Annotated in this window: 55 protein-coding genes and 1 pseudogene (1 of these 56 running past the window's edge); 33 read left to right on the top strand and 23 right to left on the bottom strand. The window is 68.3% G+C overall.

The genetic code is table 11. The features are described 5' to 3' along the window. The 6 genes from AC5Y4H_RS20745 to AC5Y4H_RS20720 all read left to right on the top strand — a co-directional run. Positions 1–896, top strand: the 3' end of a protein-coding gene (locus AC5Y4H_RS20745) for a bifunctional [glutamine synthetase] adenylyltransferase/[glutamine synthetase]-adenylyl-L-tyrosine phosphorylase (RefSeq protein ID WP_499984554.1). Its footprint begins 2,089 nt before the window's first position; 896 of the gene's 2,985 nt are visible here — the last part of the coding sequence; the start codon falls outside the window, past its left edge; its stop codon occupies positions 894–896. Continuing rightward, positions 893–1,537, top strand: a complete 645-nt coding sequence (locus AC5Y4H_RS20740; RefSeq protein WP_499984551.1) for a PaaI family thioesterase — start codon at positions 893–895, stop codon at positions 1,535–1,537. Before AC5Y4H_RS20745 ends, AC5Y4H_RS20740 begins: the two co-directional genes overlap by 4 nt. Next, a complete protein-coding gene (locus tag AC5Y4H_RS20735; RefSeq protein WP_499984549.1) occupies positions 1,534–2,394 on the top strand; it encodes a TIGR03619 family F420-dependent LLM class oxidoreductase in 861 nt (286 codons plus the stop codon). Before AC5Y4H_RS20740 ends, AC5Y4H_RS20735 begins: the two co-directional genes overlap by 4 nt. A 90-nt stretch (positions 2,395–2,484) precedes the next feature. Further along, positions 2,485–2,979 carry a hypothetical protein gene (locus AC5Y4H_RS20730; protein ID WP_499984548.1) on the top strand — a complete coding sequence of 165 codons (495 nt, stop codon included), beginning with the start codon at positions 2,485–2,487 and terminating at the stop codon, positions 2,977–2,979. 118 nt (positions 2,980–3,097) lie between these two features. Then, positions 3,098–3,346: an ANTAR domain-containing protein gene (locus tag AC5Y4H_RS20725; RefSeq protein WP_499984546.1), complete on the top strand. Its 249-nt coding sequence runs from the start codon at positions 3,098–3,100 to the stop codon at positions 3,344–3,346. A 436-nt stretch (positions 3,347–3,782) separates the two neighbouring features. Continuing rightward, the gene (locus AC5Y4H_RS20720) at positions 3,783–4,298 is read left to right on the top strand and encodes a DUF6294 family protein (protein ID WP_499984544.1); all 516 of its coding nucleotides are present in this window, start codon (positions 3,783–3,785) and stop codon (positions 4,296–4,298) included. Positions 4,299–4,468: 170 nt separating this feature from the next. Here the strand turns inward: AC5Y4H_RS20720 and glnA are convergent, their stop codons facing one another. Continuing rightward, positions 4,469–5,905 carry a type I glutamate--ammonia ligase gene (gene glnA, locus AC5Y4H_RS20715; protein WP_064949989.1) on the bottom strand — a complete coding sequence of 479 codons (1,437 nt, stop codon included), beginning with the start codon at positions 5,903–5,905 and terminating at the stop codon, positions 4,469–4,471. Between the two features lie 244 nt (positions 5,906–6,149). On the opposite strand from glnA, the gene AC5Y4H_RS20710 reads away from it, so the two are divergent. Next, positions 6,150–6,572 carry an RDD family protein gene (locus AC5Y4H_RS20710; protein WP_499984542.1) on the top strand — a complete coding sequence of 141 codons (423 nt, stop codon included), beginning with the start codon at positions 6,150–6,152 and terminating at the stop codon, positions 6,570–6,572. A 69-nt stretch (positions 6,573–6,641) separates the two neighbouring features. On the opposite strand, the gene AC5Y4H_RS20705 is transcribed toward AC5Y4H_RS20710, so the two are convergent. Genes AC5Y4H_RS20705 through sucB form a run of 5 tightly spaced genes read right to left on the bottom strand, consistent with a single transcriptional unit; the run spans position 6,642 to position 11,867 of the window. After that, positions 6,642–7,394, bottom strand: coding sequence for a DUF4191 domain-containing protein (locus tag AC5Y4H_RS20705; RefSeq protein WP_499984540.1), 753 nt, complete (start codon positions 7,392–7,394; stop codon positions 6,642–6,644). Between the two features lie 38 nt (positions 7,395–7,432). Next, complete coding sequence (lipA, locus tag AC5Y4H_RS20700) at positions 7,433–8,374, bottom strand: lipoyl synthase (RefSeq protein ID WP_499984539.1); 942 nt, start codon at positions 8,372–8,374, stop codon at positions 7,433–7,435. Continuing rightward, complete coding sequence (lipB, locus tag AC5Y4H_RS20695) at positions 8,371–9,069, bottom strand: lipoyl(octanoyl) transferase LipB (protein ID WP_499984537.1); 699 nt, start codon at positions 9,067–9,069, stop codon at positions 8,371–8,373. The genes lipA and lipB overlap by 4 nt, the downstream gene beginning before the upstream one ends. Positions 9,070–9,127: 58 nt before the next feature. Continuing rightward, positions 9,128–10,051, bottom strand: a complete 924-nt coding sequence (locus AC5Y4H_RS20690; RefSeq protein ID WP_499984535.1) for a TIGR01777 family oxidoreductase — start codon at positions 10,049–10,051, stop codon at positions 9,128–9,130. 16 nt (positions 10,052–10,067) lie between these two features. Further along, a complete protein-coding gene (sucB, locus tag AC5Y4H_RS20685) occupies positions 10,068–11,867 on the bottom strand; it encodes a 2-oxoglutarate dehydrogenase, E2 component, dihydrolipoamide succinyltransferase (protein WP_499984533.1) in 1,800 nt (599 codons plus the stop codon). A gap of 196 nt (positions 11,868–12,063) precedes the next feature. Here sucB and AC5Y4H_RS20680 point away from each other — a divergent pair, with 196 nt between their 5' ends. Continuing rightward, positions 12,064–13,842 carry an SDR family oxidoreductase gene (locus tag AC5Y4H_RS20680; protein ID WP_499984531.1) on the top strand — a complete coding sequence of 593 codons (1,779 nt, stop codon included), beginning with the start codon at positions 12,064–12,066 and terminating at the stop codon, positions 13,840–13,842. 6 nt (positions 13,843–13,848) lie between these two features. Here the strand turns inward: AC5Y4H_RS20680 and AC5Y4H_RS20675 are convergent, their stop codons facing one another. Next, entirely contained in the window at positions 13,849–14,190 is a 342-nt protein-coding gene (locus tag AC5Y4H_RS20675; protein WP_499984529.1) for an aminopeptidase, read from the bottom strand. Between the two features lie 142 nt (positions 14,191–14,332). Between AC5Y4H_RS20675 and AC5Y4H_RS20670 the strand changes: the two genes are divergently transcribed. Both AC5Y4H_RS20670 and AC5Y4H_RS20665 read left to right on the top strand, forming a co-directional pair. After that, positions 14,333–14,782 carry an SRPBCC family protein gene (locus tag AC5Y4H_RS20670; RefSeq protein WP_499984527.1) on the top strand — a complete coding sequence of 150 codons (450 nt, stop codon included), beginning with the start codon at positions 14,333–14,335 and terminating at the stop codon, positions 14,780–14,782. After that, positions 14,779–16,374 carry a phytoene desaturase family protein gene (locus AC5Y4H_RS20665; RefSeq protein WP_499984523.1) on the top strand — a complete coding sequence of 532 codons (1,596 nt, stop codon included), beginning with the start codon at positions 14,779–14,781 and terminating at the stop codon, positions 16,372–16,374. Before AC5Y4H_RS20670 ends, AC5Y4H_RS20665 begins: the two co-directional genes overlap by 4 nt. A 7-nt stretch (positions 16,375–16,381) precedes the next feature. Here AC5Y4H_RS20665 and AC5Y4H_RS20660 read toward each other — a convergent pair whose 3' ends face one another. Together AC5Y4H_RS20660 and AC5Y4H_RS20655 are read right to left on the bottom strand one after the other, a co-directional pair. Then, complete coding sequence (locus AC5Y4H_RS20660; RefSeq protein WP_499984521.1) at positions 16,382–17,935, bottom strand: leucyl aminopeptidase; 1,554 nt, start codon at positions 17,933–17,935, stop codon at positions 16,382–16,384. 31 nt (positions 17,936–17,966) lie between these two features. Next, the gene (locus AC5Y4H_RS20655) at positions 17,967–19,070 is read right to left on the bottom strand and encodes an adenylate/guanylate cyclase domain-containing protein (RefSeq protein WP_499984518.1); all 1,104 of its coding nucleotides are present in this window, start codon (positions 19,068–19,070) and stop codon (positions 17,967–17,969) included. A gap of 34 nt (positions 19,071–19,104) precedes the next feature. On the opposite strand from AC5Y4H_RS20655, the gene gcvT reads away from it, so the two are divergent. Continuing rightward, on the top strand, positions 19,105–20,208 hold the full coding sequence (gcvT, locus tag AC5Y4H_RS20650) for a glycine cleavage system aminomethyltransferase GcvT (protein ID WP_499984516.1): 1,104 nt from the start codon (positions 19,105–19,107) through the stop codon (positions 20,206–20,208). 55 nt (positions 20,209–20,263) lie between these two features. Beyond that, complete coding sequence (locus AC5Y4H_RS20645; RefSeq protein WP_499984515.1) at positions 20,264–21,373, top strand: branched-chain amino acid aminotransferase; 1,110 nt, start codon at positions 20,264–20,266, stop codon at positions 21,371–21,373. 27 nt (positions 21,374–21,400) lie between these two features. On the opposite strand, the gene AC5Y4H_RS20640 is transcribed toward AC5Y4H_RS20645, so the two are convergent. The 4 genes from AC5Y4H_RS20640 to AC5Y4H_RS20625 are packed head-to-tail and all read right to left on the bottom strand — an operon-like array spanning position 21,401 to position 24,509. Then, on the bottom strand, positions 21,401–22,165 hold the full coding sequence (locus AC5Y4H_RS20640) for an adenosylcobinamide-GDP ribazoletransferase (protein ID WP_499984513.1): 765 nt from the start codon (positions 22,163–22,165) through the stop codon (positions 21,401–21,403). After that, entirely contained in the window at positions 22,162–23,235 is a 1,074-nt protein-coding gene (gene cobT / locus AC5Y4H_RS20635; protein WP_499984610.1) for a nicotinate-nucleotide--dimethylbenzimidazole phosphoribosyltransferase, read from the bottom strand. Before cobT ends, AC5Y4H_RS20640 begins: the two co-directional genes overlap by 4 nt. Further along, positions 23,232–23,768, bottom strand: coding sequence for a bifunctional adenosylcobinamide kinase/adenosylcobinamide-phosphate guanylyltransferase (locus AC5Y4H_RS20630; protein ID WP_499984510.1), 537 nt, complete (start codon positions 23,766–23,768; stop codon positions 23,232–23,234). The genes cobT and AC5Y4H_RS20630 overlap by 4 nt, the downstream gene beginning before the upstream one ends. A gap of 27 nt (positions 23,769–23,795) precedes the next feature. After that, positions 23,796–24,509 (bottom strand): DUF3043 domain-containing protein, encoded by a 714-nt coding sequence (locus AC5Y4H_RS20625; RefSeq protein WP_499984507.1) that lies wholly within the window; start codon positions 24,507–24,509, stop codon positions 23,796–23,798. A 187-nt stretch (positions 24,510–24,696) separates the two neighbouring features. On the opposite strand from AC5Y4H_RS20625, the gene AC5Y4H_RS20620 reads away from it, so the two are divergent. Together AC5Y4H_RS20620 and AC5Y4H_RS20615 are read left to right on the top strand one after the other, a co-directional pair. Continuing rightward, complete coding sequence (locus AC5Y4H_RS20620) at positions 24,697–25,773, top strand: glycerate kinase family protein (RefSeq protein ID WP_499984609.1); 1,077 nt, start codon at positions 24,697–24,699, stop codon at positions 25,771–25,773. A gap of 96 nt (positions 25,774–25,869) precedes the next feature. Then, the gene (locus AC5Y4H_RS20615; protein ID WP_499984505.1) at positions 25,870–26,229 is read left to right on the top strand and encodes a HesB/IscA family protein; all 360 of its coding nucleotides are present in this window, start codon (positions 25,870–25,872) and stop codon (positions 26,227–26,229) included. 58 nt (positions 26,230–26,287) lie between these two features. Here AC5Y4H_RS20615 and AC5Y4H_RS20610 read toward each other — a convergent pair whose 3' ends face one another. Next, complete coding sequence (locus AC5Y4H_RS20610; RefSeq protein WP_499984501.1) at positions 26,288–26,968, bottom strand: Rv0361 family membrane protein; 681 nt, start codon at positions 26,966–26,968, stop codon at positions 26,288–26,290. A gap of 182 nt (positions 26,969–27,150) precedes the next feature. Between AC5Y4H_RS20610 and AC5Y4H_RS20605 the strand changes: the two genes are divergently transcribed. After that, complete coding sequence (locus AC5Y4H_RS20605; RefSeq protein ID WP_499984497.1) at positions 27,151–28,122, top strand: carbohydrate kinase family protein; 972 nt, start codon at positions 27,151–27,153, stop codon at positions 28,120–28,122. 29 nt (positions 28,123–28,151) lie between these two features. On the opposite strand, the gene asnB is transcribed toward AC5Y4H_RS20605, so the two are convergent. Next, a complete protein-coding gene (asnB, locus tag AC5Y4H_RS20600) occupies positions 28,152–30,110 on the bottom strand; it encodes an asparagine synthase (glutamine-hydrolyzing) (RefSeq protein WP_499984494.1) in 1,959 nt (652 codons plus the stop codon). Positions 30,111–30,300: 190 nt separating this feature from the next. Between asnB and ctaC the strand changes: the two genes are divergently transcribed. From ctaC to AC5Y4H_RS20580, 4 genes are all read left to right on the top strand, one after another. Then, positions 30,301–31,368: an aa3-type cytochrome oxidase subunit II gene (gene ctaC / locus AC5Y4H_RS20595; protein ID WP_499984606.1), complete on the top strand. Its 1,068-nt coding sequence runs from the start codon at positions 30,301–30,303 to the stop codon at positions 31,366–31,368. Between the two features lie 13 nt (positions 31,369–31,381). Next, on the top strand, positions 31,382–31,801 hold the full coding sequence (locus AC5Y4H_RS20590) for a cytochrome c oxidase subunit 4 (RefSeq protein ID WP_499984491.1): 420 nt from the start codon (positions 31,382–31,384) through the stop codon (positions 31,799–31,801). 187 nt (positions 31,802–31,988) lie between these two features. After that, positions 31,989–32,945, top strand: coding sequence for an MmpS family transport accessory protein (locus tag AC5Y4H_RS20585; RefSeq protein WP_499984489.1), 957 nt, complete (start codon positions 31,989–31,991; stop codon positions 32,943–32,945). Beyond that, the gene (locus AC5Y4H_RS20580) at positions 32,945–33,586 is read left to right on the top strand and encodes a DUF2561 family protein (protein WP_499984487.1); all 642 of its coding nucleotides are present in this window, start codon (positions 32,945–32,947) and stop codon (positions 33,584–33,586) included. The genes AC5Y4H_RS20585 and AC5Y4H_RS20580 overlap by 1 nt, the downstream gene beginning before the upstream one ends. 224 nt (positions 33,587–33,810) lie before the next feature. On the opposite strand, the gene qcrB is transcribed toward AC5Y4H_RS20580, so the two are convergent. The 4 genes from qcrB to ctaE form a co-directional block, all read right to left on the bottom strand. Continuing rightward, positions 33,811–35,523, bottom strand: a complete 1,713-nt coding sequence (qcrB, locus tag AC5Y4H_RS20575) for a cytochrome bc1 complex cytochrome b subunit (RefSeq protein ID WP_499984485.1) — start codon at positions 35,521–35,523, stop codon at positions 33,811–33,813. Next, on the bottom strand, positions 35,520–36,743 hold the full coding sequence (gene qcrA / locus AC5Y4H_RS20570) for a cytochrome bc1 complex Rieske iron-sulfur subunit (RefSeq protein WP_499984484.1): 1,224 nt from the start codon (positions 36,741–36,743) through the stop codon (positions 35,520–35,522). Before qcrA ends, qcrB begins: the two co-directional genes overlap by 4 nt. An 82-nt stretch (positions 36,744–36,825) precedes the next feature. After that, positions 36,826–37,683, bottom strand: coding sequence for a cytochrome bc1 complex diheme cytochrome c subunit (gene qcrC / locus AC5Y4H_RS20565; RefSeq protein ID WP_499984483.1), 858 nt, complete (start codon positions 37,681–37,683; stop codon positions 36,826–36,828). Between the two features lie 40 nt (positions 37,684–37,723). Beyond that, positions 37,724–38,335, bottom strand: a complete 612-nt coding sequence (ctaE, locus tag AC5Y4H_RS20560) for an aa3-type cytochrome oxidase subunit III (RefSeq protein ID WP_082971318.1) — start codon at positions 38,333–38,335, stop codon at positions 37,724–37,726. A 139-nt stretch (positions 38,336–38,474) separates the two neighbouring features. Here ctaE and trpD point away from each other — a divergent pair, with 139 nt between their 5' ends. Next, positions 38,475–39,551, top strand: coding sequence for an anthranilate phosphoribosyltransferase (trpD, locus tag AC5Y4H_RS20555; protein ID WP_499984481.1), 1,077 nt, complete (start codon positions 38,475–38,477; stop codon positions 39,549–39,551). Here the strand turns inward: trpD and AC5Y4H_RS20550 are convergent. After that, positions 39,489–41,498 (bottom strand): annotated as a pseudogene (locus AC5Y4H_RS20550) (DEDD exonuclease domain-containing protein); the annotation flags it as partial. The gene trpD and the pseudogene AC5Y4H_RS20550 sit on opposite strands and share 63 nt — an antisense overlap. On the opposite strand from AC5Y4H_RS20550, the gene AC5Y4H_RS20545 reads away from it, so the two are divergent. From AC5Y4H_RS20545 to pimB, 4 genes are all read left to right on the top strand, one after another. Next, positions 41,470–41,724: a hypothetical protein gene (locus AC5Y4H_RS20545; protein ID WP_499984479.1), complete on the top strand. Its 255-nt coding sequence runs from the start codon at positions 41,470–41,472 to the stop codon at positions 41,722–41,724. The pseudogene AC5Y4H_RS20550 and the gene AC5Y4H_RS20545 sit on opposite strands and share 29 nt — an antisense overlap. A 179-nt stretch (positions 41,725–41,903) precedes the next feature. Beyond that, positions 41,904–43,052: a peptidoglycan hydrolase RipC gene (gene ripC, locus AC5Y4H_RS20540; protein ID WP_499984478.1), complete on the top strand. Its 1,149-nt coding sequence runs from the start codon at positions 41,904–41,906 to the stop codon at positions 43,050–43,052. 34 nt (positions 43,053–43,086) lie between these two features. Beyond that, positions 43,087–43,929 (top strand): hypothetical protein, encoded by an 843-nt coding sequence (locus AC5Y4H_RS20535; RefSeq protein WP_499984604.1) that lies wholly within the window; start codon positions 43,087–43,089, stop codon positions 43,927–43,929. Between the two features lie 82 nt (positions 43,930–44,011). After that, a complete protein-coding gene (gene pimB / locus AC5Y4H_RS20530; protein ID WP_499984477.1) occupies positions 44,012–45,142 on the top strand; it encodes a GDP-mannose-dependent alpha-(1-6)-phosphatidylinositol monomannoside mannosyltransferase in 1,131 nt (376 codons plus the stop codon). 28 nt (positions 45,143–45,170) lie between these two features. On the opposite strand, the gene AC5Y4H_RS20525 is transcribed toward pimB, so the two are convergent. Then, positions 45,171–46,973 (bottom strand): AMP-dependent synthetase/ligase, encoded by a 1,803-nt coding sequence (locus AC5Y4H_RS20525; RefSeq protein ID WP_499984475.1) that lies wholly within the window; start codon positions 46,971–46,973, stop codon positions 45,171–45,173. Between the two features lie 177 nt (positions 46,974–47,150). On the opposite strand from AC5Y4H_RS20525, the gene AC5Y4H_RS20520 reads away from it, so the two are divergent. The 6 genes from AC5Y4H_RS20520 (at position 47,151) to AC5Y4H_RS20495 (ending at position 51,672) form a co-directional block, all read left to right on the top strand. After that, on the top strand, positions 47,151–47,540 hold the full coding sequence (locus tag AC5Y4H_RS20520; protein WP_499984474.1) for a polyketide cyclase / dehydrase and lipid transport: 390 nt from the start codon (positions 47,151–47,153) through the stop codon (positions 47,538–47,540). A 102-nt stretch (positions 47,541–47,642) separates the two neighbouring features. Next, the gene (locus AC5Y4H_RS20515; protein ID WP_499984471.1) at positions 47,643–48,080 is read left to right on the top strand and encodes an SRPBCC family protein; all 438 of its coding nucleotides are present in this window, start codon (positions 47,643–47,645) and stop codon (positions 48,078–48,080) included. Then, positions 48,073–49,344, top strand: a complete 1,272-nt coding sequence (locus tag AC5Y4H_RS20510) for an ArsA family ATPase (protein ID WP_499984601.1) — start codon at positions 48,073–48,075, stop codon at positions 49,342–49,344. Before AC5Y4H_RS20515 ends, AC5Y4H_RS20510 begins: the two co-directional genes overlap by 8 nt. Further along, positions 49,341–49,736, top strand: coding sequence for a hypothetical protein (locus AC5Y4H_RS20505; protein ID WP_499984469.1), 396 nt, complete (start codon positions 49,341–49,343; stop codon positions 49,734–49,736). Before AC5Y4H_RS20510 ends, AC5Y4H_RS20505 begins: the two co-directional genes overlap by 4 nt. 86 nt (positions 49,737–49,822) lie before the next feature. After that, a complete protein-coding gene (locus AC5Y4H_RS20500) occupies positions 49,823–50,551 on the top strand; it encodes a lysophospholipid acyltransferase family protein (RefSeq protein WP_499984468.1) in 729 nt (242 codons plus the stop codon). A gap of 119 nt (positions 50,552–50,670) precedes the next feature. Further along, the gene (locus AC5Y4H_RS20495) at positions 50,671–51,672 is read left to right on the top strand and encodes an IS481 family transposase (protein ID WP_499984467.1); all 1,002 of its coding nucleotides are present in this window, start codon (positions 50,671–50,673) and stop codon (positions 51,670–51,672) included. Here the strand turns inward: AC5Y4H_RS20495 and AC5Y4H_RS20490 are convergent. Continuing rightward, on the bottom strand, positions 51,669–52,949 hold the full coding sequence (locus AC5Y4H_RS20490) for a glycosyltransferase 87 family protein (protein ID WP_499984465.1): 1,281 nt from the start codon (positions 52,947–52,949) through the stop codon (positions 51,669–51,671). The two genes, AC5Y4H_RS20495 and AC5Y4H_RS20490, sit on opposite strands and share 4 nt — an antisense overlap. 88 nt (positions 52,950–53,037) lie before the next feature. On the opposite strand from AC5Y4H_RS20490, the gene AC5Y4H_RS20485 reads away from it, so the two are divergent. The 3 genes from AC5Y4H_RS20485 (at position 53,038) to AC5Y4H_RS20475 (ending at position 55,973) form a co-directional block, all read left to right on the top strand. Continuing rightward, the gene (locus AC5Y4H_RS20485) at positions 53,038–53,925 is read left to right on the top strand and encodes a hypothetical protein (RefSeq protein ID WP_499984463.1); all 888 of its coding nucleotides are present in this window, start codon (positions 53,038–53,040) and stop codon (positions 53,923–53,925) included. Positions 53,926–54,003: 78 nt separating this feature from the next. Beyond that, entirely contained in the window at positions 54,004–54,498 is a 495-nt protein-coding gene (locus tag AC5Y4H_RS20480; RefSeq protein WP_499984460.1) for a polyadenylate-specific 3'-exoribonuclease AS, read from the top strand. An 86-nt stretch (positions 54,499–54,584) separates the two neighbouring features. Further along, a complete protein-coding gene (locus AC5Y4H_RS20475; protein ID WP_499984458.1) occupies positions 54,585–55,973 on the top strand; it encodes a class II 3-deoxy-7-phosphoheptulonate synthase in 1,389 nt (462 codons plus the stop codon). A 34-nt stretch (positions 55,974–56,007) separates the two neighbouring features. Here the strand turns inward: AC5Y4H_RS20475 and AC5Y4H_RS20470 are convergent. Then, positions 56,008–56,855 (bottom strand): protein kinase domain-containing protein (locus tag AC5Y4H_RS20470; RefSeq protein WP_499984456.1); only part of this gene is annotated, 848 nt, incomplete at its 5' end.

Raw genomic sequence — 56,855 nt, 5'->3', positions numbered from 1 at the left:
TGATCCGGGCGAATCTGCCCGTGAACGGAAGGGCACCGGCGGCGATCGCGGTCATCGGCATGGGCCGGCTGGGCGGCGCCGAGTTGGGTTACGGGTCCGACGCCGACGTCATGTTCGTTTGCGAACCCGCGTCCGGTGTCGAGGATTCCGCCGCGGTGCGCTGGGCGACGGGTGTCGCCGAGCAGGTGCGGGCGCTGCTGGGGACGCCCAGCGTCGACCCGCCGCTGGAGGTCGACGCCAACCTGCGACCCGAGGGACGCCAGGGTCCGCTGGTGCGCACCCTGGCTTCGTACGCCGCCTACTACGAGCAGTGGGCGCAGCCGTGGGAGATCCAGGCGCTGCTGCGGGCACACTCGGTGGCCGGCGACGCGGAGCTGGGACAGCGGTTCCTGCTGATGGCCGACAAGACGCGGTACCCGTCGGACGGGGTGTCCGTCGAGGCGATGCAGGAGATCCGGCGGATCAAGGCCCGTGTCGATTCCGAGCGGTTGCCGCGCGGCGCGGACCCCAACACTCACACCAAGCTGGGACGCGGGGGACTGGCCGACGTGGAGTGGACCGTGCAGCTGCTGCAACTTCGGCACGCTCACGAGATTCCCGCGCTGCACAACACGTCGACGCTGCAGTGCCTCGACGCGATCGCCGCGGCCGACCTGGTGCCCGCCGATGAGGTGGAGCTGTTGAGGCAGGCCTGGCTGACGGCGACCCGGGCGCGTAATGCGCTGGTGCTCGTCCGCGGTAAGCCCACCGACCAGCTGCCCGGGCCCGGCCGCCAGCTCAACGCGGTCGCCGTGGCCGCGGGCTGGCCGACCGACGAGGGCGGCGAATTCCTGGACAACTATCTACGGGTAACGCGACGAGCAAAAGCGGTGGTGCGCAAGGTGTTTGGAAGTTGAGTCAGGAGGCCGGCGCGTTGGACGCCGTATTCGAGGTGCTCAGCGCGGCGGAGGCCGATCGCGTCACCGCGCTGTACGCTCCGTTGGCCGATGCGGTCCGCGAGCTCGTCGACGCCACCATCCGAACCGACGCGGACGACGAGGTGGTCGCCGAGGCCAGGAGCGCGATCGAGGCCGTCACCGCATCGTTGCGGCAACGCATCCGCCCGCTCGGGGTGAGCTATCGCGTCGACGGCCGCCCGCTGCCGTTGGGCAACGCCGCGATCGGCCTCTGCAATCCCATCGCCCCGCCGGTAGTCGTGCACCACGATGGCGAAGGCCGCTGCTGGAGCGAGTTCACCCTGGGCTCGGCCTACGAGGGCCCGCCCAAACTGGTGCACGGCGGCGTCAGCGCCCTGGTGCTCGACCACATGCTCGGCGAGGCGGCCAGCGAGGGGCTGTCAAAGGCGCGCTTCACCGGGACCATCACGGTGAAGTATCTGCGCGGTACACCGCTGGGCCCGCTTCGCTGTGAGGCGTGGGTGGACGGCAAAGAGGGCCGCAAAGTCTTTGCGCGCGGCACGATTTCGGATGCCGCCGGTGTCACCGTCGAGGCCGAGGGCGTCTTCATCGAGCCGGCCTGGGCGCAGGAGACGCGGTGAAGTTCTATATCAGCAGCGCCTTTCTGAACACCCGGGAAATCATCGAGCTCGCCAAGGCCGCCGACGAGCTGGGCTATGACGGGATCGGCATCCCCGACCACGTCGTCAATCTGGAGACTCTGGACACCCCGTATCCGTACACCAAAGACGGGGAACGGCGCTGGCAGCCCTTTACCGACTGGCCCGATCCCTGGGTTCTCGTCGGGGCGCTGGCCCAGGTCACCACGCGGTTGCGGTTCGTCAACACCGTCTACATCCCCGCGATGCGCAACCCGTTTTCGGCGGCGAAAGCCATTGGCACTGCGGCGGTTTTGGCTTCCGGCCGGGTGGAGCTCGGTATCGGCGTGGGGTGGTGCCGCGAGGAATTCGCTTTGATGGGTGAGCGTTTCGAGGCGCGCGGCAACCGCACGGACGAGATCATCGAGCTGATGCGGGCACTGTGGGCCCCGGGCTGGACGGAGTTCGAGGGCCGGTTTTATCAGGCGCCGCGACTGGAGATGCAGCCCACTCCGCCGCCGATACCGGTGTACGTCGGCGGCCTGTCGGACATCGCGCTGCGCCGCGCCGCCCGCAACGACGGCTGGATCGGCGATTTGATCAAGTCCGAGCGGGCCATCGACTCGGTCGGGAGGCTTCGGGAGATGCGCGCCGAAAACGGTTTGAGCATGGACGATTTCACCATCCTGACGCCGCTGACCGACGCGTTCACCACGGCCGACTATCGGCGGGTCGAGGACGCGGGCATCACCGGCATCATCACCATGCCGTGGATGTTCTACGCCGGGCCCGACGCCGACCTGGACGACAAGATCGACGGCATGCAGCGCTTCCGCAAGGACCTCGCGCTCGACGGCTAGCGGTCGCGACACACGAACAGCGGCAAAGACACGCCGCGGGGGTCCGCCAGGGTTTATCTTTCGGGGAACCATGCCCCGAACGGAGTGAACATGCGCCACAACATTTATGCCGTCGCGGCGGCCGTCGGCTTGCTCGCGACGGCGTGCGGTGGCTCGCCGCGGTCGGGCACCTCGACGACCACGAGCGGGACGTCCACCAAGGTCGTGACGACCACCGTGTCGCAAGCGACGACGACCACCGCCGCCGGAGCGGACCTGCGGTCGCTGATACCGACGCCGCCCAACACCAACAGGACCGACGGTCCTGATCCCGTCCACGACAACGGCATTCACCTGCACTTCTACGTCAACGGATCGCCGGCCGATGTCATGAGCGCTTACAAGACCGCGCTTCTGGGCATGAAGTGGACGTTGATCGTCGACAGCACCAGTGGCGGAACCGGGAGCGGCGGGGCCACCTACACGGCCAGCAACGGCAACGCTTTCGGAGTGTTCAGCGGAGGTGGTTTCGGTAGCACCACCGATATCGACGCCTGCGCATGGCCGTCGGAGCCCATCAAGAAGGATTGCGGGCGTCAAGGGTAACCCCGGTCGCTGACCGGAGTTACCCCACGCGCCGCGAAAAACCGGCGCATAATTGGACGAAGGGCCGAAGCTGGCTTTTCAAATGACCGGGCGGCTTCGGACAGATTGGGAAAGCAGAATGACCGACGATTGCAATGCGAGTCAGCTCTCGCCTGGTGAACTCATCGAGCAGGCCCTAGACATCATCATGAACCGCTTCGATCTCGATGCCACGCAAGCCTTCAAAGTGCTTCGCAGTATGTCGCGCGAAACACGGACGCAGATGTGCGTGGTCGCCGAGCAACTAATAAGCGAAAGCGACGCTGCAAAGACCCCGCGGCGTAAACAGGATGCACCGCTTCGGCTGGCCCCGGAGGCAAAACGATAGTTCGAATGGTCGTTGCCATTGGGCCGGACTCAACAAGTGCGATTAACGCATCGGTAGGCGGGTAAACCGCAGCAATGGGGCGTGATCTCAGGATTATCGACGCCGAACTGCGAGCCGTTGCGGCGCTGCGCCATGCGGCTCGGGAACGGGGCGGTCCGCTTCCGTCGATAGACGTGGCAGATTCGCTGCTGGACGAACGCTGCGAGTTGACCCGCTGCACTCCCGTTCGAGAGGTCGCGAAGGCGTAGCTTTTTCGTTGTTAGAGAAAGCGCACAGAGTGACGCGTCACCTTTGAAGACGCGGCCGCTCACATAGTGCCTTAGTAGCGATGCGGGCAAATTCAGGTAGCGCGCTACCCATGTCATGGCCCCGACTCCGGGGAACGATCACCAGGTGAGGCGATCCGCCAATGGGATCCCCAAACGAAGGAACAACCATGACCACCACGACTGAGAAAAGAATTCGCAAGGACCACGACGACGTAGCGGTAGCGTCCTTCCGCTCGGTGCCCAGCCCCTATGCCGTCGAACCCGTCGCCGATCCGCCCGAAAAGGAACTCGGTACGGCGCTTCGCCAGAAGTACACCAAGCCGGGCGTCCGATTCTGGATCCAAGATCCTCCCCCCGGCTGGATCCGCTGGATGAGCTGGAATCCGATACATGCAGGTCACTGCTGGCTATCGGACGCCACCGTGTACCTGTATCCAGACGCTCAAGTCTTTTTCCGGGCAACCACCAGAACCTCGTCTGACGGTGACGTCTGGATCATCCGGGGAATCCAGTTCTACGACGGCTATGGCAACCCGGTTGGCGGGTCGGTGCCCAAGCACGATGGGATGAACATGGCGTGGGAAGGTTCGGAATACCCGTTCATTTTCTGGGACATCATTCCCAACATCGCCCCGTCGGGCGTGGCTCAAATCCGCTCTGCATCAATGACGAACCATTGCTGACGCGCTGAGCCGAACGCCGGCGAGGCTCGACGCCCGGCGGCCGCAGACCGCCGGGCTCCCGACTAGTAAACGATGACGCCCGCTTGATCATCCAAGCGAGCGTCATCGTTTCGCGGGGTTGAGTTTTCGCTCTTGCGGCAGCTGCGCCGCCGAGCGGCGCTCGAGCCGGCTTACACGTCGTAATACAGCGCGAATTCGTAAGGGTGCGGCCGGATTTGGACCGGCAGGATCTCGTTCTCGCGCTTGAAATTGATCCACGTCTCGATAAGGTCGGGCGTGAACACGCCGCCCTCGGTGAGGTATTCGTGGTCTTCTTCCAGCCGGTCGATCACCGCGGAGAGCTGCGTGGGCGCCTGCGGGATGTTGGCGGCCTCTTCGGGCGGCAGCTCGTAGAGGTCCTTGTCGACCGGGGCCTGCGGCTCGATCTTGTTCTTGATGCCGTCCAGGCCGGCCATCAGCATGGCCGAGAACGCCAGGTACGGGTTGCCCGACGAGTCGGGGCAACGGAACTCGAGCCGCTTGGCCTTCGGGTTGCTGCCGGTGATCGGGATACGGACACACGCCGACCGGTTGCGCTGGCTGTAGACCAGGTTGATCGGCGCCTCGTAACCCGGCACCAGGCGCTTGTAGGAGTTCACCGTGGGGTTGGTGAACGCCAGCAGCGACGGCGCGTGGTGCAGCAGGCCGCCGATGTAGTGGCGGGCGGTGTCCGACAGGCCGGCATACCCGGTCTCGTCGTACATCAGCGGGCTGCCGTCCTTCCACAGCGACTGATGGCAGTGCATGCCGGAGCCGTTGTCACCGAACAGCGGCTTGGGCATGAACGTGACGGTCTTGCCGTTCTGCCAGGCCGTGTTCTTGACGATGTACTTGTAGAGCATCATGTCATCGGCCGCGTGCAGCAGCGTGTTGAACTTGTAGTTGATCTCGGCCTGGCCGCCGGTGCCCACCTCGTGGTGCCCCTTCTCCAGGCTGAAGCCGGCGGTGATCAGGTTGGACAGCATCTTGTCGCGCAGGTCGACGTAGTGGTCCACGGGGGCGACGGGGAAGTAGCCACCCTTGGGGCGCACCTTGTAGCCGCGGTTGGGGCTGCCGTCGAGCTCGTTCGGCGAACCCGTGTTCCACCAGCCCGCGATCGCGTCGATCTCGTAGAACGAGCCGTTGGTGCGCGAGTCGAAGCTCACCGAGTCGAAGATGTAGAACTCCGCCTCGGCGCCGAAGTAGGCGGTGTCGGCCACGCCGGTGCTGATCAGATAGTTCTCGGCCTTACGGGCGATGTTGCGCGGGTCGCGCGAGTACGGCTCGAGGGTGAAGGGGTCGTGCACGAAGAAGTTCAGATTCAGCGTCTTGGCTTCGCGGAACAGGTCGATCTGCGCGGTCGCGGGATCCGGGAGCAGCAGCATGTCGGATTCGTGAATGGACTGGAATCCGCGAATCGACGAGCCGTCGAAGGCTAAGCCGTCCTCAAAAACGCTCTCGTCGAAGAATGAAATCGGAATTGTGAAGTGCTGCATGATGCCGGGCAGGTCACAGAACCGGACGTCGACAAATTCGACGTTTTCGTCCTTGGCGAGCTTGAAGACGTCGTCGGGCGTCGTTTCCGTCACAGAATGCTCCTTTACTTGGTGAGATCCGCGGCCTGACGCTATGGAGCAGATGTTGCCCGTCAGTCAACCCGATGTTGCGCGCACGTTACGTGACCATGCCACACGCTAAAAGTGGCCGCGTCGGCGGCGGGTTCTATTGTGGGGCCATGGATCGCAAGATCGTATCTTTTCCGGTGGCCGCGCGCACTGTGTGCCCTCGTTATCCCGCCCTTCCGGTCGGGCATTCGGACGCCGGTCCCCGCCGATGATGGCGGAATCTCGATCCGCATATCCCGGTGAAAAGCTCGGATTTCCCGAAAACGGGCCGGGGTCGCTGGCGCCGATGGGCCGGCGGCTGGGTGCGCTGATGATCGACTGGCTGATCGCGTACGGTCTGGCCGGGTTGGCCATGCGCTTCGGCCTGTTCTCCCAGCCGGTGCTGGCCACCGCGGTCTTGGTGATCTGGTTCGTGCTGGGTGTGGTCTTCTTGCGATTGTTCGGGTTCACCCCCGGCCAGCTGGCGCTGCGCCTGCAGGTGGTGACGGTGGACGGCCGCGGACCGGTCGGCCTGGGCCGCGCGGTGGTGCGGGGAGTACTGGTGGGGACGGTCGTCCCGGCGTTGTTCACCGACTTCGACGGCCGCGGCCTGCAGGATCGCCTGACCGCGACGGCCGTGGTCCGACGGTGACCCGTGGCGGCGACCCGCTTCGCCCCCATACGGGGCGCTTGCGATCGCCGCTGACCTGAAGGCTGCGAGCTATTTGCGACGGACCGTGCGCTGCACGCCTCGCATCTTGCCCGAGTTGGGCAGCGGCCCCTTGGGCAGGACGGCGGCGCCCGCTCTCGACCCCAGCGCGGCCAACCGCGACTCCAGCGTGTCCATCTGCTTGACGGTGATGTTGGCCGGCAGCTTGGTGAGGTGGCGCTCCAGCTTGGCCAGCGGCACCTCGTCCGCGCCGTTGCCGACGATGATGTCGTAGATCGGCACGTCGCCGATCAGCCTGGCGGTGCGCTTCTTCTCCTGCGCCACCAGCGGCCGCACCCGGGTCGCCGTTCCCTCGCCGACCAGGATCACGCCGGGCCGGCCGATCACCCGGTGGACGGCATCGAAGTGGCCCGTCGCGGCCACGCCGGGGGTCACCCGCCACTTGCCCCGCAGGTTGTCCAAAGCCCATGCGGCGGCTCCGGTTTGGCCTTCGGCTTTGCGGTAGACCGACTTTTGGGCGCGGCGACCGAACACGATGAAGGCAACCAGGCCGCCCAGCACCACGCCGAGCGGAATCAAGGTGATCATCGTCAGCCCGCCGGCCCAGATGCCGACCCCTACCGAGATGCCGACGATCAGCACGAAGACGCCGACCATGTAGGGCAGGAGGCGCTTGTCCTCTTGGCGCTGAATGTTGAACGCCTGCCACAACTGGGTGCGGCGCTCCCGCGCGGCGGCCTTGCGGGCAGCCTGCGCCTGCGCTCGGGCTGCCTTGTTCTCAGCGGCATTGCGGGGTTTAGCCATAGTCAAAGAATACGTAGGGCCGCGAGCGGCCGACGCCGCTACCGTGCCGCGGCGTCGTCAGCGCGGCTGCGGGCGGCTTGCTCGTAGAGCCGCCCCGCGCGGTAGGACGAGCGCACCAGCGGCCCGGCCAGCACCCCGGCGAAGCCCAGCTGTTCGGCGTGCTGCGCGAACTCGGCGAATTCCTCCGGCTTCACCCAGCGCACGACGGGGTGGTGACGCGCCGACGGACGCAGATACTGAGTGATGGTGATGATGTCGCAGCCGGCGTCGTGCAGGTCGGCGAGGGCGGTGCGCACCTCGTGCGGGGTCTCGCCCATGCCGAGGATGAGGTTGCTCTTGGTGACCAGGCCGAAGTCGCGCGCCGCGGTCAGCACGTCGAGGCTGCGCCGGTAGGTGAAGGCGGGCCGGATCCGTTTGAAGATGCGCGGCACGGTTTCGACGTTGTGCGCCAACACTTCCGGGCGCGACCCGAACACCTCGGCCAGCCGGGTGGGCTCGCCGTTGAAGTCGGGGATCAACAGCTCGACGCCGGTCGACGGGTTCAGTTCCTTGATGGCGCGCACGGTCTCGGCGTACAGCCAGGCTCCGCCGTCGGGCAGGTCGTCGCGGGCCACGCCGGTGACGGTGGCGTAGCGCAGGCCCATCGTACGCACGCTGTCGGCGACCCTCCGGGGCTCGTCGCGATCGAGTTCGGCGGGCTTGCCGGTGTCGATCTGACAGAAGTCGCAACGGCGGGTGCACTGATCACCACCGATCAGGAAGGTGGCCTCCCGGTCCTCCCAGCATTCGAAGATGTTGGGGCAGCCCGCCTCCTCGCACACCGTGTGCAGCCCTTCGCGCCGGACCAGGCTCTTGAGCTGGGTGTACTCCGGCCCCATCCGGGCCCGCACCCTGATCCACGGCGGTTTGCGCTCGATCGGGGTCTCGGCGTTGCGCACTTCCAGGCGCAGCAGTTTGCGTCCCTCCGGTGCGACAGTCACATCGCCGATGCTACGCGGGCGGCGGGGTGGTCACGGACCGGCAGCACCCCATCCAGGGCGTCGCACACGGCGTCGCCGACCGCCGTCTGGACATCCTCGACCGACACCGGGCGGCGCAGTTCGGCCGACAGCGACGTCACTCCCGCGTCGGTGATGCCGCACGGCACGATCGCGCTGAAGGCGTCCAGGTCGCAGTCGCAGTTGAGGGCGAACCCGTGCAGGGTGGTCGCCCGCGACACCCGCACGCCGATCGCGGCAACCTTGCGGTCGGGCCGGCCCTCGCCGCCCGACACCCACACCCCGGACCGGCCCGGCACCCGGACCGCGTCCACGCCCAGATCGGCGCAGACCTTGATCAGCGCCTCTTCCAGGCGCCGCACGTAGTCGACCACGTCGAGCGGTTCGGCCAGGCCGATGATCGGATACCCGACGAGCTGGCCCGGACCGTGCCAGGTGATCTTGCCGCCGCGGTCGGTGTCGACGACGGGTGTGCCATCCACCGGCCGTTCGTGCGGCTCGGTGCGCCGGCCCGCGGTGTAAACCGCGGGGTGCTCCAGCAGCAGCAGCGTGTCGTTGCCGCCGGCCACCCGTGCGTCGGCCAGGTCGCGCTGCTGCTGCCAGGCCACGCGGTAGTCGACGATGCCGAGCCGGCGGACGTCGATCAAGGCCTGGCTGGATCGGATGGAATCGATCACGCTCGCGACGGTACTCGGCCCGGGCCGGCCGGACACAATCCGGGCGGCGCGATCACAACTAGTCGTGGTCGCGCCGGGCGGTCGCGTAGGCGAGCGCCTCGCCAATGGTGTTGTGGTGGAAGACGAAACCGGCACGCTCCAGCGCGGACGGGATAGCGCGCTGCCCCGTCAGCAGGCCCTCGTCGGCGAACTCGCCCAACGCGGCACGGATGGCAAAACCGGGCACCATCAACGGGGTTGGACGGTTGACCGCGCGCCCGAACGCGGTGGTGAACTCGGCGTTGGTGACCGGAGCGGGCCCGGTCATGTTGACCGGACCGGTCAGCTCGGGCTCGAAAATCGCGAACAACAGCGCGCGCACTTCGTCTTCGAGCGTGATCCACGACATGTACTGCCGCCCGCTGCCCAGCCGTGCGCCCAGGCCGGTGCGGAACAGGGGTCGCAACCGGCCCAGGACGCCACCGGCGGAGGAGAACACCAGCCCGGTGCGGGCCAGCACCACCCGGGCGCCGCCGTACTGCGCGGGCAGCGTCGCGGCCTCCCAGTCTTCGCACAGTCTCGCCAGGAAACCCGCTCCGGCACGGTCGTTTTCGTCGACAACGCGGTCTTTCGTGTTGCCGTAGAAGCCCACCGCGCTGGCGTTGACCATGGTGGCCACACCCGCGTCGGCAACGGCATGCGCCAAGACTTCGGTGGGGGCGATGCGGCTGTCGCGCAGACTCTGCTTGAAGGCGCCCGACCACCGCCGCTTGCCGATGTTGACGCCGCACAGGTTGACGACGGCATCGACGTCTCCGAGCGTGTCCGGATCGAGGTCGCCGGTCTCGGGATTCCAGTGCAGCTCGTCGGCGTTCGCCGGGGCCCGGCGCACGATGCGCAGCACCCGGTGATCGGCGGCGCGCAGAGCCGCGGTGAGGGCGGAGCCGATCAGGCCGGACGATCCCGCAATCGCGACGACGGCGTTCTCACCAGCGCGAGTCACGTTCGCTTGCCCTTCTTTACAGGCCGAGGTCTGCCTCGAAGGCTCCCTCTTCCAGCCGGTGCTTGATGGTGGTCAGGAAGCGGCCGGCGTCTGCGCCGTCGATGAGTCTGTGGTCATAGGTCAGCGGGAGATAGCAGATCGACCGGACGCCGATCGATTCGTTGCCGCTCTCATCGACCACGACCCGCGGCCGCTTGACGATCGCGCCGGTGCCCAGCATGGCGGCCTGCGGCGGCACCAGGATCGGGGTGTCGAACAGCGCCCCCTGGCTACCGATGTTGGTGATGGTGAAGGTGCCGCCGGACAGCTCGTCGGGCTTCAGGTCGCCCGACCGGGCGCGCGCGGCGATGTCGGCGATCGCCCTGGCGAGCCCCGCCAGCGACAGGTCGCCCGCGTTGTGCACGACCGGCGAGAGCAGGCCCTGTTCGGTGTCGACCGCGAAGCCGAGGTGCTCGGCGTCGTAGTAGGTGATCTCCTTGGTGTCCTCGTTGTAGCTCGCATTCACGTTGGGGTGGATCTTCAGCGCGTCGATCACCGCACGGGCGATGAACGGCAGGAAGGTCAGGTTCACCCCCTCGCGCTCGGCGAAGGCCGCCTTGGCCCTGGCCCGCAACCCGACCAGCCTGGTCATGTCGACCTCGTGGGTCTGGGTGAGTTGAGCGGTCGCCTGTAGGGACTCGCGGGTTTTGTTCGCGGTGATCTGGCGGATCCGGCTGGCCTTCTGGGTCGTGCCCCGCAGGTGCGCGAGAGCCGCGGCGGGGGTAGGCGCCGCGGCGGCCCTGGGGGCCGCGGCAGCGGGGGCCGGCGCGGGCGCGGGCGCCTGGGTGGCCTGTTTCTTCTGCTCGGCTGCGGCCAGCACGTCCTGCTTGCGGATGCGACCGCCCACCCCGGTGCCGGTAACCGAGTTGAGGTCGATGTTGTTCTCGGCGGCCAGTTTTCGCACCAGCGGCGTCACGTACGGAGTGCCGTCGGCCCCAGCGCTTGCCGGCTGAGCCGCCGGGGGAGCCTGCGCCGGTTGAGCTTTCGGCTCGGGTGCGGGCTGGGGCTGCGGCGCGGGGGCCGGCGTGGGTTCGGGCTTGGGCTGCGCCTGGGGCTGGGGCGCCGGTTGCGGCTTGGGTTCGGGCGCGGGCGGGGGCTGGGGAGCGGCGGGCGCCGCGGGTGCGGCGGCCTCGGCACCGGTGCCGATGCGCGCCAGCTCGCCACCGACGGGCACGGTGGCGTCTTCCTCGGCGGTGATGCTGATCAGCACACCGGCCACCGGCGACGGGATCTCGGTGTCGACCTTGTCGGTGGACACTTCCACCAGAGCATCGTCGACCTGGACCGAATCACCGACCTTTTTCAGCCAGCGCGTCACGGTGCCCTCGGCCACGGACTCGCCGAGTTCGGGCATCAACACCGGAGTCGCGTCGCCGCCACCGGAACTCTGCTCGGCCGGCGCGGGCTCCGGCTGTGCCTGGGGCTGCGGCTCCGGCTGTGGTTCGGGCTGGGGCGGCGGCGCGGGCTGCGCCTGCGGCTCCGGCTCGCTCGGCTTCGGCGCGGCCGGCTGCGAGTCGCCACCCGCCCCGCCACCCTCGGAGGCGTCGCCGATGACGGCGAGTTCTCCGCCGACTTCGACGGTGTCGTCCTCCTGGGCGACGATCTTGGTCAGCACACCGGCGGCGGGCGACGGGATTTCGGTGTCGACCTTGTCAGTGGACACCTCGACGAGCGGTTCGTCGAGTTCGACCGTGTCGCCTTCCTGCTTGAGCCAGCGGGTGACCGTCCCCTCGGTGACGCTCTCACCGAGTGCCGGCATCTGGACGGAGAAGGCCATCGTTTCTGACTCCTCGATCGCTCGTGGGTCGGGGCGGGTCGATCAGCTCGCTTGCGGAAGGCGAAGTAGCAATTCAAAACTATCCTGTCACTGCACCCTCGTCGGCACACATCCAGGGCGGATACCCCGCGCTGGGCGGGTGACGACCATCACGCTTGCTACGGTGTGGCCACCACAGCCAGAGGGGGAGGTCCCGATGCCGCCATCACAGCAAGTACCCCAGCATTTCGTCGACAGCGCCGACGGCGCCCGCATCGCGGTCTACGAAGAGGGCAACCCCGAGGGCCCCACCGTCGTGCTCGTGCACGGCTTCCCGGACTCGCATGTGCTGTGGGACGGGGTCGTCCCGCTGCTGGCGGAGCGGTTCCGGATCCTCCGCTACGACAACCGCGGCGTAGGCATGTCATCGGTGCCCAAGCCGGTGTCCGCCTACACCATGGACCGCTTCGCCGATGACTTCGCGGCGGTGACCGGCGAGCTCAGCCCGGGCCGGCCCGTGCACGTGCTGGCTCACGACTGGGGCTCGGTGGGGGTGTGGCACTACCTGAAGCGTCCCGGCGCCAATGACCGGGTTGCCACGTTTACGTCGGTGTCCGGCCCCGCTCAGGACCAGCTTGTCGATTACATCTTCAGCGGCCTGCGGGCGCCCTGGAAGCCGCGCACTTTCGTCCGGGCGATCAGCCAGGCGTTGCGGCTGACCTACATGATCTTCTTCTCGATCCCGGTGCTCGCGCCGTTGTTCCTCCGGCTCGCCATGTCCGTCCCGGCGTTGCGGCGCAACGCGGTCGACAACATCCCCGTCGAGCAGATCCACCACTCCGAGAAACTGGCGAGGGATGCCGCGCAGTCGGTAAAGACATACCCCGCCAACTACTTTCGATCATTCTCCGGCCGTAAGCAGGGCGTCGCGGTCATCGATGTACCGGTTCAGCTCATCGTCAACACCAAAGACAAGTACGTGCGGCCCTACGGTTACGACCACACCCCGCGCTTCGTGCCGCGGCTGTGGCGCCGCGATATCCAGGCCGGTCACTTCTCGCCGATGTCGCATCCCCAAGTGATGGCGGCGGCGGTGCGCGAGTTCGCCGACCATGCCGAGGGCGGGCAACCCAGCCGCGCGCTGCTGCGCGCGCAGGTGGGGCGCCCCCGTGGGTCGTTCGGCGACACCCTGGTGTCGGTCACCGGAGCGGGCAGCGGAATCGGCCGCGAGACCGCATTCGCCTTTGCCCGCGAAGGCGCCGAGCTGGTGATCAGCGACATCGACGAAGCCGCCGTCAAGGCCACCGCGGCCGAGGTCGCCACCCGCGGCGGCGTCGCCCACGCCTATGTGCTTGACGTTTCCGACGCGCAGGCGGTGGAGTCGTTCGCCGAGCGGGTCAGCACGGAGCACGGCGTGCCGGACATCGTGGTCAACAACGCCGGCATCGGGCACGCGGGCGGATTTTTGGACACCCCGGCCGAGCAGTTCGACCGGGTGCTCGACGTCAACCTCGGCGGTGTGGTCAACGGCTGCCGGTCGTTCGCCCGGCGGATGGTGGAACGCGGCACCGGCGGATACATCGTCAACGTGTCGTCGATGGCGGCCTACGCCCCGCTGCAGTCGCTGAACGCCTACTGCACGTCGAAGGCGGCAACGTACATGTTCTCCGACTGCCTGCGGGCCGAACTCGACGCCGCCGGGGTGGGCCTGACCACGATCTGCCCGGGCGTCATCGACACCAACATCATCAACACCACCCGATTCGACGCGCCCGCGGGTAAGCAATCCGACGATGTCGACGGCCGCCGCGGGCAGTTGGGCAAGATGTTTGCGCTGCGCCACTACGGCCCCGAGAAGGTCGCCAACGCGATCCTGTCTTCGGTCAAGAAAAAGAAGCCGATTCGCCCGGTGGCACCGGAAGCCTATGCGCTGTACGGCCTTTCGCGCCTGGCGCCGCAGGGGCTGCGCAACGCCGCGCGGATGCGGGTGATCTGAGGCGGGTTAAACGCCCGGTTTCGCCCCGCGACGTCCCGTCAACAAGGTCGCGCCGATCGCGATGACCCCCAGCACGGCCAGCGGTATCGCCCACGCACGCCTGCTGCCCACCGACGACTGGCACTGTGCGACATAGTCGGTGTGCGGGATTATCTGGTTCAGAATGGGGATATTGGCCCCATTGCTGTTGTCGGCGCTTCTGGCCGCGGAAAGGTCCGTCGCCACGGCGTTTCCGCATCCGACGGAATGGCCGTTGCTGTCGGAAACCGACACCGGCGCCAGCAGTCCGATGACTCCGGCCAACAGGAGCACAGCGCCGACACCGATGACCAACCGTCGCACCGTCATGCTTTCGCCTTTCGTCGTCGAGGAATTCGACCGCTAGGAGATTATCCCCAGTCAACCACCGGTAAACCCGAGGTTGAAGCCGAATAACCCCTCGATTGCCGGGTATCCGCCGCGGTAGCCGAGACAGGGAGGGTTTTCTGAGGTGATCACTGCAACGCGCGAGGTGCCCGAGTCGTGTGAGCGGGTGTGGGAGGTGCTTGCCCAGGGTTGGACCTACACCCAGTGGGTGGTGGGCAACAGCCGCATGCGAGCCGTCGATCCGAATTGGCCGGAGCCGGGTTCCTCGATCAGGCACTCGATCGGGATTTGGCCGCTGGTGATCAATGACGCGACGATCGTGGAGGAGAGCGAACCGCCGCACAAGCTGGTGTTGCTTGCCCGGCTCGGTCCGCTGGGTGCCGCGCGAATCACCATGCTGCTGCACGAGATTCCGCAGGGCTGCCGCATCGAGATGATCGAGGTGCCCGCCGAAGGGCCGATGGGAGCCGTTCCCGATTCGATCGCCCTGGCGGCGGCCTATCCGCGCAATAAAGAGTGCCTGTGGCGGCTGGCGGCTTTGTCGGAACGCCTGGAGCCGAGCCAGGTGAAGTGACCGTGGGCGACAGCGCCGATGCCGTCGTGATCGGGGCGGGACACCACGGGCTGGTGGCGGCCGCGATGCTCGCCGACGCGGGTTGGGACGTGCTGGTGCTGGAAGCCCAGCCCGAACCGGGTGGAGCGGTACGCAGCGCCGAGCTGACGCCGGGTTACATCACCGACCTGTTCAGCTCCTACTACCCGATGACGGTGGCTTCTCCGGCGATGACGGCGCTGCACTTGGAGGATCATGGGTTGCGATGGTCGCATGCGCCCACGGTGGTCGGTCATCCGCGCAGTGCCGCGGACGACGACCCGCCGATCGTGTATCACGATGCCGCCCAGACGGCAGCGGAATTCGCCCGGCGAACGCCCGCCGACGGCGAGAACTGGTGGCGGCTGGTGGAGCTGTGGAACAAGATCAAGGCCCCACTGCTCGACGCCATGCTGGCGCCCTTCCCGCCGGTGCGTCCGCTGCTCGGGCTGCTGCGCAGACTCGGAACGCCCGAAGCGCTCCGAGTGGCGCGCCTGCTCGTGCAGCCGGCCAATGCCATGGCCAGTCAACTGTTTGAGGGCGAGGCACCGCGAGTGTTGCTGTTAGGCAACGCAATGCACGCCGATGTGCCCCCGGACGCACCGATCAGCGGCGCGATGGGCTTCCTGATGACGATGCTGGCCCAGGATCACGGCTGGCCGGTGCCGGTCGGTGGATCGGGCCAACTCACCGCGGCTCTGGTGAAACGCGCCTGCTCGGCGGGAGCGCGAATCGAATGCGATCAGAACGTTTCTCGCATCCAGGTGCGTGGTGGCCGGGCGGTCGGCGTGACCACCGCGCAGGGGCGATCGGTGGCTGCCCGCCGCGCGGTGGTGGCCGACGTGACGGCCCCGCGCTTGTTCTGCGACATGCTGCCCGCGGATGCGGTGCCGCCGGCACTGCGTCGCGACCTCCAGCACTACGAGTGGGATCCGCCGGTGGTGAAAGTCAATTACGCGCTGGCAACACCGGTTCCGTGGCGAGCCGAAAATCTGCGGTCCGTGGGCACGGTCCACCTGGGAGCCGACGGCGACGGGCTGGTCCGCTGGATGGCCGACTTGAACACCCGCGTCGTACCGGAGCATCCGTTCATGTTGTTGGGCCAGACCACCACCGCGGATCCCAGCAGATCGCCGACCGGCACCGAAAGTGTTTGGGCCTATACGCATTTGCCGAGGAACGTGTCCGACGACGCTTCCGCGGACCGGCTGGCCACGGCGGTGGACCGGGTCATCGAAGAGCATGCGCCTGGCTTCGGTTCGGCGGTGATCGACCGGTTCGTGCAGCGGCCGTCGGATCTCGAGGCCGCCGACGCCAACCTGCATCTCGGGGCGCTCAACGGCGGAACGGCGCAGTTGCAACAGATGTTGGTGTTCCGCCCCGCGCCCGGCATGGGCCGAGCCGAAACACCGGTCGAGCGGCTCTATTTGGGCAGCGCGTCGGCGACGCCGGGCGGCTCGGTGCATGGGGCGTGCGGCCGTAACGCGGCGAATGCCGCGCTGGCCGCCGACGGCGCGACCGGCTGGCCGCGCCGCAAGTTGGGCGGAGCAGTGATCAAACGGCTGATTCGCTAGCCGTTTACTAGCCCTTTTCGCAGATGTCCTCGAGCACCGCGAACATGGTCCGCGTCGGCACGCCGGTGGAGCCCTTGGGTGAGTAGCCCCACGGGCTCCCGGTGTTGTAGGCCGGTCCGGCCACGTCGATGTGCGCCCAGCTCACGCCGTCGGCGACGAATTCACGCAAAAACACCCCGGCCACCAGCATGCCGGCAAAGCGTTGCCCGCTGATGTTCGACAGGTCGGCGACCGTGGACTTCAGGTCTTCCTTGAGTTCGTCGGGCAGCGGCATCGGCCAGCCGTTTTCGCCGACCTGCTGCGAGATCGACGCGACGCGGTCGCGGAACTCGTCGCTGCCCATCACACCCGGGATACGGGCGCCCAGCGCCACCGTCTGCGCGCCGGTCAGCGTGGACGTCTCGATCAGGTAATCGGGGTTGTCCTCGCACGCCCGCACGATGGCGTCGGCCAGGATGAGCCGGCCCTCGGCGTCGGTGTTCTGCACCTCGACCGTGATCCCGCCGTACTGCGTCAGCACGTCGCCCGGGCGTTGCGCCGTCGCCGACGGCATGTTCTCGGCCATCGGCACGGTGGCGATCACGTCGATCGGAAGCTTGCGCTGCGCGGCCAGTGCGACGGTCGCGATCACGGCGGCCGCACCGCCCATGTCCGAGGTCATGTGGTGCATCCCCAGCGCCGGCTTGATCGAGATGCCGCCGGTGTCGAACGTGACGCCCTTGCCGACCAGCGCGACTCGCTTTATAGCCTTGCCCTTCTTCGCTTTGGCCAGCTTCGAACCGCGGTGCGTCAGGCGCACCAGCCGTGGCGGACGCGACGAGCCCTGCCCGACGCCGATGATGCCCCCATAGCCGCCTTTCTGCAGCGCCTTGTCGTCCAGCACTTCCACCTCGAGACCGACGGATTCGCCCAAAGCTTTTGCACGCCTGGCGAATTCGGCGGGGAACAGGTGGCTGGGCGGGGTGTTGACGAAGTCGCGCGCGGTGGCGACGGCGGTCGCCACGGCGGCGGCGTGGGCGGCATCGTCCTTGGCGTCCTTGGCCGTGGCCAGCACCGTGATTTTGCCCAGCCCCTGGTCTTTGGGGGCCGTCTTGTCGCTGCGGAATTCGGTGAACCGGTAGCTGCCCAGGATCAGGCCCTCGACGGTGGCCGAAACGACGCCCGCACCGGGCAGTTCGGCAAGCGTGGTGATCACCGCCTCGGTCTTGCCGAGCGACCGCGCGGCCACACCGGCGGCGCGACGGATCGTGTCGGCCGGCCACTCGGACCGCGGTTTGCTCAGGCCAACCGTCAGCACGCTGGACACCGGCAGCGACGGCACCACCAGCCGGTGCACCTGCTCGGCGGCCCCGGTGGCCTCCAGCGCCCGCAGGCCCGATTCGATCTCAGCCACCGCTCCGGACGACAGGAACGGCTCGGCCGCCGCAACGGCCGCGCCCGGCTTGTCGTCCTCACCGGTCGAGACGACCGGCACGATCAGCACGGTGGATGCGGCGGCGCGCCGTGGCAGCGAGGAGGCGACGGTGACGGCAGGGGCCTGATATCCGGGTTCGGTACTCACGCGTAATCACCCTAGTCACCGCGGAGCGGCCTTAGCTCGGTGGCGTCCGGAGCCACAGATCGAAAGCCGGCACGGGGTCGTCAAATCCTTTGAGCATCAACGGGCCGTACGCATCCGCGGGCCAGTCCGGCAACTCGTCGTGCAGCGCCGAGTCGGCGAGAACCTGTCCCGGACTCGCGGCCGCCACGAGTCGCGCCGCCAGGTTGACGGGGCCGCCGAAGTAGTCGCCGTTGATGGCCAGGACGCTGCCGTAGGCAAGGCCGGCACGCACCTGCAGACCCTCCTGGCGCGCCCGCGGGTGGTCGACGAGATCGACCGCCGCCCTGACGAGCTGCTGGGGCGAGGCGCTCACCCACATCACCTCGTCGCCGATGAACTTCACCACCCGGCCGCCATCGCGGAGGACCACGTCGGAGACGGTTCCGGCGAACTCGTTGAGTAGGTCCGACAACTGCGCGGGCGTAAGCGCGTTGGTGAGCACGGTGAAGCCGGAGAGGTCGGCGAAACCGATCCCGCACACCACGCTCGCCGAGGTGTCGCGAAGGACGCCCTCGAAATGGGTTCGGGCACCGGTGAGGTGGTGGCGGTGCACGACGTCGATCAGTGGGCCGATCCGGGGGACGAACTCCGCGACCGCACGGTAGGCCTGGGCCGTCGCGAGCTCGTCGTGGGTGTGGGTCATCTGGATGTCCGGCGTCCCCGCGCGGATCGCCGTCGACTCGGCCTCTGCGAGCCGGGCCATCGCGGCGCCGAGGACCCGCAGCATGCCGTGCGCGCCATCCTCACCCACCACCACCTTGAGCGCGACCCAGGTCGACAGGGCGTCGACGTCGGCGTCGCTGAGCACGGGAACGTCGGGGCCGGCGACCGTCAGGCCGAGCAAAGCCCACGCGTGCGCCACCTCTTCGGCCGATATGCCGAGTTTTTCGGCCGCGGCGTGGACCGTATAGGTCGGGCGGCCCGACCAGGCCAGGACATCACCGGCAAGCCCGAACAGCCGGCCGCGCCGTTCGGCTTCGACCATGTCGTCGACCGTGAAGCCGAGGTCGTCCAGGTACTTGATCAGGTCGGCGCGTTCGCGCGGGTTTGCGATCCCGGCGGCCTCAAGCTCGTCGAAGTCATACGACTCGGACACCTGCCCAAGTGTGCCAGCATCGGAGCGGATTAGGTTGGACGCCGTGAGCGAGCTGCAGCACGGACCGCTGGAAGACCGTCATAGGGATATGGGCGCGAGCTTCGCCGAGTTCGGGGGCTGGCTCATGCCGGTGTCCTATGCCGGCACCGTCAGCGAGCACAACGCGACCCGCAACACGGTCGGCCTCTTCGATGTCAGCCACCTGGGCAAGGCATCGGTCCGCGGCGCGGGGGCGGCGGCGTTCGTCAACGCCGCGCTCACCAACGACCTGAATCGCATCGGGCCGGGCAAGGCGCAATACACGTTGTGCTGCAACGAATCCGGCGGCGTCATCGACGATCTGATCGCCTACTACGTCGACGACGACGAGATCTTTCTGGTGCCCAACGCCGCCAACACCGCCGCCGTCGTCGCCGCACTGCAGGCCGCCGCCGGCAGCGGGCTGACCATCACCGACCAGCACCGCGCGTATGCCGTGCTGGCCGTGCAGGGACCGCGATCGCCCGACGTGCTCGACGAGCTGGGCCTGCCCAGCGACATGGATTACATGGCGTACGCGGACACGTCGTTCTCCGGCGTACCGGTGCGGGTCTGCCGCACCGGCTACACCGGCGAGCACGGCTACGAGCTGCTGCCGCCGTGGGACTCCGCCGGTGTGGTGTTCGACGCCCTGGCCGCGGCGGTCAGCGCGGCCGGCGGCGAGCCGGCCGGCCTGGGCGCGCGCGACACCCTGCGCACCGAGATGGGTTATCCGCTGCACGGCCACGAACTCGCACCCGACATTTCCCCGCTGCAGGCCCGCTGCGGCTGGGCGATCGGCTGGAAGAAGGAAGCGTTCTTCGGCCGGGACGCCCTGCTGGCCGAGAAGGAGACGGGTCCGGCGCGGCTGCTGCGCGGGCTGCGGATGGTGGGCCGGGGCGTGCTGCGCGCCGGGCTGACGGTGCTCGCCGGCGACACCCCGGTGGGTATCACCACCTCGGGCACGTTCTCCCCGACACTGCAGGCCGGGATCGCGCTGGCACTCATCGACACCGATGCCGGAGTCCAGGACGGCCAGGAGATCACCGTCGACGTCCGGGGTCGTCGCGCCGCATGCGAAGTCGTGCGGCCGCCCTTCGTCGCGGTGAAAACCCGCTAGCGGTGCCGCTTGCGCGGGCGAAATCCGATTCGATAGACGGATATACAATCAGCCAATGACCAGTGGCTCCCTCGAGTTCACGGTTTCGCGCTCGGCAAACCCGGCAACCGATGCTGAACGCGAAACCATCCTGGCCGAGCCCGGTTTCGGCAAGTACTTCACCGATCACATGGTGTCGATCGACTACGACCAGGCCGGCGAAGGTTGGCACAACGCGCGCGTCATCCCCTACGGGCCGATCGAGCTGGACCCGTCGGCGATCGTGCTGCACTACGCGCAGGAGATCTTCGAGGGGCTCAAGGCGTATCGCTGGGCCGACGGCTCGATCGTGTCGTTCCGCGCCGAGGCCAACGCCGCCCGCCTGCGGTCCTCGGCGCGCCGGCTGGCGATCCCGGAGCTGCCGGAACAACTGTTCATGGAATCGCTGCGCCAGCTCATCGCGGTCGACAACGCGTGGGTTCCGGCCACCGGCGGCGAGGAGGCGTTGTACCTGCGGCCGTTCGTGATCGCCACCGAGCCCGGATTGGGGGTGCGTCCGTCCAAGCGCTACCGCTACCTGTTGATCGCCTCGCCGGCCGGCGCCTATTTCAAGGGTGGCATCAGCCCGGTCACCGTTTGGGTGTCCACGGAGTACGTGCGGGCCAGCCCCGGCGGGACGGGAGCGGCCAAGTTCGGCGGCAACTATGCGGCCTCGCTGCTGGCTCAGGCCGAATCCGCCGAGCATGACTGCGACCAAGTGGTGTGGCTGGACGCGGTCGAGCGGCGTTTCGTCGAAGAGATGGGCGGAATGAATCTCTTCTTCGTGTTCGGCAGCGGCGGTTCGGCGCGGCTGGTCACGCCGGAGCTGTCCGGCTCGCTGCTGCCCGGCATCACCCGAAACTCCTTGCTGCAGCTGGCCATTGACGCCGGGTTCGCCATCGAGGAACGCAAGATCGATATCGACGAATGGCAGAAGAAGGCCGCGGCCGGCGAGATCACCGAGGTATTCGCCTGCGGCACCGCCGCCGTCATCACTCCCGTGTCGACCGTGAAGTACGGCGACACCGAGTTCACCATCGCCGACGGCCAGCCCGGCGAGGTGACGATGGCGTTGCGCGACACGTTGACCGGGATTCAGCGTGGCACCTTCGCCGACACCCACGGCTGGATGGCACGCCTCGGGTAGATCGGTGTGCGCCCAGCGAGAACGGAGCTAGAGCCGCACCAGACCCGCGAGCAGCACGGCGGCCACGGTCGCGGAAAGTTCGATCGCGGCCCCCAGCACGTCACCGGTGATGCCGCCGAACCGGCGAACGCAGTGCCGCACCAGCAGCACGCCGCAGCCCAGGCTCACCAGCACCGCCACCGGTCCCTGCCATGGCCGCGTCCCGGCCAGCAGCGAAACGGCCAGCAGCACCACGACCCAGGCCGTTACCACCATGGTCGGCTGGCTTCCGGCGACCCGGGCGCCCAGGGTGCTGCCGTCGGCCGCCGGAACCGACCGGTGGCTGGCCAGCACCGCGGTAACCCGGCCCGCGAAAACCGCCACGGCCACCGCGGCCAGCCCGGGGACGATCCGCCCGGTGGCGCCCAGCGCCGAAAACGCCAGCGCCTGCAGCATGATCACCATGACCACGGCGGCGACGCCGAAAGGCCCGGTCGACCCTTCGCGCATCACCGCCAGCGCGCGCTGCGGCGGCCCGTAACAGCCGAGGCCGTCGGCGGTATCGGCGACGCCGTCGAGATGCAGGCCCCGGGTCACCAGCAGCAGCACGGCGACCGCGAGCAGACCCGGCAGTGGGCTGGACCGGCCGAACGTCGATGCCCCGCCCCAGGTCACGGCCCCGGCCAACGCCCCGAGGGCGGCGCCCACCGCCGGCAGCGCGGTCATGGCGCCGCGGCCCATCGGCTCGTCACCGCCGCCCGGAACGGGCAGCACCGTACCGAACGCGAAAGCCGTTGCCAGAGAACGGATCACGGCGGGGGAGCGGCCTGATCGGGACGGTCGGTACGGTTGGACACACCGGCTTGGGCGAAGGTCGCCATCGACGACAGGGCGGCCACCGCGGCGCGTAGCACCGGCAGCGCGAGCGCAGCGCCGGTGCCCTCGCCCAGCCGCATGCGCAGGTCGAGAATCGGCTCGAGATCCAGCGCCGTCAGCGCCAGCGCGTGAGCGGGCTCGGTGGACCGGTGACCGGCCTGCCACCACAGCCGCGAGCCGGGCGCCAGGTGCTCGGCGACCAGCGCGGCCGCGGTCACCGCCATGCCGTCGAGCAGCAACGGCGTGCGCCGGACCGCGGCCTGCGCGCAGAAGCCGGCCATCGCGGCCAGGTCGGCGCCGCCGGCGCGGCGCAGCAACGCGACCGGATCCGGCAACACCTGTCGTGCGCGAAACAGGGCATCGCGCACCGCGGCCGTCTTGCGGGACCAGCCCGCGTCGTCGATCCCGGTGCCGAATCCCACCACCACGACCGGCTCGGCACTGGTCAACGCCGCCACCAATACCGCTGCGGCCGTGGTGTTTCCGATCCCCATGTCGCCGGCGATCAGCAGGTCGGCGCCGGCATCGACCTCCTCGTCAGCGATGGCGGCGCCGGCCTCGAGCGCCCGAGTGGTCTCGTCATCGCTCAACGCGTCCTCAACCCGGATGTCGCCGCTGGCGCGCCGCACCTTGTGGGCGCCGATCCGTTCGGTCAGCGGGTCCGCGTCGACCGCCAGGTCCGCGACCCGCACCGTCGCCCCGGCGATGTCGGCCAGGGCGTTGATCGCGGCCCCGCCCGCATCGAAGTTGGCGACCATCTGCGCGGTCACCGCCGGCGGGTAGGCCGACACCCCTGAGCGGGCCACGCCGTGGTCCCCGGCGAACACCACCACCCGGGCGCGCTCGAATTGTTGTGGCGGGCACTGTCCTTGGCACGACGCGACCCACACGGACAAATCCTCGAGGCGCCCCAGCGCGCCCTTGGGCTTGGTCAGGGTGTCCTGGCGGGCACGGGCGGCGGCGGCGGCCCCCGCATCGGGCGGCGAGACGGCGGCGAATTGCATCAGGCCCCCGACGGTTTGATCGGTACCGGCTGGCCGGCCACCACCAGCACCACCCGGTCGCACAACCGTGCGAGGCGCTGGTTGAGGCTGCCCAATTCGTCGGCGAATCGGCGTCCGGAGGGGGTGGCGGGCACGATCGTCAATCCGACCTCGGGGCTGACCAGCACCAGTGGGGAAGCGAAGGCGCCGACCGCGGCCAGCACGTCATCGACGGGGGCGGCCACTGAGCCGCCATCCCAGGCGTTGGTGCGGTCCAGCACGCCGGTCAGCCAGGTGCCCAGATCGTCGACCAGCGTCGCGGTGTCCGGTGACTCACGCAATTGCGTTGCGATGTCGTCGGTTTCGATCGTCGACCAGTGCGCGGGCCGACGGCTGCGATGCTGGGCGATCCGGTGCGCCCAGGCCGGATCGTCGTGGCCCGCCGGCCCCGGCGCCAGGTAATGAACCGCCCGCCCGGGTGGCAACCCGTCGGCGATGGCTTCCTCCGCCCACTGCGATTTGCCTGACCTGATCCCGCCGAGCACCAGGGTGCGCACCGGTGTCAGCCCGCGTTCCGGCGAGCTCTAATCGACACTGCTACCGTGCTTGACCTGGGGCCGCGGCGTCCTCATGCGGCGCATCTGAGATGCCCGGCCTGCGGCGTAAAGGCCGAGCTTCCAACGGCTTTCGGTATTGCTCGGGAATTTCGCGTCGACCAGCCTGCTGACCTTGCGGCCCAGGATCAGGCCGTCGACGCTCATCACGGCCATGAGCGCCAGCATGGCCGGCGAGATCCACAGCTGCAGCTGCGGGACGCCGAACATGACGAACATCAAGAACAGGGTCGACGGCATGAACAAGCCCAGCAGATTGCGCCGGGAGTCCACCACGTCGCGAACGTAGCGGCGGATGGGTCCCTGGTCGCGGGGCAACAGGTAACCCTCTTCGCCGGCCATCATCCGCTCCCGGCGCTCCGACATGCGGGCCCGCCCGGCGGCCTTGTCCGCCCGGCGCTCCTCGCGGCTGAGCTTGGGTCCGGCCAGCGATTTGCGCCGGGCCCGCGCCTCGGAGGCCGTCATCGGCGCGGGCGCGATCGGTCCCTTCCTCGCGTTGCGGCGGGCCTCGTTGCGCTTGGGTGTGGGACGTCCCTTGGGGCCCGTCCGCTGCGCATCCCGGGCCGCGGCGCCCGAGGCGCCGGCAAGGCCGGACGCGGCGGGCGCGGCGGCGCTCTCGTCGAGGTCGGCGGCGCTCTCGTCGAGGTCGGTGTCCTGGCCCTTCTTGCGGCCCAACAGCTTCACAATGGCCAGGTTACTTCGCGGAGGGTTCGCGCCGGAATTCGCCTGGAATGACTCTCTATTAGACCTGCTTGGTTCCTCACTTGGCCCTACTCTTACACGAGATGAACGGCTGCCTTTGATGGACAACGGGTCGATGGACTCCGACGAGGGTCCCGGCTTGGCCCCCGGCCGTCTTCAGTTGCCCGCCATGCAGGTTCTGGTGGCCCCGGACTGTTACGGCGACAGCATGTCGGCCCTCGAGGCCTCCGCCGCCATCGCGACGGGCTGGACGCGGTCGCGGCCCGGCGACCGGTTCATCGTCGCCCCGCAATCCGACGGCGGCCCCGGCTTCGTCGAGGTGCTGGCCAGCCGGCTGGGGGAGACGCGGCGGCTGCAGGTGTCCGGACCGCTGAAAGCCACGGTCGAAGCCGGCTGGGTGTTCGATCGCGGTTCGGCCACCGCCTACCTGGAGTGCGCGCAAGCGTGCGGTTTGGCGCTGCTCGGCCGAGCACCCACCCCGGAGACGGCGATGGCGGCGCACAGCAAAGGCGTGGGCCAGCTGATCGCCGAGGCGTTGCGGGTCGGGGCGAGGCGCATCGTGGTCGGGTTGGGCGGCAGCGCCTGCACCGACGGCGGGCAGGGCATGATCTCCGAACTCGGCGGGCTGAACACCGCCCGGCGAAAACTGGCCGATGTGGAGCTGATCGCCGCCTCCGACACCGAATACCCGCTGCTGGGACCGTGGGGGGCGGCCCGGGTGTTCGGGCCGCAGAAGGGCGCCGACACGGCCACCGTCGCCGCACTGGAAGTTCGCCTGCAGGCGTGGGCGCTGATCCTGGAGGCCGTGGCCGGACGGGACGTGAGCGCCGAGCCGGGCGCCGCGGCCGCCGGCGGCATCGGCGCCGGGCTGCTGGCGCTCGGCGGACGCTGTGAATCCGGGGCGGCCATCATCGCCGAACACACCCGGTTGTCCGACGACCTCGACACCGCTGAGATGATCGTCACCGGTGAGGGCCGGTTCGACGAGCAGTCCCTGCACGGGAAGGTGGTCGGGTTTCTCGCCGACGCGGCCCGGCCGCGGGGGATCCCGGTGGTCGTGCTGGCCGGCCAGGTCGACCTGGACAACGCGACCGTGCGCTCTGCGGGCATCATGGCGGCGTTATCCATCGCCGAGCACGCCGGATCGGTGCGCCTGGCGCAGGCCGACGCGGCCAACCAGCTGATGGGGCTTGCGTCCGTAGTTGCGGCGCGGCTCGGGAATACCGGTCCTGCAAGGTACCGTTGATGGAGTGGACTTTTGGGCGGTCCGGATCGCCGGGCGTAAGCCGGCGATTTCGGGCTTGATCGACCCCACCCAACGATGAGGCATGTAGGAGAAGCAATGACGGTGCAAAACGAGTCGAACGCCACGGCGACCCACGGCGTGATCCTGACCGAGGCCGCCGCCACCAAGGCAAAGTCCCTGCTGGACCAGGAGGGCCGCGACGACCTCGCGCTGCGCATCGCGGTACAGCCGGGTGGTTGCGCAGGCCTGCGCTACAACCTCTTCTTCGACGACCGTGCGCTGGACGGCGACCTGACCGTGGAGTTCGGTGGCGTGAAGCTGACGGTGGACCGGATGAGCGCGCCTTATGTCGAAGGCGCGTCCATCGATTTCGTGGACACCATCGAGAAGCAGGGTTTCACCATCGACAACCCCAACGCCACGGGGTCGTGCGCCTGCGGCGACTCGTTCAACTGATCGGTTGATCCCGCACACTCATCAGCCGGGCCCTGCGCTCCGGCTGATGAGTGTGTCTCTAGTACGAGCCGCCGGTGCGCAGCACGTACGAGCACACCATGATCTGGCCGCGCTGAAACAGCAGCTGCGCGATGCCCTGCACCTGCCCGTGCGCGGGGCCGCCGCTCACCGGTGACACCCGCATGGTGAACAAAGCCTGGGCCTGGTACTGCGACAGGTAAACGATCTTGTCGATCGAGGTGAGCTCGACCTCGGAGAACTGCTTGCGGAATGCGTCGCTGCTGAGTTTGGCCAGGGCCTGGTCGGATCGTTTGTCCTGGACGCCGTCGTACAGGCCGCACAGTGCGTTGCGGGCGATCTCGTCGATGTCGCGGTGCTCGAGCGCGTCCAGATAGCCCTGGATGGCCGTCTTGGCCGCGCCCTCGGAGAACGTGGCGCCGGTATTGGCGCCGTTGGTGCGGACCCCGTACACGATGGCCACCGTCAGCACCGCGACGAGTGCGATGGCCAGCGCGATGCCGACGATCAGCCGCCGCTTCGATCGCGGGTACGGGACCGGCGCGGGAGGCTGCCCGGCATAATTGGCGGACGCAGGTCCTGCCTGCGCAGCCGGGGCGAAGCCTCCGGTGTTGGGGTCATCGGGAAACTCGAGCGGCTGGGACTGGCTGGGGGGCTCATGTCCGCTCGGTCCGCCATTGCCGCCGCCGACGGTGTGGTTCGGCGAGTGCGGACCTGCCATCGTGGTTCTCCTACGGTGGTAGACGGGACTGCAAGCGGGTTGCGGCCCGAGCAATGTGATCCCGGCGACTTGAGTGAGTTCCCTAGGGAGGCTAGCGCAGGCCCCGGGCCGACCGCGCACACAGCGACGATCGAGGCGCGTGAGTAAAGTAGATAACCTTGCTAACGAAGGATGGAGTTTTCGTGACGATCGCGGTGACAGGTTCGATTGCAACCGACAACCTGATGCGGTTCCCCGGCCGGTTTTCCGAGCACCTGCTGGCCGAGCACCTGCAGAAGGTATCCCTGAGTTTTCTGGTTGACGATCTGGTGATCCACCGCGGCGGCGTGGCGGGCAACATTGCCTTCGCCATCGGCGTGCTGGGCGGCGACGTGGCGCTGGTGGGTGCGGCCGGCGATGACTTCGGCGAGTACCGCGAATGGCTGCAGTCCCACGGCGTCAACTGCGACCACGTGCTGATCTCGCAGACCGCGAAAACCGCGCGCTTCGTCTGCACCACCGACCTGGACATGGCACAGATCGCATCCTTTTATCCCGGTGCCATGTCCGAGGCCCGGAACATCAAGCTCGCCGACGTCGCGGCGGCGGACAAGCCCGACCTGGTGATCGTGGGGGCCAACGACCCGGACGCGATGGTGGTGCACACCGAGGAGTGCCGCAAGCTCGGCCTGCCGTTCGCCGCCGACCCGTCCCAGCAGCTGCCCCGCCTGTCCGGCGAGGAGATCGACAAGCTCGTCGACGGGGCGGCCTACCTGTTCACCAACGACTACGAGTGGGAGCTGCTGCTCTCCAAGACCGGCTGGTCCGAGGCCGACGTGCAGAAGAAGGTCGGCCTGCGGGTGACCACGCTGGGTGCCAAGGGCGTCGACATCGTCGAGCGCGACGGAACCACCACCCATGTGGGCGTGGTGCCCGAGACCAGCCAGACCGACCCCACGGGCGTCGGCGACGCGTTCCGGGCCGGTTTCCTCACCGGCCGGACCGCCGGGCTCAGCCTCGAACGATCGGCTCAGCTGGGCTCGCTGGTCGCCGTTTTGGTGCTGGAGTCCACCGGAACCCAGGAGTGGACGTGGGACCCCGCCGTCGCCAAGGCCCGGCTGACCGACGCCTACGGCGACGAGGCGGCCGCCGAGATCGCCGCGGTCCTCGCGTAGCGCGACGCGGCGGCCGTACGGCGAGATTCCTAGAGCTGCACGGGGTAGTGCGGCTCGCTGATCTGCGGCACCACGCTGTGCTCGACGAAGATCGCGTGCCACAGCATAAAGATCAGCAGGGTCCACAGCCGGCGGCTGTGATCGCTTGTGCCGCTTCGGTGTTCGTCGAGCATTCGGCGCACGGCGGTCAGGTCGACCAGGCGATCGGCCTGCGACGAGTCCACCATCGCGTAGGCCCACTCCAACAGCTCGCCCGCCCGCAGCCAGTGCCGGATCGGCACCGGGAACCCGAGCTTGGGCCGGTGCAGCACGTGCGCCGGAACGATCGGCTCCAGCGCGCGCCGCAGCGCGTACTTCGTCGTCGCGCGGGTGATCTTGGCCTCTACCGGCAACCGGGAGGCGACGGCGAACACCTCGGGATCCAGGAACGGCACCCGAAGCTCCAGCGAGTTCGCCATGGTCATCTTGTCGGCCTTGACCAGGATGTCGCCGCGCAGCCAGGTGAACAGGTCGATGTGCTGCATGCGGGCGACCGGATCCCAGCCCGCCGATTCGGCATACACCGGCGCGGTGACGTCGGTGTGGGTCCATTCCTCGCGGAAGTTGGGCAGCACGGCGCGCAGCTGCGCGTCGGAGAAGCTGCGGGCATTGCCGTAGTAGCGCTCCTCGAGCGTCAGGGAACCGCGGTGCAGCAGGCTCTTGCCCCGCATCCCCTCCGGCAGGGGCTTGGAAACCTTGCCCATCGACCGCCGCAACGGCCGCGGCAGATAGTTGAAGGGCTTCAGCGACAGCGGCTCCCGGTAAATCGTGTAGCCGCCGAACAGCTCGTCGGCGCCTTCGCCGGACAGCACCACCTTGACGTGCTTGCGGGCCTCCCGGGCGACGAAGAACAGCGGCACCAGCGCGGGGTCAGCCACCGGCTCGTCGAGGTACCAGACGATCTCGGGTAGGGCGGCGACGAACTCGTCGGGCTTGACCACCTTGGCGATGTGGCGGGCGCCGATCGCCTCCGCCGAGGCCACGGCGACGTCGATCTCGGAGAAGCCCTCGCGCTCGAAACCGGTGGTGAACGTGATCAGCCGTGGGTTGTGCCGGATGGCCAGCGCCGCGATGGCGGTGGAGTCGATGCCTCCGGACAGAAACGCGCCGACGGTGACGTCGGCGCGCATGTGCTTGGCCACCGAGTCCTCGAGCACGGCGGTGATCTCGTCGTAGCGGGCTTGTTCGGTGTCGCGGGTCAGCGGCACCGCGGCGAAGCGCGGCGCGAAATACCGGGTGACCTCCGGATGCAGCCGGTCGGGGCGGATGCGCGCGTAGCAGCCCGATTCCAGCCGGCGCACGCCTGCGTGCAGCGTCTCGGGCTCGGGCACGTACTGCAGGACCGTGTAGTGCTGCACCGCCCGCTTGTCGATCCCGGTGTCGAATCCGATCAGCTCGGCCAGGTCCAGCAGGCATTTCTTCTCGCTGGCCACCGCGGTACCGCCGGGGCCGGTCGCCATGAAGAGCGGCTTGATGCCGAAAGGGTCTCGGGCGCAGAACAATTCACGCGTCTCGGTGTCCCACAGCGCGAACGCGAACATGCCGCGCAGCCGCGTCAGGACGTCGGTGCCCCAGTAGTGGAAGCCGGCGACGATGGCCTCGCCGTCGCCGTCGGTGGCGAAGGCGGCGCCGTGCCGGGTGGCCAGCTCGTCGCGCAGCTCGAGGTAGTTGTAGATCTCGCCGTTGAACACCAGCACGTAGCGGTCGGGTGTTTCGGGCGGCCCCCAGCGCAGCGGCTGATGCGAATGCGCGATGTCGATGATGGACAGCCGATTGAAACCGAAAACGGCGGAACCGTCGGTGTCCGGATCAACCCAGGTGCCGGGCTCATCGGGGCCGCGGTGGCGCATCGAATGCGATGCCCGCGCGACGGCATCGTCGGCTCGGGCGGCGGCCGCTTCGTCATCCGAGCCCGCAGGGGCGGCGACGAACGCGAGCAGACCACACACGGCGCCCCAGTATGCCCCACTCGAGGGGCGTGTGTGGACGTCGGATCCGGCACGTCCTCCAATGGCCGGGCAGACTGGCGGGCCGGGGTTTCGTCGCCGGGCTCAGGCGCGTGGTCTACGCTGCGTAGTATTCGATATCCGAGCAGGAGGCGCTGACGTGACCCCTCGCGAGCAGGACCGTTCGCACCGTTTGTCGCAGGGCGGCTTTCGGCGCCATTCCGGGGGCGCGTCCAAGGGCCTTACCCGTCGTCTTCGGCCCGTCGCGCTGGCCCTGACGTTAGGCGTGCTGGCGTTGTTCCTGAGCGGATGCAGCAGCTGGGCGGACGCGCTGGCCCTGGGCTGGCCGCGGGGCATCACCCCGGAGGCGCACCTCAACCGCGAACTGTGGATCGGCGCGGTGATCGCCTCACTCGTCGTCGGCGGCATCGTGTTCGGGCTGATCTTCTGGGCGTCCGCGTTCCACCGCAAGAAGGTGACCGACACCGAGCTGCCCCGCCAGTTCGGCTACAACATGCCGCTGGAGCTGGCCCTCACCGTGACGCCGTTCCTCATCATCTCGGTGCTGTTCTACTTCACCGTGGTCGTGCAGGAGAAGATGCTGCACCTGGCCAAGGACCCCGAGGTAGTGGTCGATGTCACGGCCTTCCAGTGGAACTGGAAGTTCGGCTATCAGCGTGTCGCCTTCAAAGACGGCACGCTGACCTACGACGGCACGGACCCCGAGCGCAAGAAGGCCATGGTGTCCAAGCCGGAGGGCAAGGATGCGCACGGTGAAGAGCGCGTCGGTGCCGTCCGCGGGTTCAACACCTCGGACCGCCAGTACCTGAACTTCGACAAGGTCGAGACGCTGGGATCCAGCAACGAGATCCCGGTGCTGGTGCTGCCCACCGGCAAGCGCATCGAATTCGATCTGGCGTCCGCGGACGTGGTGCACACGTTCTGGGTGCCCGAGTTCCTGTTCAAGCGGGACGTCATCCCGAACGCCGACGCGAACAACTCGGTGCACGTCTTCCAGACCGAGGAGATCCAGACTCCGGGTGCGTTCGTGGGCCACTGCGCCGAGTTCTGTGGCACCTATCACTCGATGATGAACTTCGAGGTTCGGGTGGTGACGCCCAACGACTTCAAGGCCTACTTGCAGCAGCGGATGGGCGGCAAGAGCAACGCCGAGGCATTGCAGGCGATCGGGCAGCCCCCGCTCGCGGTGACCACCCACCCGTTCGACACCAAGCGCGGTCAATTGGCCGGAAGCCAGTAGGTTAGGACACCAAATGCATATCGAAGCCAGGCTATTCGAATTCATTGCCGGGTTCTTTATCGTGGTTGCGGTGCTCTACGGGGCGCTGACCGCGGTCTTCGCCACCGGAGGTGTGGAGTGGGCGGGCACCACCGCGCTGGTGCTGACCGGTGGCCTGGCGTTGATCACGGCGACCTTTTTCCGCTTTGTGGCGCGCCGGCTGGATACCCGGCCCGAGGACTACGAGGGCGCTGAGATCAGCGATGGAGCAGGCGAATTGGGCTTCTTCAGCCCGCACAGCTGGTGGCCGATTCTGGTAGCCCTGTCGGGCTCGGTGGTCGCGGTGGGCATCGCGCTGTGGTTGCCGTGGCTGATCGTCGCCGGAATTATGTTCGTCCTCACGTCGGTCGCCGGGTTGGTCTTCGAGTACTACCTCGGTCCCGAGAAGCACTGAATCGCGGCATAAAGGTCACAATCAGATCACGTGATTGGTGGGCCCTTCGCCACGACGGCCTTGCCCCTGCGGGGTTCGGTAGTGTTTTGCCCAGGCAAATGAGGAGCGTCCCAGCGCGCCCGCAACGAGATGATCGCGGAGTCTTGCGCGCAGGTGAGGCAGTCGAACAGGGTAGGCAAAGGCAGAGATGAGCGGGTCGAGACCCCCGGGATGGGATCCTGACGCACCCGACCCTGTCGACCCGATCAGCCACGAACCGGATTCCGGCGGCGCGCCGGGTGATGATCTGCAACACGGTGCCGGCCGCGACGTCGAGGGCGAGCCGGAACCCTTTGCGGACGGCGCCGAACACGAAGCCGCGAATCAGACCGACGAGACCGACGTGTACTCACGGGCCTACTCGGCTCCCGAGTCCGAGCATTTCACCACCGGCCCCTACGTGCCGGCCGATCTGCGGCTCTACGACTACGACGACTTCGACGAGTCCTCGGATACCGACGACGAGCGCAGTACCGCGCGCTGGCCATGGGTGGTGGGGATCGCCGCCATCGTGGCCGCGATCGCGCTTGTCGTGTCGGTGTCGCTGCTGTTTGCGCGCACCGACACCACTAAGCTCGCCAACCCCGGAACCACCACCGCCCCGTCCACGCCGCCGCTGCAGGACGAAATCACGACCACCAAACCGCCACCCCCGCCACCGCCACCGCCGCCAACCACGACCGAACCGCCGCCCCCGCCACCAACGGAGACCCAGACTGTGACGGTGACGCCTTCTCCGGCACCGCCGCCCCCGCCCGCGGCCGCCCCCGCTCCGGCGCCACCGCCGGCGACGTCCACCGCGGCCGCGCCACCGCCGCCCACCACGCCGGCGGGCCCACGTCAGGTCACCTACTCGGTGACCGGCACCAAAGCCCCGGGAGACATTATTTCGGTGACCTACGTCGACGCATCCGGCCGGCGGCGCACGCAGCACAACGTGTACATCCCGTGGTCGATGACCGTCACCCCGATCGCGCAATCCGACGTGGGCTCGGTGGAGGCCTCCAGCCTGTTCCGGCTCAGCAGGCTCAACTGCTCGATCACGACCAGCGATGGAGCGGTGCTCTCGTCGAACAGCAACGACGCGCCGCAGACGAGCTGCTGATGGTCAGCAAATACGCGTCTTACGGGCGCGGCGTGGGCGATGACACCGTCGCGCCCGAGGTCGTCGACCGCATTCTGATGGGCGCGTGCGCCGCCATTTATCTGGTGCTGCTGGGCGTCAGCGTGGCGGCGGCCGTCGCGCTGGCGGATTTGGGCAGGGGCTTTCACAAGGCGGCGAGCAGCCCGCACACCACCTGGGTGCTGTACGCCGTCATCGTCGTTTCGGCGCTGATCATCGCGGCCGCAATCCCCATCCTGCTGCGCGCCCGCCGGATGTCGCAGTCCGAGCCGGCCGCTCAGGCGATGACCGCGCCGGCGCGCGGACCGGCGAGGACTTCGATGCGGCCGGGGACCGGCGCCCCGCGCACTGGAACCGCCACCGTGCAATCGGCGGCACCGGCTTCGGCGGCCGAGTGGTCGGGCGAGGCGGTGGACCGAATCTGGTTGCGCGGCACCGTCATACTGACCGGCACCATGGGCGCGGCGCTGATCGCGGTCGCGGCGGCGACCTACCTGATGGCGGTCGGTCACGATGGCGCGTCGTGGGTCGGGTATGGGTTGGCCGGCGTCATCACCGCGGCCATGCCGGCGGTGGAATGGCTGCACATTCGCCAGCTGCGCGAGGTCGTCGCCGAGCAATAGCCAGGGTCGTAACGCCGCGCATCGGGTAGGACGCTGCTACCGCGACGGGTCAACCACACGAACGGGCTACCGGAGTACTCGACGGAGTTGACTTCCGGATTGCGATCGCAGGTGGCTTGTGCCGCGCGGTAACACACCCCGCGGGTGCGCTGATGCGACCCGGGTCGCCGATTGCCTGGCTCCTCCGGCGCCCCGTGTGCCGATGAGGAGCCCGGCTGTCCCGGCTAGTGCTCGCCGCCCTCGCCGTTTGTCGAACCATTCGTCGAACCGTTCGTCGAACCGTTGAGGCCGTCCTGATGTTCGCGCAGTGCGGTCAGGGCACGCTGTTCAGAGCCGTGCGCCGCCTCCCGCAACGCCGCATCCTCGGACAGCGGGTCGGCGCGCAGGAAGCTGCCGCTGCCCGGAGATCCGCCCGAGCCCAGCTTGTTCATCTTCTTGGGCAGAGCCGCGCCCTGGTACGCCAGCGGCAACGGGTGGCCGTGGTCGTCGACCGGGCCCAACGGCTGGTGCAACTCGATGTAGGCACCGTGCGGCAGCCGCTTGATGATGCCCGTCTCGATACCGTGCTCGAGCACCGCGCGGTCGCTGCGCTGCAGGCCGATGCACCACCGGTAGGCGATGAAGTAGACGACCGGCGGAACGATCACCATGCCGATGCGCCCAATCCACGTCGTCGCGTTCAGCGAGATGTCGAACTTGTACGCGATGATGTCGTTCATCGCGGCCAGCGTCAGCAACATGTAGAACGCGATCGCCATGGCGCCGATCGACGTGCGCACCGGCACGTCGCGCGGCCGCTGCAGCAGGTTGTGGTGCGCGTAGTCACCGCTGAACCGCTTCTCCAGGAAGGGGTAGATCATCAGCAGGACGAAGATCGCGCCCATGATCAACGCCACCCAGACGGCAGCGGGGACGGTGTGGTGCCAGAAGTAGAACTCCCACGGCGGCCAGATACGCGCCAGGCCCTCGGTCCACATCATGTAGAAGTCGGGCTGCGAACCGGCCGAGACGTGAGAAGGCTTGTAGGGGCCCAGGTTCCAGATCGGGTTGATCTGCAGCAGGCCACCCATCAGGCCGAGCACGCCGACGATCGCGGCGAAGAACGCACCCGATTTGACGGCGAACACCGGCATCACTCGCACGCCGACCACGTTGTGCTCGGTGCGGCCGGGCCCGGGGAACTGAGTGTGCTTCTGGAACCACACCATGGCCAGGTGCAGCCCGATCAGCGCCAGGATGATGCCGGGCAGCAGCAGGATGTGCAGGGCATACATCCGCGGGATGATGTAACCCGCTGTGGCGCATTCGTTTCCGACTCCACCGCAGGGGAAGTCACCGCCGAACAGCGCCCAGTGCAGCCAGGTGCCGATCACCGGCATGCCCAACGTGATCGAGGACAGCGCGGCGCGCAACCCGATGCCCGACAGCAGGTCGTCGGGCAGGGAGTAACCGAAGTAACCCTCGAACATGGCCAGGATCAGCAGCAGCGAGCCGATGACCCAGTTGGCCTCACGTGGCCGCCGGAAGGCGCCGGTGAAGAAGATGCGGGCCAGGTGCACCATGATGGACGCGGCGAAAATCAGTGCGGCCCAGTGGTGTACCTGTCGGACGAACAGGCCGCCGCGCACCTCGAAGGAGATGTCGAGCGTCGATGCGAAGGCCTTCGACATGTCCACGCCGCGCAGCGGCTGATAGGCGCCGTTGTAGGTGATCTCACCCATGGATGGGTCGAAGAACAGCGTCAGGTACACACCGGTGAGCAACAACACGATGAAGCTGTACATCGCGATCTCACCCAAGAGGAACGACCAGTGGGTGGGGAACACCTTGTTGAGCTGTCTGCGAACCGCAGCCGACGGGTGGTAGCGCGTGTCGATGTCCTCGCCCTGACGGGCCAGGACATCGCCGATCTTCGGGGGGCTGAATTTCGGACTCATGTTGTCGTCCTCTCCCAGAATGCCGGTCCGACGGGCTCGGCGAAGTCACCGTTGGCGACCAGATACCCGTTGGTGTCGATGGTGATCGGCAGTTGCGCCAACGCACGTGCGGCCGGCCCGAAAATCGGCTTGGCGAAGTGCAGCGCGTCGAACTGCGACTGGTGACATGGGCACAAGATCCGGTAGGACTGCTCCTCGTACAGGGATGCGGGGCAACCCAGGTGCGAGCAGACCTTGGTGTAGGCGAAGAACTCGCCGAAGTTGAAGCTTTCCTGGCCCTGCCGCTTGACCACGCGGTCCATGTCGGTGGGCCGAACGCGGATGAGCATCACCGGGTTTCGCACGCCCTGGTTGATGGCCCGCAGCTTTTCCTGCGATTCGGGGGTGGTGCCGTCGCCGTCGGACTCCCGCCACGGGAAGACGGTTTCCATGCCGCCCGCGTCGAGGTCTTCGGGGCGCATCTTGACGAACGGCGAGGTGGACGCGGAGCCGGTGGCGCGTGCCAGATAGATCGTCTCGCCGTGGTAGCGCGGGGTCCACCCGGAAGTGAACAGCACGGCCTTCTTGCCGTCGGCGGTCGGCACCACCGGCTTCCACGGGTTCTTGATCAACCCGCCAGCAAACGCGACAAGGGTGGACAGACCGAACGCGCCCAGGCCCATTCCCAGCGACAGCCCGATCAGCTTGCGCCGCCCGACCGTCGAACCCCCGTACGCGTCGGCCAGGTTCGCCACCACCGTCTTGCGGTCGAGGTCGCGCGAGGCGCCGTCATGGCGATCTTGGATCGAAATCTCTTCCGGGATAAAGCGTTTCTGATACAGGATGACACCGATCCCGATCGACAGGATCGCCATCCCGAACGTCAGCCCGTACAGCGGAGTGGCCAGGTCGTAGAGGAAGCTTCCGGCCTCCTCCTTGGGCTTGTACTCCCACGGCCAGAACAAGAAGATCAGCAGCAGCGCGAGCCCGAAGAAGCCGCCCAGCAAAAGCCAGAGCGCGACGCCACGCTCGGCGCGCTTTTCGGCCCTGGTGCCCTCGATCGGCCAACGGGGTTCCTTGAACACCGTCTCGACGCCGTCCAGCTTGCCGCCCAGCGCCACCAGTTCCTGCTGCGACATGGCGGCCAGTGCCGCGTCGTCGGGCTCCCGCTGGCCGACGCCGTGCGAGCTCCCGCCGGTGTCAGAGCCGCGACCGGCTCCCTGATCCAAGGCGTCGCTCATTTTGCGCCGCTCCTTCTCATCGCTTCGGCCCCCTCGCCCCTGCGCGGCTGGGGGGACCCCGACTGCATCGTCGCGGCGCGGCTCATGCTCGTGCCCCAATCCACAGTGCCAGCCCGATGGCGGCGACCATTCCGATGATCCAGGCGGCCATACCCTCGGGTGCCGGCCCGAATCCGCCCAGGCCGTAGCCGCCCGGCTGGCGCTCCTCGGTCACCGCCTTGATGTAGCCGATGATGTCCTTCTTAGCCTCGAAAGACAGCTGACGGTCGGAGAACTTCGGCATGTTCTGCGGGCCCGTCCGCATGGCCGCCAGGATCTGCTGCTCGTTGGCGGGCTCCAGATCCGGCGCGTACTTACCCGAGGACAGCGCCCCGCCCTTGCCGGTGAAGTTGTGGCACGACGAGCAGTTCAGCCGAAACAGGTCGCCGCCGCGGCCGAGGTCCTGGCCGCGCAGCGAGCGCATCGCCAGGCTGCCGTCCGGGTTGCGCACCGTGGTGGGACCGCCGCCGTTGGCCTGAACGTAGGCGCCCAGCGCGTCGACCTGACCCTCGTCGAAGATCGGTTCCTTGCGCGGCGCCTGGGCCTCACCGGTCATCGCCGGCATCCGGCCGGTCGACACCTGGAAGTAGACGGCTTCCTCGCCGACGCCGATCAGGCTCGGCCCGCGGTCGGGAACACCCTGCAGGTTGGCGCCGTGGCAGGACACGCACGACGTGTCGAACAGCTGCTTGCCGGTGCGCAGGAGCGCCGAGTTCGACTCGTCGGCGACGGCCACCTGCGGCCGCGGCGTCAGGATGGCGGCCAAACCGCCGGCGATGGTCAGCGCGATCAGCAACAGCAGGCCGCCGGACAGCCGGCGACGCAGCCGCCGTCGCGAACGGTCACGCTGCCCCTGTGGCGGCTTGGCCGATCCGGATCGGGTAGATCCCAGTTTCTTCAACCGAGCACTCCTGTTCATTCTTTTATTCGGAGCCGCTTGCTCATCGGATGAAATAGATCACGGCGAACAGCGCGATCCAGACGATGTCGACGAAATGCCAGTAGTAAGAGACGACGATGCTGGCCGTAGCCTGCGCCGGCGTGAACTTGCTCATCGCGGTGCGGGCCAGCAGGAAGATGAAGGCGATCAGACCGCCGGTGACGTGCAGGCCGTGGAATCCGGTCGCCAGATAGAACACGCTGCCGTAGGCGCTCCCGGGAATGGTGGTCCCGTGCGACATCAGGTGGTAGTACTCGTACCCCTGACCGCAAACGAAGAACAGCCCCATCAGGAAGGTCAGCACGTACCAGCGGCGCAGCCCGAACACGTCGCCGCGCTCGGCCGCGAACACCCCCATCTGGCACGTGAACGACGACGCGATCAGCACCAATGTCACTGGGACGGCCTGGTACAGGTTCAGCTCGGTCGGCGGCGGCGGCCACTTCCCGCCCGATTGGGCGCGGGCGGTGAAGTACATCGCGAAGAGGCCAGCAAAGAACATCAGCTCGCTGGAAAGCCAAACGATGGTGCCGACGCTGACCATGTTGGGCCGGTTCAGCGAATGCACCCGCGACGTAATTGCAGTCCCCGAAGTAGCGGCAGCGCTGGTCACATCCGCAAGTATGACGCTTTGTAGTTGTTGAACTCCACCCGGGGCGGCATTTGATGTCTCGCGCGTCGCCCCGGCGCGCGCAGGTGTCGGCCGGCGGCGACGGTTGGGGCTGGTGTGGTCCGCGTGGGACCATCGGCGCGTGGCTTTGTCATCTGAGGCGTCCGGCGCGTCCGCAACCTCGTGGCCGCGGGTCCTGTCTCGTCTGACCGGCGGTCAGGACCTGACGCGCGGGCAGGCCGCCTGGGCCATGGACCAGATCATGGCCGGCCACGCCAGCCCCGCTCAGATCGCGGCCTTCGCGGTGGCGATGCAGGTGAAGATTCCCACCTCGGCCGAAGTCATCGAGCTGGCCGAGGTGATGCTCAACCACGCGCTGCCGATGCCGGCCGACGCCATCCGTGACGACACGGTCGACATCGTGGGCACCGGTGGCGACGGCGTCAACACCGTGAACCTGTCCACGATGGCGGCCATCGTGGCCGCGGCCGCCGGTGTGCCGGTGGTCAAACACGGCAATCGCGCGGCCTCGTCGCTGTCCGGCGGCGCCGACACGCTCGAGGCGCTCGGCATCCGGATCGACCTCGGGCCCGAAGAGGTGGCACGCAGCCTCGCCGAGGTCGGCATCGGGTTCTGCTTCGCGCCGCTGTTCCACCCGTCCTACCGGCACACCTCCGCGGTGCGCCGCGAGCTCGGGGTGCCGACGGTGTTCAATCTCCTTGGGCCGCTTACCAACCCGGCGAGGCCGCGGGCCGGATTGATCGGCTGCGCGTTCGAAGACCTCTCCGAGGTGATGGCGGGCGTGTTCGCCGCCCGCCGGTCCAGTGTGCTGGTGGTGCACGGCGACGACGGGCTCGACGAGCTGACGACCACCACCACCAGCACGATCTGGCGGGTGCAGGCCGGCACGGTGGACAGACTGTCCTTCGACCCGGCCGGATTCGGTTTTCCCAGAGCCGATCTCGACGACCTGCTGGGCGGCGACGCGCAGGCCAACGCGGCCGAGGTGCGAGCGGTGCTGGCCGGCAGCAAGGGCCCGGTGCGCGACGCCGTCGTCCTCAATGCCGCGGGTGCGATCGTCGCCCACGCCGGGTTATCCAGCCGCGCTGAATGGTTGCCGGCGTGGGAGGACGGGCTGGCCCGGGCCTGCAAGGCCGTCGATTCCGGTGCGGCCGAACAACTGCTCGCGCGATGGGTGCGGTTCGGCCAGCAGGTCTGATTCCCGGAGGGCCTGCTCGCTGGCCAGTCGCGCGGAGCGCGCCGACGCGGCCCACGCCGACCAGGCTCCGGCCGACCGCAGCGGGGAAACCCAGCCGTCCTCGGCAACCCGAACGATGCGCGCTCCGGCCGTCGTCAGCCAGCGCATGATGAGCGCGGTCTCCTCGACCAGCGCGCCGCCCAGGGGAGCGGGTGTGAGCAAAATCGCTTGTGCGCCAGCAACGATCGCGTCGATGACCGGCATCGGCGGCACCCCCCGCCGGGCGAGGCCCGCCGCGGCGAGCTGGCCGTGGCGGATGACGGCCAGGTGGTAACCACCCTGCCCGTCGGGTGCGGCGGCGACGAGCTCGGGCAACGCGGCCAGGGCGCGCAGCCGCTGACCGCGCCACAGCGTCTCGATAGCGGTGACGGTGCGGTCGCGCAGTCGCGCGGCGCTCTCGAAGTGATGCCGCTCGGCGAGTGCGCTCACCTGATCCACGGCCGCGGTCAGCGCTGTGTTGTCCACGCCGTCGATCAACGCCGCGACCCGCGCCACGGCGGCCGCGTACTGGATGGCGGTGACGTCGCGCGCGGCCGGGCACGGCGACACCTCCGCCTCGGCACACAGCGGCCCGTGCAGCGCCGAGCGCCCCAGCCGGTTGGTGCAGGTTCGTAACCCGGTGAACCGGGCCAGCAGGGCGGCCGTGTCGGCGGCGTCGGCGCGGGCCCGGAAAGGACCGACGGCGCGGCCGTGCCGCGGCGCCCGCACCACCGCCAGGCGGGGGAATGCCTCCTCGGTCAGCGCCACCCACCACCATCGGTGCGGGAACTTCGACCGCCGGTTGTACGGCGGGGCGTGGGCGGCCAGCAGCCGCAGTTCGCGCACGCCGGCCTCCAGCGCGTGGGCGCATTCGACGTGGTCGACCGAGCCGGCCAGCGCGACCATCTCCTTCATGCGGCCCCGGGGGTCGGCGCCGCTGAAGTACTGATTGACCCTTCGTCGCAGGTCGACGGCGGTGCCGATGTAGAGGACCTCGCCCGCCGGCCCGCGGAACAGGTACACGCCGGGCCGGCGCGGCAGGCCCTCGGCGAGCACCCGCTTGCGGCGCTGGGTGGGCGTCACGTCCGGCAGGTAGGCGCGCAGGTCGGCGTAGGTGTGCACGCCCTGGTTGCCCACTCGCTCGATGAGGGCGTGCAGCACGTCGACGGTGGCACGCGCGTCGTCGAGGGCACGGTGGGTGGGTTGGGTGGCCACGGCGAACAGCCGCGCCAGGGAGGCCAGCCGCACGCTGGGGGCTTCCTCGCGGCTGAGCACCCGGCGGGCCAGCCGGACCGTGCACAACACCTGCGGCCGCGGCCAGGCGATATCGCATTGCTGCGCGGCGGCACGCAGGAAGCCTGCGTCGAACCCGGCATTGTGGGCGACCAGCACGGCTCCTCGGTCGAACCCGGCGAATTCCAAGAACATCGGCAGCACCGCGTCGATAGTCGGTGCGTCGGTAACCATCGCGGTGGTGATGCCCGTCAGCTGCACGATCTGTGGCGGGATGCTGCGCTGTGGGTCCACCAGCGTGGCGAACTCGCCGAGCACCGCGCCGCCACGCACCTTGACCGCCCCGATTTCGGTGATCGCGTCGGGAACGGTTCCGCCGGTGCTCTTGGTGCGCCCGCCGGTGGTCTCCAGGTCGACCACGACGAACGTCGTTTCGCGCAGCGACAGTTCGTCCGGCGTGAACGGCGACCCCACGTCGGCGAAGCTCAGCTGAGTCGCACCCCTGGAAGCCACGGCGGTGACGTTAAGGCTGACGACCGACACCCGCCCGGCTCCCACGCCGGGCGCGCGGCCGGAATCCGGGAAGGGATACGTGTCGGTGCCCACGGTTACCGTTCGGGCAGTGCGGCGTGATGTTCGCCGAAGCCAGAGCGAGAGGACCGATCCGATGGCACCGAGAACTGAACCTGACGACATCGGGATGACACCGCCGGAGCCGGGGACGCCCGTGGTGATCGACTGCGACGAGTGCGCCGTGCGCGGCCCCGGCTGCCGCGACTGCGTCGTCAGCGTGATACTCGGGGTCCCGGATACTTTATTGCAGGATGAACGGGCGGCTCTGGAGGTTCTTGCCGAGGTCGGCCTGGCGCCGCGACTTCGCCTGGTCCCAATTCGTCGGGATCGAGGATCTGGTGTAGCCTAATCAGCTTGTCCCACAAAGGTCCTCGCGCCACGCGAAACAAATCACATAGAAATGACAGAATTCTTTCTAATTTCTTAACCGCTCGCTTTGGACAAACGCCGATATCGTTTCGTAACCTGTTTGAGACCTAAACCAGTCCGACGACCAAATCCGTCGATGGCCGTTTAAGGAAGCAAATCTTGAGGCTTGACTCTAGGTACCCGGTTGCGCGTGTCCTCACACGTTCGGCCATAGGGACACTAGCTGGCTTCGCGATCTTCTCCGGTGTCATGACCGCCCCCGCGTGGGCCGACCCGGCCGAAGACGCTACGGCAAAGCTTCACGAGCTGTCCCGTCAGGCCGAGCAGACCACCGAGGCCATGCACAGCGCCCAGCTCGACCTGAACGACAAGCTGGCCGCGCAGCGCGCCGCGGACAAGAAGCACACCGACGACCAGGCCGCGGTCGATGCGGCCAAGGCGCACCTGTCGTCGTATCAGGCTTCGGTGAACAAGCTGGCCGCCGCGACCTACATGGGTGGCCACGTCGACGGCATGGAGGCCATCCTGACCGCGGGCTCGCCGCAGGGCCTGATCGACAAGCTGGCCGTGCAGCGGGTGATGGCCACCCAGATGGCCAGCCAAATGAAGAATTACCAGATCGCCGGGGAACAGGCCGCTAAGGCCGAGCGGGAGTCGGCCAAGTCGGCCGCTGACGCCAAGAGCGCGGCCGAACAGGCCGCCGCCGTCCGCGCGAGTCTGCAGTCCAAGCAGAGCCAGCTGCAGGTGCAGATCGCGGTCGTCAAGTCCCAGTACCTTTCTCTCACTGCGGATCAGCGCACCGCGCTGGCCAACCCCGGCCCGGCCGCGCCCGCCCCGGGCGCCCCGGCGCCCGAAGCGGCGCCCCCGGGCGCACCGCCCGGCCAGGCGCCGGGTGAGGCTCCGCCCGCCGGCGGGATACCCGGAATGCCCGGCATGGCTCCCGGCGGCGGTGTGGGCGGCGGCGACCGCGCCACCGTCGTGCAGGCCGCGCTGACCCAGGTCGGTTCGCCCTACGTCTGGGGCGGCTCCGCGCCCGGCGGATTCGACTGCTCCGGCCTGGTGATGTGGGCATTCCAGCAGGCGGGCATCTCGTTGCCGCACTCCAGCCAGGCGTTGGCGCACGGCGGCCAGCCCGTCTCGCTGGGCGAGCTGCAGCCCGGTGACGTGCTGACCTTCTACTCCGACGCCTCGCACACCGGCATCTACATCGGTGACGGCATGATGATCCATTCCTCCACCTATGGCGTGCCGGTCCGGGTGGCGCCAATGAGCGCCGGCGGCCCGATCTACGACGCTCGCCGTTACTAGACGATCCCGACCGCGACGCCGGCGGCTCCCGGTACTGCTGGCCTGGGTATTCGTTGTCGAATTGCTGGTGGCCGCGGCCGTGCCGTTCGACGCCGCGCGCGAGAGCCGGATACGGCCGGCCCAGCTGGTGATGCCCGCCCGCAGCCAGGCCAGTGGGTCGACGAAGTCGATCACAGTCGGCGACCGCACGGTGCGGCTGCTGGGCCTCGGCGGGCCCGCCAGTGACCGGTTGCTGGCCCGGGTCACCGCGAACATCGGCGCGGCGATCACCGCGGTGGAGTCGTTCTGGGGTGTCGACTGGACCCGCGAGATCTCCGTGGTTGCGGCCGCGACGGACGAGGAGTTCCGGGCCGCGGCCGGTGGGGGACCGGCGTCCCAGTGGGCCGATATCGCGGCCGTGACGGTCGTCGACCGCGTCGATCCCGTCCGCCGGGCTGCAGTCGGCCAGCGGATCGTGTTCGCGCCCGGCGCCGCCGGAATGAGCACGGCATCGTTGCGAATCGTGTTGGCCCACGAGCTTTTTCACTACGCCGCCCGCACCGACACCGTCGCGGATGCGCCCCGCTGGCTCACCGAAGGGGTGGCCGACTTCGTCGGCCGCCCACCCACGCCGGTGCCTGCCGACAGCTTGCTGCCCATGGCGCTGCCAACCGACAGCGACCTGGACGAGCCGGGGGCGCAGCGCTCGCTGGCTTACGACCGTGCCTGGTGGTTCGCGCGATTCGTCGCCGACGCCTACGGGCCGGCCAAGTTGCGTGACCTGTACCTGGCCACCTGCGGCATCCGTCACGCCGACGTGGCCGCCGCCAGCCAAGACGTGCTCGGCACCAGCCCGGCGGCCCTGCTCACGGGCTGGCAACAGTGGCTGACCCACTAGCGCCGGTCAGCCCGGTGCACGGCCCCGGCCCAGCTCGGACCGTGTGCGCGGGCCGCGTGATCGCCACGCTAGCCTGACGCACGTGAGTCGGGTCCTGCTGGTAACCAACGACTTTCCGCCCCGACCGGGCGGCATCCAGTCGTACCTCGGCGAGTTCGTCGGCCGGCTGGTCGACGCCGGGTCGCACGCGGTGACGGTGTACGCGCCGCAATGGAAGGGCGCCGAGGCTTACGACGCGGCCGCCAAATATCGGGTGGTGCGCCACCCAGGCACGCTGATGCTGCCGGTCCCGGCGGTCGATACCCGGATGCGGCGGCTGATCGCCGAGGAGGGCATCGACACCGTCTGGTTCGGCGCGGCCGCGCCGCTGGCGCTGCTGGCCCAGCGTGCCCGCGGGGCCGGCGCGAGCCGGGTGCTGGCCAGCACGCACGGCCACGAGGTCGGCTGGTCGATGCTTCCGGTCGCGCGCTCGGTGCTGCGCCGCATCGGCGACGACACCGACGTCGTCACCTTCGTCAGCCGCTACACGCGTTCCCGGTTCGCGCCGGCCTTCGGCCCCAAGGCTTCGCTGGAACATCTGCCGCCCGGGGTGGACATCGACCGGTTCCGGCCCGATCCGGCGGGCCGCGCGCGGCTGCGTGACCGCTACGGGCTGGGGGAGCGGCCCACCGTGGTGTGCGTGTCCCGGCTGGTGCCGCGCAAAGGCCAAGACATGCTCATCAAGGCCCTGCCGTCAATCCGGCGACGCGTCGAGGGCGCCGTCCTGGTCATCGTCGGCGGCGGCCCGTACGCGGATTCGCTGCGCGCACTGGCCCGCGAGTGCGGGGTGGCCGACGACGTGACCTTCACCGGCGGCGTACCGGCCGCCGAGCTGCCCACGCATCACGCGTTGGCGGACGTGTTCGCGATGCCCTGCCGCACCCGCGGCGCCGGGCTCGACGTCGAAGGGCTGGGCATCGTGTTCCTCGAGGCGTCGGCGACCGGCGTGCCGGTGATCGCCGGAAAATCGGGTGGAGCGCCAGAAACGGTGCGGCACAACAAGACCGGGCTGGTCGTGGACGGCCGCGCGGTAGACGAGATCGCGGACGCCATCACCGAGTTGCTGACCGATCGCGACCGGGCCGCCGCGATGGGCGCTGCCGGGCGCGACTGGGTGACGGCCCAATGGCGCTGGGACACCCTGGCGGAACGGTTGGGTACGCTGCTCGGCTGACTGCCATGCCCGGCTCGACGCGGGCCGGCTAGTCCTTCTCGTAGATGGCCTCGATGTCGGAGGCGAACTTCTCGGCCACCACGTTGCGCTTGACCTTCATCGTCGGCGTCAGCTCACCGGTGTCCTCGGTGAAATCGACGGGCAGGATGCGGAACTTGCGAATCGACTCCGCGTGCGACACCGCCTGATTGGCGTCCTTGATCGCCGCGTCCACCTCGGCGACCAGGTCGGGATCGGTGGTCAGATCGCTCACCGACGCGCCGGCCCCCTTCTGGTTGCGCTGCTTCCAGCCGTCGAACGCTTCCGGGTCGATGGTGATCAACGCGCCGATGAACGGCTTGTTGTCCCCGACGACCATCGCCTGGCTGATCAACGGATGCGCCCGCAGCCGGTCTTCCAGGACGGCCGGCGCGACATTCTTGCCGCCGGCCGTCACGATGATTTCCTTCTTGCGGCCGGTGATCTTCAAGAAGCCGTCTTCGTCGAGCACGCCCAGATCGCCGGTCCTGAACCAGCCGTCGGTGAAGGCATCTTCGGTGGCCTGCTCGTTGCGCCAGTAGCCGGTGAACACCACGCCGCCGCGCACCAACAGCTCCCCGTCGTCGGCGATGCGCATGCTGTTGCCGGGCACCAACGTTCCGACGGTGCCGATCTTGACGTTGCCGACCTGGTTGACGGTGATCGCCGAGCTGGTCTCGGTCAGGCCGTAACCCTCGTGGATGGTCAGGCCCACGCCGCGGTAGAAGTGCCCCAGCCGCGAGCCCAGCGGCGCACCGCCGGAGACGGCCGCGTGGCAGTCGCCGCCCAGCGCGGCGCGCAGCTTGTTGTACACCAGCCGGTCGAACAACGCGTGCTTGGCGCGCAGCGCGAGCCCGCGGCGGCCGCGGTCCTGCGCCTCGCTCCAGTCGACGGCGGTCTGCACGGCCGTCGCGAAGATGCGGCCCTTGCCGTCGTTGGAGGCGTTCTGCTCGGCGGTGTTGTAGACCTTCTCGAAGACTCGCGGCACCGACACCACCACGGTCGGCTTGAACACCGCGAACAGCGGCACCAGGTTCTTGATGTCGCTAGTGAAGCCGACGGTGACCTTATTGGCGAACGCGGACAACGTCAGTGAGCGCGCCAGCACGTGCGCCAGCGGCAGGAAGACCAGCAGCCGCTGTCCCTCGTCCAGCAGCGTCGGCAGGCTCTCCTTGGCGCCGCGGGTCTCGTACAGCAGATTCGAGTGTGTCAGTTGACAGCCCTTGGGTCGCCCGGTGGTGCCCGAGGTGTAAATGAGCGTCGCCGGGTCCTCGGCCCGCAGTGCCTCGAGGCGCGCGGTCAGCTCGGCCGGCTCCACCGATGCGCCGGCCTCCACCAGCTGGTCGAGTGCCTTGGGACCCGAACCGTCGATGTGCAGCACCCGGCGCAGTGCGGGCAGTTCGGCGGTCAGCTCGGTCACCATCGCCGCGTGCTCGTCCGTCTCGGCGAACGCCAGCACCGCCTCGGAGTCCTGCAACACCCAGCGCACCTGCTCGGCCGACGACGTCTCGTAGATCGGCACGGTCACCGCGCCCACCGACAGGATCGCCAGGTCGAGGATCGCCCATTCGTAGCGGGTGGCCGAGAAGATGGACACCCGGTCGCCGGCCTGCACGCCCAGCGAAATCAAACCGAGTGCGGCGGAGCGGATCTGATCCGCCGCCTCGCGGCAGGTGACGTCGGCCCACTCATCGTCGACTTGACGCTGGTAGATGACGAAGTTGGGGTCATCGCGCTCGTGCTCGAAGACCATCGCCGCTATGTTGTCGTTCTCGCCGACGGAAAAGCGGGCGGGGACGCTGTACTCACGCACTCTTATGACCTCGATTGACCTCGTGAAGATTTCCCGGGAGCCGGGTTGTTCGTTGACCAGCCTAATCCGCCCGTTGACCCAGCACGGACAGAGTGGTGAAGGCCGGACCCGCGATTGCCCGCCGTGACGTCGGCAGCGCCCTCGGCGCGCCGTGCGCCGGTGTGTGAAGCTGTGCTCATGAACAGCATCCAGATCGCGGATGAGACGTTTGTCGCCGCCGACGGCGCACGGGTCGGGGCCGCGGTCGCCGATCAGTCGAGCTGGCGCCGCTGGTGGCCGGACCTGCGGTTGCAGGTCGTCGAGGATCGCGGGGACAAAGGCATCCGGTGGACGGTCGCCGGCGCGCTGACCGGCACCATGGAGATCTGGCTGGAGCCGTCGCTGGACGGCGTCGTGCTGCACTACTTCTTACATGCCGAGCCGACCGGGGTGGCGGCCTGGCAGCTGGCCAAGATGAATTTGCCGAAGATGACGCACCGCCGTCGGGTGGCGGGCAAGAAAATGGCCTTCGAGGTCAAAGCAACACTGGAACGGTCACGCCCGGTCGGAGTTTCTCCGGTAGTTTAGCCGGGTCGGGTCCGCGCAGAGAGTACCGTGTCGGACCGAGACCCGAGGGGTCCCCCACATCGGAGGGGTCGACCCGTTCGCGGGAGAGAGGGCAATAACCAGGTGGCGGAGAAGACGACGCAAACCATCTATATCGAAGCCGACCCGGGCACCGTCATGCAGGTGATCGCGGATATCGATTCCTACCCGCAGTGGATCTCGGAGTACAAGGAAGCCGAGGTTCAGGAGAAGGATGCCGACGGCTACCCCAAAGTTGCGCGGATCGTTATGGACGCCACGGTGATCAAGGACACGATGGTGATGTCCTATACGTGGCCCAAAGATCGCCAATCGGTGAGCTGGACGCTGGTGTCGAGCTCGCTGCTGCGTTCCCTTGAGGGCTCATATCGGTTGGCGGCCAAAGGATCTGGCACCGAAGTCACCTACGAACTGTCCGTCGACCTGGCCATGCCGATGATCGGCCTGCTCAAGCGCAAGGCCGAGCGCCGGTTGACCGACACCGCGCTGAAGGATCTCAAGAAACGAGTCGAGGCTGAGTGAGTCCGCTGCGCCTGCCCCGGCCCGGATCAGCCTTTTCGTCGGCAAAGGCGGGGTAGGAAAATCCACCCTGGCTTGCGCCACCGCCGTCGGCGCCGCGAGCGCCGGGCAGCGAGTGCTTGTGGTCTCCACCGACCAGGCGCACTCGCTGGGTGACGTCCTGGGCGTCGCCGTCCCGCCGAACCAGGGCGAACCGGTGCGCGTGCTTGCCGACCTGGAAACCGGGCAAGCTCAGGCCGGTGGCGGGTTCCTCGACGCACTGGCGTTGGACACGCTGGCCCTGCTCGAGGCCCGGTGGCATGACGCTGTCGCCACGCTGGATCGGCGCTTTCCCGACTCCGAACTGAGTACGATTGCGCCCGAGGAACTTTCGGCCCTACCGGGTGTTCAGGAAGTGCTCGGTCTGCACACCGTCGGCGAACTGGCCCGCTCCGGACGATGGGACCGCGTGGTGGTCGACTGCGCGTCGACCGCCGATGCCCTGCGGATGTTGACGCTGCCCGCCACCTTCGGGCTGTATGTCGAGCGGGCCTGGCCGCGGCATCGCCGGCTGTCCGTCAGCGCCGACGATGCCCGGTCGGCGGCGGTGGCCGAACTGCTGGAGCGGATCAGCTCGCATATGGAATCGCTCAGCACGTTGCTCACCGACGGCGATCTGGTCAGCGCGCACCTGGTGCTGACCCCCGAGCGGGTGGTCGCCGCCGAGGCGGCCCGGACGCTGGGCTCACTGGCCCTGATGGGGGTGCGCGTCGAAGAGCTGATCGTGAACCAGGTTCTGTTGCAAGACGACTCATACGAGTACCGCAACCTGCCCGAGCACCCGGCCTTCTACTGGTATACCGAGCGCATCGTCGAGCAGCAGGGTGTGCTCGACGAACTCGACTCCACCATCGGTGAGGTGGCGCTGGTGATGACCCCGCACCTGTCCGGCGAACCGATCGGCGCCAAGGCGCTGAGCGGGCTGCTCGACGCCGCCCGGCGGCGAGGCGGTGCCGCCCCACCCGGCCCGCTGCGGCCCACCGTGGACCTCGAGTCCGGGACGGGGCTGGGGTCCATCTACCGGATGCGGCTGGCGTTGCCACAACTCGATCCGTCGGCCCTGACGTTGGGCCGCGTCGATGACGATCTGATCATCAGTGCCGGGGGATTGCGGCGCCGGGTTAGGTTGGCATCAGTACTTCGGCGGTGCACCGTACTGGACGCACATCTGCGGGGTAGCGAGCTGACGGTGCGATTTCGACCAGATCCGGAGGTGTGGCCGAAGTGAGTGGGGCTCATTCCGACATCGGTCCGGAACTGCGCAGGCTTGCCCAGACGATCCTGGACGGCATTGACCCGGCGGTGCGCGCGGCGGCGGCGCTGACGGCCGGCGCGGGCCCGAATGGTAAAGGCACCGGCAAGTGTCAGCAGATCTGGTGCCCGGTGTGCGCGTTGGCCGCGTTGGCAACCGGCGACCAGCACCCGCTGCTCACCGCGATCGCCGACCACAGCGTCGCCCTGCTCGAGGTGGTCCGCGACATCGTCAACGACATCGACCGGTCCGCCAAGCCGACGCCGGAACCGCCGGACGGTGCGCCCGGCGGCGGACCCGCCCCGCCGGGCGACGCCAAAGATTCGCGGACCCGTTATCAGCCCATCCCGGTGACGCTCGAGGAGTGAGCGGGCTGCGTCGCAGGTGGTCCCCGCCGAGGGGGATGGGTACAGTTGGCGCAGAACATCAGCGCCTACAGCCGAGAGGGAGGGCCATGTGGTACTGGCTATTCAAGTACGTGCTCCTCGGCCCGCTGCTGTCGCTGCTTGGGCGGCCGAAAGTTGAGGGCTTAGAACATGTTCCGAGTTCCGGTCCGGCAATTCTGGCCAGCAACCACTTGGCGGTGATGGACAGCTTCTACCTTCCGCTGGTGGTGCGGCGCCGAATCACGTTCCTGGCCAAGGCGGAGTATTTCACCGGCACCGGTTTGAAGGGCTGGTTCCAGCGCTGGTTCTTCACCGCCGTCGGCCAGGTGCCGATCGATCGCACCGACGCCGACAGCGCCCAGGCCGCGCTGAACACCGCCCAGCAGGTGCTGAGCCAGGGCAAGTTGCTGGGCATGTACCCCGAGGGAACGCGCTCGCCGGACGGGCGGCTGTACAAGGGCAAGACGGGGCTGGCGCGGTTGGCCCTCGAGACCGGTGTGCCGGTGATCCCGGTCGCGATGATCGGCACCAACGTCGTCAACCCGCCGGGGACGAACATGCTGCGGTTCGGCCGGGTCACCGTCCGGTTCGGCAAGCCGATGGACTTCTCCCGGTTCGACGGGCTGGCCGGCAACCGCTTCATCGAGCGGGCCGTGACCGACGAGGTGATCTACGAGTTGATGGGGCTGTCCGGCCAGGAGTACGTCGACATCTATGCGGCGAGCCTGAAAAAGGACGGTAGCGGCGGCGCGGCCAACGGCGAGGCGGTGCGGATTCCCGAGACCGCCGCGGGTTAGCTGTTGCGGGTCATGACGTTGTAGACGCCGACACGGTCGGGATGTGAGGAGGACGGGTCCTTCGTCGGCAGGATGAGAAACGCCAATCACTCGTCCACGCACTTGAAGCAACCCGTCCCATGACTCACGGTAATGCCCCGTTGTCTGTTGAAGGTCGCAAGCGGCTGGTGCAGCGTTGTCAATCGCGTCCCATCGCCCATATCGCTGCTGAGATGGGGATCTCGCGGGCGTGTGCTTCCAAGTGGGTCAATCGGTTCCGGCAGTTCGGTGAGCTGGGCCTACACGATCGTTCATCGGCGCCGAGGCGCCAGCCCACGGCCACCCCGCCCGAGGTCATAACTGTGATTGAGGCGATGCGCCGGGACCGCAAGTGGTCTGCGACGCGGATCGCCTTCGAACTGAATGCGGGCGGCATCGTGATCAGCCGCCGCACCGTGAGCCGGCAGCTGGTGGTGCTGGGTTTGCATCGGCGCAGGTTCCTTGACCCCAGCGGGGATCTGAACCGGGTACCGCAACGCATCATCGCCCGCCACCCCGGACACATGGTGCACGTCGACATCAAGAAGGTCGGCCGCATCCCCGATGGTGGCGGGTGGCGAGTGCACGGCAAGGGCAGCGTCCAGGCCAAAGCCGTGGCGGTGGCCACCGCAGCAGGAACGCGAGCCGGCTATGTGTATCTGCATTCTGCAGTCGATGGCTACTCCCGGTTGACTTATACAGAAGCGCTTAGTGATGAAAAGGCCATCACCGCAATCGGATTCATGCACCGGGCCCGGGTCTGGTTCGCTGCGCACGGGATCGACCGCATCCAACGGATCGTCACCGATAACGGCTCTTGCTACCGCGCGAAGGACTTCGTCCACGTCCTGCACGGGGCCCGGCATCAACGCATCACGCCCTACACCCCACGCCACAACGGCAAGGTGGAGAGATATCACCGCATCCTGGCCGAAGAGTTCCTCTACGCCCGCACCTGGACCTCAGAAGCCCAGCGCGCCGAAGCGCTCAAGGTCTGGAACATCCACTTCAACTACCATCGACCACACTCTGCCGCCGACGGCCAGCCACCAGCATCACGACTCACCACCGGCGTCACCAACGTGGTGACCTCCTACAGTTAGCCGGCGGCGGTAACCGGCGTCAACTGCTGCGGTGCCGCATCCCGCGCGACCCCGCGGGCGGTGACGGTGATTCCGACCGTGACGATGACCGCGAGCGCCCACCACACGTAGGACATTCCCGCCAGCTGACGCCACCAGGCGGCGCTGGCCTCGTGATGCTTGGGCATCAGGTCGATCGGCGACCAGCGCATGAGCGCCACCCCGATGGCGCTGATGGCCATCAGCGCCGCGTTGCGGCGACGCCAGCCCACGATCCCGGTCACCAGCACCGTCGGCAGCACCCAGACCCAGTGGTGCGACCAGGAGACCGGCGACACCACCAACCCGAACAGCGCGACGCACACCAGCGCGAGCGTGGGCTCGTCGGCGCGCAGCGCCCGCCGCATCGCCCAGACCGTCATCGCGAGCACCAGCAGTGATGCGGCCACCCAGAGCAGAAACCGGTCCTGCTCTCCGAGCCCCAGCCGGGCCAGGGCGCCGGCGACGTTCTGGTCGGTGTTCAACGACGCCGAACCGATCCGGTCCGTGTGGTGCACAGTGTGCGTCCAGTACTCCCACGAGTCGTTCCAGGCCAGGACGAAACCGAGCAGCGTCGCCCCCGCAAATGACGCCAGCGCGGTCAGCGCGGCGCGGTTGTCACGTCGCAGCAGGAAATAGAGCAAGAACACCGCCGGGGTCAGCTTCAACGCCATGCCCGCGCCCAGCAGCAAACCGCGCGGCCACGGCGTGCGCCGTGGCAGACAGTCGGCGATCACCAGCGTCATCAACACGACGTTGATCTGGCCGAAGGCAAAGTTCGAGCTGATCGGTTCCAGCCAGACCGACGCGGCCGCCGCGGCGACGATGGCCAGCCACAACCTGCGCAGCCAGGCCGGGCCGGGCAGGGCCCTCGAGGCGCTCCAGACGTCCAGGCGGGCCAGCACCAGCACGGTCGACACGACCAGCAGCACCAGCGTCAAAGCGGTGATCGCGACGCTGGCGGTGGGCATGTGCATCCATGCGAACGGGCAGAACACGATGGCCGCCAGCGGCGGATAGGTGAAGGGCAGATCCACGATCGGTGTGTGGAACAGCGCATCCCCGCGGTACAACGGGTGGCCGTCCATCCAGGCCCGCGCGCCCATCTGATAGACGTCGATATCGATGCGATAGGGCGTGTGCCCGAACAGCTGCCACGCCGCATAGCCCAGCCCCGCCGCGGCCACCAGCCAAGCCAGCGACCACCACAGCACCCACCCGGGTCGATTGCCCACGCCGGGCCCCTGCCGTGTACTCATGTCGCACAACAGCGTAATGGGTGCGCGGGTCCCGACCCGCCTGGAGCAGCGCGTCCCACGGCGCGGGCGCGGACAGGCGTAGGTTTCAATGGTGCTCCATTCGTTCGTGGCCGAGGTGACCCGATGGTTCGCACATGACGTTCACGACAGTGGCCATCTGCCACTGCTGTGCTGCCTGGTCGCCTTCATCCTGACGTTTTTCGTCACGCGCACGTTCGTGCGTTTCATCCGCCACCGCGCCGCCAACGGCCGCCCCACCCGCTGGTGGCACCCGCGCAACGTCCACGTCGGGGGAGTGCACATCCACCACGTCACCTTCGGGGTGGTGCTGACGCTGCTGTCGGGCTTGATGCTGGTCACGTTGTCAATTGACGGTCATGAGCCCGAGTTCATCGTTGCCGCAACGCTTTTCGGAATCGGGGCCGCTTTGGTCCTGGACGAGTACGCGCTGATCCTGCACCTGTCCGACGTCTACTGGTCCGAGGACGGCCGCACCTCGGTGGACGCGGTGTTCGCCGCGGTGGCCGTCGCCGGGCTGTTGATCATGGGACTGCACCCGCTGATGTTCTTCCTGCCGATCTGGCACGGCGTCGACTCGGCGGCGCTGCGGGCCGTGGTGGGCAGCGCGATGGCCTTGACGCTGCCGCTGGCGGTCGTGGTGGTGCTCAAGGGCAAGGTGTGGACCGGCCTGCTGGGCATGTTCCTGGTCATCCTGCTGGTCATCGGCGCAATCCGATTGTCGCGTCCGCACGCCCCATGGGCCCGCTGGCGGTACTCCACGCGGCCGGACAAGATGCGTCGCGCGCTGCAACGCGAGCGGACGCTGCGCCGCCCGGTAGTGCGGGCCAAGCTGTACCTGCAGTGCGCGATCGCCGGCACACCGCGGTTGCCCGACGAACGCACCGTCGACGCCACGCTCGACCACGAGGTACACCCCGCGCCCGCGCCCACCGGGCCCATCCTGATCAGCCGATAGTCCGCCGCTGGAGCCGGTGGCCCGTCGTGTCCGATCGCGCCGTCCCGGCGCTCGCCGTCGCCGGTCTAGGCTTCCCCGGTGCGGTATTTCTACGACACCGAATTCATCGAGGACGGCCGCACCATCGAGCTGATCTCGATCGGGGTGGCCGCCGAAGACGGCCGTGAGTACTACGCGGTGTCCACGGAATTCGACCCCGAGCGCGCCGGCCCCTGGGTGCGTGCCAACGTGCTGCCCAAGCTGCCGCCGCCGGCGTCGCAGCTGTGGCGCTCCCGTCGGCAGATCCGGGAAGACCTGGAGGCCTTTTTCGGCCTGAATTCGCCCACGGCGGCCCGTGAGCCGATCGAGCTGTGGGCGTGGGTGGCGGCCTACGACCACGTGGCCCTGTGCCAGTTGTGGGGGACCATGCCGGAGTTGCCGCGGGACATCCCCCGATTCACCCGGGAACTGCGACAGCTATGGGAAGACCGGGGCAGCCCCCGCATGCCGCCGCGGCCGTCGGATGCGCACGACGCGCTGGTCGACGCCCGCGATCAGCTCCGCAGATACCGGCTCATCACGTCCGGGGATTGAGACCGCGGGCCGAACGCGCCCGCCGAGTCGCGTTCGCGCAGATCAGCCCTGACCGGGGGCATCCGCGCCCCCGCTAAGATGAACCGATGAACTGGACCGTCGACATACCGATCGATCAGCTGCCGCCGCTGCCGCCGCTGCCGACCGATCTGCGGGCCCGGTTGGATGCCGCGCTGGCCAAACCGGCCGCCCAGCAACCCAGCTGGCCTGCCGACCAGGCGACGGCTATGCGTACGGTGCTGGAGAGCGTGCCCCCGGTGACGGTGCCGTCGGAGATCGTCCGGTTGCAAGAGCAGCTGGCCCAGGTGGCGCGGGGTGAGGCGTTCCTGCTGCAGGGCGGCGACTGCGCGGAGACGTTCACGGAGAACACCGAACCCCACATTCGCGGCAACGTACGAACCCTGCTGCAGATGGCGGTGGTGCTGACCTACGGCTCGAGCCTGCCGGTGGTCAAAGTGGCCCGCATCGCGGGGCAGTACGCCAAGCCGCGGTCTGCAGACATCGACGCGCTCGGGTTGAAGTCTTATCGCGGCGACATGATCAACGGCTTCGCCCCGGACGCCGCCGTGCGCGAGCACGACCCGTCCCGCTTGGTGCGCGCCTACGCCAACGCCAGCGCGGCGATGAACCTGGTTCGCGCGCTGACGTCTTCGGGATTGGCTTCGCTGCACCTGGTGCACGATTGGAACCGGGAGTTCGTCCGGACCTCCCCGGCCGGCGCGCGGTACGAGGCGCTGGCCACCGAGATCGATCGCGGCCTGCGCTTCATGAGCGCCTGCGGGGTGGCCGACCGCAACCTGCAGACCGCTGAGATCTACGCCAGCCACGAGGCTTTGGTGCTGGACTACGAGCGGTCCATGCTGCGCCTGTCGGAAAGCGACAGCGGCGAACCGCAGCTGTACGACTTGTCGGCGCACACCGTGTGGATCGGCGAGCGGACCCGCCAGCTCGACGGCGCCCACGTCGCCTTCGCCGAGGTGATCGCCAACCCGATCGGCGTCAAGATCGGCCCGACGATCACCCCCGAACTGGCCGTTGAATACGTCGAGCGGCTCGATCCGCACAACAAGCCCGGCCGGCTGACCCTGGTGAGCCGGATGGGCAACAACAAGGTTCGCGATCTGCTGCCCCCGATCGTGGAGAAAGTCCAGGCCACCGGTCACCAGGTGATCTGGCAGTGCGACCCGATGCATGGCAACACCCACGAGTCGTCCAACGGCTACAAGACGCGCCACTTCGACCGCATCGTCGACGAGGTGCAGGGATTCTTCGAGGTGCACCGAGCGCTGGGCACCCACCCCGGCGGCATCCACGTCGAGATTACCGGCGAGAACGTCACCGAGTGTCTGGGTGGGGCGCAAGACATCTCGGACACCGACTTGGTTGGCCGTTACGAAACCGCCTGTGACCCAAGGCTGAACACGCAGCAGTCACTGGAGCTGGCGTTCCTCGTCGCCGAGATGCTGCGCGACTGACTTCCTCCGGCGGTGTTCGCCGGGCCCTGCCCGGCTACAGCAGTCCGTTGAGGTTGCTCCCGATGGTCCAGGCCGCGGCGGCGGCCAGCCCGGTGATCGCCAGCACCAGCGCCACCCAGACCAGCACCATGCGGCGGCCGTGCTGGCGCGCCCAGACGAATTCGCTGATCGGGATGCCCGCGAATTCGCCTGAGACAGGCTCGTATTCGTAGTCATCCTCGGGCTCGTCGTCTGTCGGCGGGCGTTCCGGCTCCGGCCAATCCTCGGGGCCCCGGGTCATCCGGCGGGTGGGTTGACGTACCGGCGCCGGGCCGGTCGGTCCGGGTTGCCGCGCAGCGTCCGGCCGTGGGGCGGTCCGGCTCCGCTGCAGCGCCGCCGACCGGTGTTGTGCGGAGTTTTGTGGCGCCGGCACCCGAAAGTAGGGCAGCGCAAGCTCTTCGGCGATAGCCTCGAGGTCGGCGCGCATCTCGGTCGCGTCGGCATACCGCTCGGCCGGGTCGCGGGCCGTCGCGCGCTCCACGAATTCGTCGAACTGCGCGGGCACGCCGTCAATGGCCGCGCTGGGCGGCGGCACGTCGGTGTCCAGCCGCTGGTAGGCAAGCGACAGCGGCGAATCGCCGGTGAACGGCGTGCGCCCGGTCAGCAGCTCATAGGTCATGATCCCCGCGGAGTAGACGTCGCTGCGCGGGCTGGCTTGATTGGGTGGGGGGCCGTCGCGCACCTGCTCGGGCGACAGGTAGGCCGCGGTGCCCAAAATCACGCTGGTAGAGGTGATTCCGGCCGCCGCGACGGCCCGGACCAGGCCGAAGTCGGCGATCTTCACCTCGCCGTCGTCCGAAATCAGCACGTTCTCGGGCTTGACGTCGCGATGCACCAGGCCGG

It is taken from the genome of Mycobacterium sp. NGS58 (assembly GCF_059812385.1).
Note: the sequence above shows the minus strand (reverse complement) of the source record. Positions and strands in the feature narration are given on the sequence as shown.

What these genes read in the sequence shown, in the direction of transcription:
- AC5Y4H_RS20730 (WP_499984548.1), top strand. Translation starts at nt 2,485, where the DNA reads ATGCGCCACAACATTTATGCCGTCGCGGCGGCCGTCGGCTTGCTCGCG.
- AC5Y4H_RS20725 (WP_499984546.1), top strand. Translation starts at nt 3,098, where the DNA reads ATGACCGACGATTGCAATGCGAGTCAGCTCTCGCCTGGTGAACTCATC.
- AC5Y4H_RS20720 (WP_499984544.1), top strand. Translation starts at nt 3,783, where the DNA reads ATGACCACCACGACTGAGAAAAGAATTCGCAAGGACCACGACGACGTA.
- AC5Y4H_RS20710 (WP_499984542.1), top strand. Translation starts at nt 6,150, where the DNA reads ATGATGGCGGAATCTCGATCCGCATATCCCGGTGAAAAGCTCGGATTT.
- AC5Y4H_RS20705 (WP_499984540.1), bottom strand. Translation starts at nt 7,394, where the DNA reads ATGGCTAAACCCCGCAATGCCGCTGAGAACAAGGCAGCCCGAGCGCAG.
- sucB (WP_499984533.1), bottom strand. Translation starts at nt 11,867, where the DNA reads ATGGCCTTCTCCGTCCAGATGCCGGCACTCGGTGAGAGCGTCACCGAG.
- AC5Y4H_RS20680 (WP_499984531.1), top strand. Translation starts at nt 12,064, where the DNA reads ATGCCGCCATCACAGCAAGTACCCCAGCATTTCGTCGACAGCGCCGAC.
- AC5Y4H_RS20675 (WP_499984529.1), bottom strand. Translation starts at nt 14,190, where the DNA reads ATGACGGTGCGACGGTTGGTCATCGGTGTCGGCGCTGTGCTCCTGTTG.
- AC5Y4H_RS20645 (WP_499984515.1), top strand. Translation starts at nt 20,264, where the DNA reads ATGACCAGTGGCTCCCTCGAGTTCACGGTTTCGCGCTCGGCAAACCCG.
- AC5Y4H_RS20620 (WP_499984609.1), top strand. Translation starts at nt 24,697, where the DNA reads ATGCAGGTTCTGGTGGCCCCGGACTGTTACGGCGACAGCATGTCGGCC.
- AC5Y4H_RS20615 (WP_499984505.1), top strand. Translation starts at nt 25,870, where the DNA reads ATGACGGTGCAAAACGAGTCGAACGCCACGGCGACCCACGGCGTGATC.
- AC5Y4H_RS20610 (WP_499984501.1), bottom strand. Translation starts at nt 26,968, where the DNA reads ATGGCAGGTCCGCACTCGCCGAACCACACCGTCGGCGGCGGCAATGGC.
- AC5Y4H_RS20590 (WP_499984491.1), top strand. Translation starts at nt 31,382, where the DNA reads ATGCATATCGAAGCCAGGCTATTCGAATTCATTGCCGGGTTCTTTATC.
- AC5Y4H_RS20585 (WP_499984489.1), top strand. Translation starts at nt 31,989, where the DNA reads ATGAGCGGGTCGAGACCCCCGGGATGGGATCCTGACGCACCCGACCCT.
- AC5Y4H_RS20580 (WP_499984487.1), top strand. Translation starts at nt 32,945, where the DNA reads ATGGTCAGCAAATACGCGTCTTACGGGCGCGGCGTGGGCGATGACACC.
- qcrB (WP_499984485.1), bottom strand. Translation starts at nt 35,523, where the DNA reads ATGAGTCCGAAATTCAGCCCCCCGAAGATCGGCGATGTCCTGGCCCGT.
- qcrA (WP_499984484.1), bottom strand. Translation starts at nt 36,743, where the DNA reads ATGAGCGACGCCTTGGATCAGGGAGCCGGTCGCGGCTCTGACACCGGC.
- AC5Y4H_RS20545 (WP_499984479.1), top strand. Translation starts at nt 41,470, where the DNA reads ATGGCACCGAGAACTGAACCTGACGACATCGGGATGACACCGCCGGAG.
- AC5Y4H_RS20520 (WP_499984474.1), top strand. Translation starts at nt 47,151, where the DNA reads ATGAACAGCATCCAGATCGCGGATGAGACGTTTGTCGCCGCCGACGGC.
- AC5Y4H_RS20500 (WP_499984468.1), top strand. Translation starts at nt 49,823, where the DNA reads ATGTGGTACTGGCTATTCAAGTACGTGCTCCTCGGCCCGCTGCTGTCG.
- AC5Y4H_RS20495 (WP_499984467.1), top strand. Translation starts at nt 50,671, where the DNA reads ATGACTCACGGTAATGCCCCGTTGTCTGTTGAAGGTCGCAAGCGGCTG.
- AC5Y4H_RS20490 (WP_499984465.1), bottom strand. Translation starts at nt 52,949, where the DNA reads ATGAGTACACGGCAGGGGCCCGGCGTGGGCAATCGACCCGGGTGGGTG.
- AC5Y4H_RS20485 (WP_499984463.1), top strand. Translation starts at nt 53,038, where the DNA reads ATGGTGCTCCATTCGTTCGTGGCCGAGGTGACCCGATGGTTCGCACAT.
- AC5Y4H_RS20475 (WP_499984458.1), top strand. Translation starts at nt 54,585, where the DNA reads ATGAACTGGACCGTCGACATACCGATCGATCAGCTGCCGCCGCTGCCG.